Annotated in this window: 52 protein-coding genes and 1 pseudogene (1 of these 53 cut by a window edge); 24 read left to right on the forward strand and 29 right to left on the reverse strand. The window is 68.9% G+C overall.

Annotated elements, in window-relative coordinates; translation table 11 throughout:
• The 3 genes in view from ABT313_RS43965 to ABT313_RS43975 are tightly spaced (at most 12 nt apart) and all read right to left on the reverse strand, a layout consistent with a single transcriptional unit that may run on beyond the window.
• Window positions 1-981, reverse strand: the 5' portion of a protein-coding gene (locus ABT313_RS43965; protein WP_350866928.1) for an ATP-grasp domain-containing protein. Its footprint begins 255 nt before the window's first position; the window shows 981 of its 1,236 coding nt (coding positions 1-981); its start codon is at window positions 979-981; its stop codon lies beyond the left edge, outside the window.
• 12 nt (window positions 982-993) lie between these two features.
• Window positions 994-1,740: an esterase family protein gene (locus tag ABT313_RS43970; RefSeq protein WP_350866929.1), complete on the reverse strand. Its 747-nt coding sequence runs from the start codon at window positions 1,738-1,740 to the stop codon at window positions 994-996.
• Window positions 1,700-2,791 carry an alpha/beta hydrolase gene (locus ABT313_RS43975; RefSeq protein WP_350866931.1) on the reverse strand — a complete coding sequence of 364 codons (1,092 nt, stop codon included), beginning with the start codon at window positions 2,789-2,791 and terminating at the stop codon, window positions 1,700-1,702. The genes ABT313_RS43970 and ABT313_RS43975 overlap by 41 nt, the downstream gene beginning before the upstream one ends.
• A gap of 43 nt (window positions 2,792-2,834) precedes the next feature.
• Between ABT313_RS43975 and ABT313_RS43980 the strand changes: the two genes are divergently transcribed.
• Window positions 2,835-3,200 (forward strand): MmcQ/YjbR family DNA-binding protein, encoded by a 366-nt coding sequence (locus tag ABT313_RS43980; RefSeq protein ID WP_350866932.1) that lies wholly within the window; start codon window positions 2,835-2,837, stop codon window positions 3,198-3,200.
• Here ABT313_RS43980 and ABT313_RS43985 read toward each other — a convergent pair.
• Both ABT313_RS43985 and ABT313_RS43990 read right to left on the reverse strand, forming a co-directional pair.
• Window positions 3,197-4,291, reverse strand: a complete 1,095-nt coding sequence (locus tag ABT313_RS43985; protein ID WP_350866934.1) for a winged helix DNA-binding domain-containing protein — start codon at window positions 4,289-4,291, stop codon at window positions 3,197-3,199. The genes ABT313_RS43980 and ABT313_RS43985 overlap by 4 nt on opposite strands.
• Complete coding sequence (locus tag ABT313_RS43990; RefSeq protein ID WP_350866936.1) at window positions 4,288-5,454, reverse strand: epoxide hydrolase family protein; 1,167 nt, start codon at window positions 5,452-5,454, stop codon at window positions 4,288-4,290. The genes ABT313_RS43985 and ABT313_RS43990 overlap by 4 nt, the downstream gene beginning before the upstream one ends.
• A gap of 61 nt (window positions 5,455-5,515) precedes the next feature.
• On the opposite strand from ABT313_RS43990, the gene ABT313_RS43995 reads away from it, so the two are divergent.
• Window positions 5,516-6,496 carry a helix-turn-helix transcriptional regulator gene (locus ABT313_RS43995; protein WP_350866938.1) on the forward strand — a complete coding sequence of 327 codons (981 nt, stop codon included), beginning with the start codon at window positions 5,516-5,518 and terminating at the stop codon, window positions 6,494-6,496.
• Between the two features lie 172 nt (window positions 6,497-6,668).
• Here the strand turns inward: ABT313_RS43995 and ABT313_RS44000 are convergent, their stop codons facing one another.
• Together ABT313_RS44000 and ABT313_RS44005 are read right to left on the reverse strand one after the other, a co-directional pair.
• Entirely contained in the window at window positions 6,669-7,409 is a 741-nt protein-coding gene (locus tag ABT313_RS44000; RefSeq protein ID WP_350867028.1) for a response regulator, read from the reverse strand.
• The gene (locus ABT313_RS44005; RefSeq protein ID WP_350866940.1) at window positions 7,406-8,764 is read right to left on the reverse strand and encodes a sensor histidine kinase; all 1,359 of its coding nucleotides are present in this window, start codon (window positions 8,762-8,764) and stop codon (window positions 7,406-7,408) included. Before ABT313_RS44005 ends, ABT313_RS44000 begins: the two co-directional genes overlap by 4 nt.
• A gap of 175 nt (window positions 8,765-8,939) precedes the next feature.
• Here ABT313_RS44005 and ABT313_RS44010 point away from each other — a divergent pair, with 175 nt between their 5' ends.
• From ABT313_RS44010 to ABT313_RS44020, 3 genes are all read left to right on the forward strand, one after another.
• The gene (locus ABT313_RS44010) at window positions 8,940-9,674 is read left to right on the forward strand and encodes a M15 family metallopeptidase (RefSeq protein ID WP_350866942.1); all 735 of its coding nucleotides are present in this window, start codon (window positions 8,940-8,942) and stop codon (window positions 9,672-9,674) included.
• Between the two features lie 19 nt (window positions 9,675-9,693).
• A complete protein-coding gene (locus tag ABT313_RS44015) occupies window positions 9,694-10,065 on the forward strand; it encodes a hypothetical protein (RefSeq protein WP_350866944.1) in 372 nt (123 codons plus the stop codon).
• A gap of 73 nt (window positions 10,066-10,138) precedes the next feature.
• Complete coding sequence (locus ABT313_RS44020) at window positions 10,139-10,525, forward strand: pilus assembly protein CpaE (protein ID WP_350866946.1); 387 nt, start codon at window positions 10,139-10,141, stop codon at window positions 10,523-10,525.
• On the opposite strand, the gene ABT313_RS44025 is transcribed toward ABT313_RS44020, so the two are convergent.
• Complete coding sequence (locus tag ABT313_RS44025; RefSeq protein ID WP_350866948.1) at window positions 10,522-11,457, reverse strand: redoxin family protein; 936 nt, start codon at window positions 11,455-11,457, stop codon at window positions 10,522-10,524. The genes ABT313_RS44020 and ABT313_RS44025 overlap by 4 nt on opposite strands.
• A gap of 55 nt (window positions 11,458-11,512) precedes the next feature.
• Window positions 11,513-12,223 (reverse strand): YqeB family protein, encoded by a 711-nt coding sequence (locus tag ABT313_RS44030; RefSeq protein WP_350866950.1) that lies wholly within the window; start codon window positions 12,221-12,223, stop codon window positions 11,513-11,515.
• A 63-nt stretch (window positions 12,224-12,286) separates the two neighbouring features.
• Between ABT313_RS44030 and ABT313_RS44035 the strand changes: the two genes are divergently transcribed.
• The 6 genes from ABT313_RS44035 (at window position 12,287) to ABT313_RS44060 (ending at window position 17,254) form a co-directional block, all read left to right on the forward strand.
• Window positions 12,287-13,300 (forward strand): ornithine cyclodeaminase family protein, encoded by a 1,014-nt coding sequence (locus ABT313_RS44035; protein ID WP_350866951.1) that lies wholly within the window; start codon window positions 12,287-12,289, stop codon window positions 13,298-13,300.
• The gene (locus ABT313_RS44040; protein WP_350866953.1) at window positions 13,300-14,847 is read left to right on the forward strand and encodes an aromatic amino acid lyase; all 1,548 of its coding nucleotides are present in this window, start codon (window positions 13,300-13,302) and stop codon (window positions 14,845-14,847) included. Before ABT313_RS44035 ends, ABT313_RS44040 begins: the two co-directional genes overlap by 1 nt.
• A 152-nt stretch (window positions 14,848-14,999) precedes the next feature.
• Window positions 15,000-15,647: a hypothetical protein gene (locus tag ABT313_RS44045; protein ID WP_350866954.1), complete on the forward strand. Its 648-nt coding sequence runs from the start codon at window positions 15,000-15,002 to the stop codon at window positions 15,645-15,647.
• A 43-nt stretch (window positions 15,648-15,690) separates the two neighbouring features.
• Window positions 15,691-16,038 (forward strand): ArsR/SmtB family transcription factor, encoded by a 348-nt coding sequence (locus tag ABT313_RS44050; RefSeq protein WP_350866956.1) that lies wholly within the window; start codon window positions 15,691-15,693, stop codon window positions 16,036-16,038.
• Window positions 16,035-16,514: an SRPBCC family protein gene (locus ABT313_RS44055; protein ID WP_350866958.1), complete on the forward strand. Its 480-nt coding sequence runs from the start codon at window positions 16,035-16,037 to the stop codon at window positions 16,512-16,514. The genes ABT313_RS44050 and ABT313_RS44055 overlap by 4 nt, the downstream gene beginning before the upstream one ends.
• Entirely contained in the window at window positions 16,511-17,254 is a 744-nt protein-coding gene (locus tag ABT313_RS44060) for an SDR family NAD(P)-dependent oxidoreductase (protein WP_350866959.1), read from the forward strand. Before ABT313_RS44055 ends, ABT313_RS44060 begins: the two co-directional genes overlap by 4 nt.
• Before the next feature lie 687 nt (window positions 17,255-17,941).
• On the opposite strand, the gene ABT313_RS44065 is transcribed toward ABT313_RS44060, so the two are convergent.
• The 4 genes from ABT313_RS44065 to ABT313_RS44080 are packed head-to-tail and all read right to left on the reverse strand — an operon-like array spanning window position 17,942 to window position 22,186.
• Entirely contained in the window at window positions 17,942-18,883 is a 942-nt protein-coding gene (locus ABT313_RS44065) for an ornithine cyclodeaminase family protein (RefSeq protein WP_350866961.1), read from the reverse strand.
• Window positions 18,883-20,028 (reverse strand): NAD(P)/FAD-dependent oxidoreductase, encoded by a 1,146-nt coding sequence (locus tag ABT313_RS44070; protein WP_350866963.1) that lies wholly within the window; start codon window positions 20,026-20,028, stop codon window positions 18,883-18,885. Before ABT313_RS44070 ends, ABT313_RS44065 begins: the two co-directional genes overlap by 1 nt.
• Window positions 20,029-20,033: 5 nt before the next feature.
• Window positions 20,034-21,578, reverse strand: coding sequence for an aldehyde dehydrogenase family protein (locus ABT313_RS44075; RefSeq protein ID WP_350866965.1), 1,545 nt, complete (start codon window positions 21,576-21,578; stop codon window positions 20,034-20,036).
• A 14-nt stretch (window positions 21,579-21,592) separates the two neighbouring features.
• Window positions 21,593-22,186: a hypothetical protein gene (locus ABT313_RS44080; RefSeq protein WP_350866967.1), complete on the reverse strand. Its 594-nt coding sequence runs from the start codon at window positions 22,184-22,186 to the stop codon at window positions 21,593-21,595.
• Between the two features lie 85 nt (window positions 22,187-22,271).
• On the opposite strand from ABT313_RS44080, the gene ABT313_RS44085 reads away from it, so the two are divergent.
• Window positions 22,272-22,748, forward strand: coding sequence for a DnaJ family domain-containing protein (locus ABT313_RS44085; RefSeq protein ID WP_350866968.1), 477 nt, complete (start codon window positions 22,272-22,274; stop codon window positions 22,746-22,748).
• On the opposite strand, the gene ABT313_RS44090 is transcribed toward ABT313_RS44085, so the two are convergent.
• Complete coding sequence (locus tag ABT313_RS44090; protein WP_350866969.1) at window positions 22,741-24,831, reverse strand: thiamine pyrophosphate-dependent enzyme; 2,091 nt, start codon at window positions 24,829-24,831, stop codon at window positions 22,741-22,743. The genes ABT313_RS44085 and ABT313_RS44090 overlap by 8 nt on opposite strands.
• Before the next feature lie 161 nt (window positions 24,832-24,992).
• Between ABT313_RS44090 and ABT313_RS44095 the strand changes: the two genes are divergently transcribed.
• The gene (locus tag ABT313_RS44095; RefSeq protein WP_350866971.1) at window positions 24,993-25,637 is read left to right on the forward strand and encodes a hypothetical protein; all 645 of its coding nucleotides are present in this window, start codon (window positions 24,993-24,995) and stop codon (window positions 25,635-25,637) included.
• On the opposite strand, the gene ABT313_RS44100 is transcribed toward ABT313_RS44095, so the two are convergent.
• Together ABT313_RS44100 and ABT313_RS44105 are read right to left on the reverse strand one after the other, a co-directional pair.
• Window positions 25,638-26,501 carry a hypothetical protein gene (locus tag ABT313_RS44100; protein ID WP_350866973.1) on the reverse strand — a complete coding sequence of 288 codons (864 nt, stop codon included), beginning with the start codon at window positions 26,499-26,501 and terminating at the stop codon, window positions 25,638-25,640. It lies immediately after the preceding gene.
• 98 nt (window positions 26,502-26,599) lie between these two features.
• Entirely contained in the window at window positions 26,600-27,391 is a 792-nt protein-coding gene (locus ABT313_RS44105) for a sigma-70 family RNA polymerase sigma factor (RefSeq protein ID WP_350866975.1), read from the reverse strand.
• A gap of 169 nt (window positions 27,392-27,560) precedes the next feature.
• On the opposite strand from ABT313_RS44105, the gene ABT313_RS44110 reads away from it, so the two are divergent.
• Together ABT313_RS44110 and ABT313_RS44115 are read left to right on the forward strand one after the other, a co-directional pair.
• Window positions 27,561-28,286 carry an NIPSNAP family protein gene (locus tag ABT313_RS44110; protein WP_350866977.1) on the forward strand — a complete coding sequence of 242 codons (726 nt, stop codon included), beginning with the start codon at window positions 27,561-27,563 and terminating at the stop codon, window positions 28,284-28,286.
• 149 nt (window positions 28,287-28,435) lie between these two features.
• Window positions 28,436-29,356 carry a serine protein kinase RIO gene (locus ABT313_RS44115; protein WP_350866979.1) on the forward strand — a complete coding sequence of 307 codons (921 nt, stop codon included), beginning with the start codon at window positions 28,436-28,438 and terminating at the stop codon, window positions 29,354-29,356.
• Between the two features lie 102 nt (window positions 29,357-29,458).
• Here ABT313_RS44115 and ABT313_RS44120 read toward each other — a convergent pair whose 3' ends face one another.
• On the reverse strand, window positions 29,459-31,114 hold the full coding sequence (locus ABT313_RS44120; RefSeq protein WP_350866981.1) for an FAD-binding dehydrogenase: 1,656 nt from the start codon (window positions 31,112-31,114) through the stop codon (window positions 29,459-29,461).
• A gap of 36 nt (window positions 31,115-31,150) precedes the next feature.
• Here ABT313_RS44120 and ABT313_RS44125 point away from each other — a divergent pair, with 36 nt between their 5' ends.
• Window positions 31,151-33,013, forward strand: coding sequence for a DUF5107 domain-containing protein (locus ABT313_RS44125; protein WP_350866983.1), 1,863 nt, complete (start codon window positions 31,151-31,153; stop codon window positions 33,011-33,013).
• Between the two features lie 195 nt (window positions 33,014-33,208).
• A complete protein-coding gene (locus tag ABT313_RS44130) occupies window positions 33,209-33,607 on the forward strand; it encodes a DUF3592 domain-containing protein (RefSeq protein ID WP_350866985.1) in 399 nt (132 codons plus the stop codon).
• Window positions 33,608-33,637: 30 nt separating this feature from the next.
• Here the strand turns inward: ABT313_RS44130 and ABT313_RS44135 are convergent, their stop codons facing one another.
• Entirely contained in the window at window positions 33,638-34,255 is a 618-nt protein-coding gene (locus ABT313_RS44135; protein WP_350866987.1) for a TetR/AcrR family transcriptional regulator, read from the reverse strand.
• 92 nt (window positions 34,256-34,347) lie between these two features.
• Between ABT313_RS44135 and ABT313_RS44140 the strand changes: the two genes are divergently transcribed.
• Together ABT313_RS44140 and ABT313_RS44145 are read left to right on the forward strand one after the other, a co-directional pair.
• The gene (locus ABT313_RS44140) at window positions 34,348-35,493 is read left to right on the forward strand and encodes a phosphatidylinositol-specific phospholipase C1-like protein (RefSeq protein ID WP_350866988.1); all 1,146 of its coding nucleotides are present in this window, start codon (window positions 34,348-34,350) and stop codon (window positions 35,491-35,493) included.
• A 2-nt stretch (window positions 35,494-35,495) separates the two neighbouring features.
• Window positions 35,496-35,939, forward strand: coding sequence for an OsmC family protein (locus ABT313_RS44145; RefSeq protein WP_350866990.1), 444 nt, complete (start codon window positions 35,496-35,498; stop codon window positions 35,937-35,939).
• 424 nt (window positions 35,940-36,363) lie between these two features.
• Here ABT313_RS44145 and ABT313_RS44150 read toward each other — a convergent pair whose 3' ends face one another.
• Complete coding sequence (locus ABT313_RS44150; RefSeq protein WP_350866992.1) at window positions 36,364-37,518, reverse strand: FUSC family protein; 1,155 nt, start codon at window positions 37,516-37,518, stop codon at window positions 36,364-36,366.
• 57 nt (window positions 37,519-37,575) lie between these two features.
• Between ABT313_RS44150 and ABT313_RS44155 the strand changes: the two genes are divergently transcribed.
• A complete protein-coding gene (locus ABT313_RS44155) occupies window positions 37,576-38,079 on the forward strand; it encodes a DUF5709 domain-containing protein (protein ID WP_350866994.1) in 504 nt (167 codons plus the stop codon).
• Window positions 38,080-38,154: 75 nt separating this feature from the next.
• On the opposite strand, the gene ABT313_RS44160 is transcribed toward ABT313_RS44155, so the two are convergent.
• The 3 genes and pseudogenes from ABT313_RS44160 to ABT313_RS44780 all read right to left on the reverse strand — a co-directional run.
• Window positions 38,155-39,480, reverse strand: a complete 1,326-nt coding sequence (locus ABT313_RS44160) for a cytochrome P450 (protein ID WP_350866996.1) — start codon at window positions 39,478-39,480, stop codon at window positions 38,155-38,157.
• 14 nt (window positions 39,481-39,494) lie between these two features.
• Window positions 39,495-39,992, reverse strand: a complete 498-nt coding sequence (locus ABT313_RS44165) for a helix-turn-helix domain-containing protein (RefSeq protein WP_350866998.1) — start codon at window positions 39,990-39,992, stop codon at window positions 39,495-39,497.
• 253 nt (window positions 39,993-40,245) lie between these two features.
• Window positions 40,246-40,749, reverse strand: a pseudogene (locus tag ABT313_RS44780) (RsbRD N-terminal domain-containing protein); the annotation flags it as partial.
• 100 nt (window positions 40,750-40,849) lie between these two features.
• Between ABT313_RS44780 and ABT313_RS44175 the strand changes: the two are divergent.
• A complete protein-coding gene (locus tag ABT313_RS44175) occupies window positions 40,850-41,683 on the forward strand; it encodes an SGNH/GDSL hydrolase family protein (protein ID WP_350867001.1) in 834 nt (277 codons plus the stop codon).
• A 259-nt stretch (window positions 41,684-41,942) separates the two neighbouring features.
• On the opposite strand, the gene ABT313_RS44180 is transcribed toward ABT313_RS44175, so the two are convergent.
• Window positions 41,943-44,954: an alpha-mannosidase gene (locus ABT313_RS44180; protein WP_350867003.1), complete on the reverse strand. Its 3,012-nt coding sequence runs from the start codon at window positions 44,952-44,954 to the stop codon at window positions 41,943-41,945.
• A gap of 200 nt (window positions 44,955-45,154) precedes the next feature.
• Between ABT313_RS44180 and ABT313_RS44185 the strand changes: the two genes are divergently transcribed.
• Complete coding sequence (locus ABT313_RS44185; RefSeq protein WP_350867005.1) at window positions 45,155-46,195, forward strand: TAXI family TRAP transporter solute-binding subunit; 1,041 nt, start codon at window positions 45,155-45,157, stop codon at window positions 46,193-46,195.
• A 3-nt stretch (window positions 46,196-46,198) separates the two neighbouring features.
• On the opposite strand, the gene ABT313_RS44190 is transcribed toward ABT313_RS44185, so the two are convergent.
• Both ABT313_RS44190 and ABT313_RS44195 read right to left on the reverse strand, forming a co-directional pair.
• On the reverse strand, window positions 46,199-47,542 hold the full coding sequence (locus ABT313_RS44190; protein ID WP_350867007.1) for a sensor histidine kinase: 1,344 nt from the start codon (window positions 47,540-47,542) through the stop codon (window positions 46,199-46,201).
• Between the two features lie 36 nt (window positions 47,543-47,578).
• Window positions 47,579-48,244 (reverse strand): response regulator transcription factor, encoded by a 666-nt coding sequence (locus tag ABT313_RS44195; RefSeq protein WP_012918592.1) that lies wholly within the window; start codon window positions 48,242-48,244, stop codon window positions 47,579-47,581.
• A gap of 118 nt (window positions 48,245-48,362) precedes the next feature.
• Between ABT313_RS44195 and ABT313_RS44200 the strand changes: the two genes are divergently transcribed.
• Window positions 48,363-50,372, forward strand: a complete 2,010-nt coding sequence (locus ABT313_RS44200) for a TRAP transporter permease (RefSeq protein ID WP_350867010.1) — start codon at window positions 48,363-48,365, stop codon at window positions 50,370-50,372.
• The gene (locus ABT313_RS44205; RefSeq protein ID WP_350867012.1) at window positions 50,369-51,334 is read left to right on the forward strand and encodes a TAXI family TRAP transporter solute-binding subunit; all 966 of its coding nucleotides are present in this window, start codon (window positions 50,369-50,371) and stop codon (window positions 51,332-51,334) included. The genes ABT313_RS44200 and ABT313_RS44205 overlap by 4 nt, the downstream gene beginning before the upstream one ends.
• A 245-nt stretch (window positions 51,335-51,579) precedes the next feature.
• Here the strand turns inward: ABT313_RS44205 and ABT313_RS44210 are convergent, their stop codons facing one another.
• The 4 genes from ABT313_RS44210 to ABT313_RS44225 form a co-directional block, all read right to left on the reverse strand.
• Entirely contained in the window at window positions 51,580-52,230 is a 651-nt protein-coding gene (locus ABT313_RS44210) for a hypothetical protein (protein WP_350867014.1), read from the reverse strand.
• Between the two features lie 163 nt (window positions 52,231-52,393).
• A complete protein-coding gene (gene mgrA / locus ABT313_RS44215) occupies window positions 52,394-53,428 on the reverse strand; it encodes an L-glyceraldehyde 3-phosphate reductase (protein ID WP_350867016.1) in 1,035 nt (344 codons plus the stop codon).
• 142 nt (window positions 53,429-53,570) lie between these two features.
• A complete protein-coding gene (locus tag ABT313_RS44220; protein WP_350867018.1) occupies window positions 53,571-54,005 on the reverse strand; it encodes a PIN-like domain-containing protein in 435 nt (144 codons plus the stop codon).
• Between the two features lie 17 nt (window positions 54,006-54,022).
• Window positions 54,023-54,470: DUF433 domain-containing protein (locus ABT313_RS44225; protein ID WP_350867020.1), on the reverse strand; the 448-nt coding region annotated here is incomplete at its 5' end.

A 54,470-nucleotide genomic window follows, 5' to 3' on the forward strand; every position in this document is an offset into this window, starting at 1 on the left:
GGACTCGTCGTCCGCGATCTCGAAGTACCGCGCGGTGTGCAGGTCGACCTTGCTGCGGCGGCCGGTGGCGAGCGAGAACACCGACCACTTGACCAGCGCGCTGATCGCCCACGGGAAGTAGTAGTGCAGCGAGGTGACCGCGACGTCCGGGCAGGCGTTGGCGTAGTCGATCGGGTACACGTCGTCGCCCGCGACGAGCATCTCGCAGGAGTTGAACTCCCAGCCGAAGAACGCGTTCACGATGCGGCTGATCGCCACTGTCTGGTGGCCGGCCGACGGCGAGAGAAAGCCGTGCGAGACGGCGTACCGGTTGTGCATCGGCTCGTCGGGGCGGAAGTCCATCACCATCGTCTCGGCGCCGATCGACAGTGCGCGGGCGAACTTGTCGTACTCGACCGTGGCCTGCAGGTGCATCAGCATCTCGTCGGACGCGTCGTACGCACGATGCAGGTCGTCGCGGTTGTTGATCCGCGACACCCCGCGCCACCCGCCGCCGTCGAACGGCTTCATGTACAGCGGGTAGCCCAGGTCGTCGGCGATCGCGTCCAGGTCGAACGGCCGGTTGTACTTCGCCGACGTGTACGCCCAGCGCACGTTGTCGACCGGGTTCTTGTACGGCACCAGTACGGTCCGCGGGATCTTCAGCCCGAGTCGGAGCATCGCGCAGTACGCCGAGTGCTTCTCCATCGACTGGAACGTGAACGGGGAGTTCAGCAGGTACGTGCCGTTCATCAGTGCGGCCTTCTTCAGCCACTCGCGCGGGTGGTAGTACCAGTACGCGAGCCGGTCGATCACCAGTCCGACCCGGACCGGATCGTTGAGGTCGAACGGCTCGATCGTCAGTCGCCGGGACCCGAACTCGTGCTCGTGCCCGTCCAGGGAGACCGGCCCGACCCGCTGCAGCAACGCCTCGAACGCCTGCGGCCAGTCCTCCTCGGCCCCGAGCAACAACCCGATCAGATGACGCGAACGGTCCGCCACGGTGAAATCTCCTCAGCAGAATCGGGGCAGATGATGGGCGAGCTGCTGTCGCCACCACGGCCAGTCGTGAGCTACGTCGTACCCCCACAGGTCCAGCTCATGCGGGATGCCCTTCTCGGTCAGCACCTTGTCGGTCGCGCGAGCGGACGGCAACGAGCCGGTGGGGTTGGTCTCCCAGTCGCCCTGGCCGACGGTCAGCAGGATGAACAGGCGCTTCCGCAGCCAGTCGAGATGCTCGCCGGTCAGGTTCGGCAGGTAGTCGGCCGGGTTGTTGAAGTACGTCGCGTCGCCGCGCTGGCCCCACGCGTGCCAGCTGCTCGCGTCGTAGTTCCCGCTCTGACAGATCGCGACCGGGAACAGGTCGGCCCGCTTGAACGCGAAGTTCAACGCGTGGAAGGCCCCCAGGCTGCAGCCGGTCGTGATGATGTCGCTGACCCCGGGCGAGTCGGCCCCGATCGCCGGGACGACCTGGTTCACGATCCAGGACTCGTACAGCTCGTGCCGGCGGGCCCGATCCTCGAGCTGGATGCTCCGGTCGGACCAGCTGACATGGTCGTAGGAGTCCACGCAGTACAACTTCACCCGGCCGGCCTCGATCAGGTCCGCGACGGCGTCGACCATGCCGTTGTTCTCGTAGTCCCAGGCCCGCCCCTGCTCGCTCGGGAAGACCAGCATCGGCCGGCCGAAATGCCCGTAGCGGATCACTGTTCCGGGGCGGTCAAGCCCCGGTGCCTCCAACTCGGCCTGCTCCCGTTCCATCAGCCCCACCCCAGGTCTGCCGCAGAAGATCCGTCAGATCAGGATGAAGCACATCCCGCCAGGCTGTGAAGTTGTGCATGTCGGGTGTTTCGTCGAGCGTGACCTCGAGGCCGAGCTCGGCCAGCCGCGCGGCCATCACCCGGTTGTTGTGCACGTTCTCCTCGGTCGTCCCGGCGGTCATCCCCACCAGCGGCGTCCCTGCATCCGAGCGACGGGGCGCCGTGGTTGCCGTCAGCACCTGCTCGACGAACGCCGTCACGTTGCCGTAGAACTCGAACCGCGACTCCTGCGGATCGGTCTCGGGCGTGAAGAACGACCCCGACTGCAGGAACAGCCCGTCGAACGTGCCCGGGTAGTTCCACTCCGCATGCAGCGCCGCCAGCGCGCCCAGGCTCGCGCCCATCATCACGGGTCGCCGGCTCCGGTACTGCGTTTGCACGGCCGGGACGACGTGTTGCGTCAGAGACACGGCGTACTGCGGGTTCGCGGCGTACCAGAGGTTCCGTGAGGTGGGGCGGATCAGGGCGAGCCGGAACGGCGGCAGGGTGCCTTCCGAGACGAGAGCGCCCGCGTAGTGGGTCAGACCGGCGTACGCCGCGAATTCGGGGCCGTCGTGGGACAGCAGCAGCGGCAGCTCGAACGTCGGCGCGATGCCCTCCGGGGCCCAGACCTGCACGTCGATCGGCCCGACCGGGGCGTCGACCACGAGCGGGGCCAGGGTCGACGCGATCGGCTCGGTCGAGATCCACGACGGCTCGACGTACCCGGGCAGCGGCAGCCAGGAATGGTCGCCGAACGCGCCGCCGACGACCCGCGGGTTGGTCGGATCGGTCCGCATCCCGAGGTCGGCGATGTCGAACAGGTACTCCATCCGGTGCACCGACGGACGCGGCAGCCGCAGCTCCCAGCCGTAGTCGACCGGTTTGAACTCGAGCTGTTCGGCCGGAAGCCCGAGCTCCTGCCACAGCCGGACACCGGTGAACGCATGCGGAGCGTCACCGAGGCGGAACACCACCTCGGCCCCCTCGACAGCGCTCACGAAACTGGGCATCCCATCAAGGTACCGGCGAAAACACTGACACTTGGTGTCAGTGATGAGGTTCTATCGTGGAAGCGTGGTCGATCTCACCGATATCCGCGAAATCACCGCGGACCTCCCGCGCAGCTACGAGGTACTGGTCCGGGACCGGATCAAGTTCCGCGTCGGCCAGATCGTGTACCTCGCGGTCGCGGCCGACGAGCAGACCATCGGCCTCGGCTTCCCACGCGAGGAACGCGCCGCCGCGCTGGCCGCCGAACCGGACAAGTTCCTCCCGCCGCGCCCGTCCGACGAACGCTTCCAGTGGATCGAGCTCAACCTCGCGGCCGTCGACTACGACGAACTCCGCGAGCTGATCCTCGACGCCTGGTCCCTGTGCGTCCCGAAGAAGGTCCGCCGCGAGTACTTCGGCGAAGCCTAGCGATCCGTCACGACGACCGGTGTGTCCTTGCTGCCGATCAGGCCGAGGAGCTCGACGGCCTCGGCCTCGATCGCATCCCGCAGGCCGGCGGTCACCGGTCCGTGGGTGACGACCTTCAAACTCGCGTCCGTGCCGCGATGGTGACGCCAGTCGGCCGCGTAGTCGCCGTCGAGCAGGACCGTGCCCATCGCGGCACCGTTGCCCGGCGGCAGCGGAACCGGCCGGGCCGCCGGATTGACCCGCCGCCGGTCCGCGTGCGAGAGCAGCAGGTTGTCGAACTCGGGCAGGAACCGCACCGGTGCCGGCGTATCGCCATCAGGCAACGGCCCCTCCGGTACGTCGAACAGCTCGCGCCCGTCCTCGTCGGCGTACACGCGCAGCCCGGGCCGGAGCCGGTCCACGACTTCGCGCAGCTTGGTCAACCCCGACCACTGCTGTACGTCGGCCACACTCGCCGGTCCGAACGCCGCCAGATAACGCAGTACGACGTCGTCGATCGACGGATCCGCATCCGGCGACCGGCCGAGCCAGCTCTCGATCGTCTGGAGCGCGGCCGGACCGGTCCGGCCCCAGACCCCGCGCGGCGTCACCTGGACGGTGCCGATGAGGTAGCTGACGGCGTACGCCATTGCCGTCGCATCCCAATCCGGCCAGCGCTCGCCGAGCACCTCCCCGATCCGGCTGCGGCTGTACGGCTCCCGGCTCAGCAGTTCGGTGCCGAAGGCAACGATCGCGTCGAGGTCGGTCCCGGCCAGCCGTTTGCCGAACGCGCCGCGCAGCCCACGCTCCGCGACCGGATGCGTCAGCCGCCACAACCGCAGGCAGTCTTCGGCGGTGACGAGATGGATCGTGGCCCGCATCAGCGAGGTGCGAACGGCCCGGCGGCTGGTCATCAGCTCGGACAACTCGGCCGGGTCGAAGCCCTCGAGCCTCGACCACAGCGCGACGTACGCCGCCAACGGGGCCTGCGCCTGGAGTCCCACCAGGCGCTCGACCAACTCGGCGACCGTACCGGTCTCCCGCTGCAGCAACTGCTGCCGCTGCAGGAGCGCCCGATTGAGCTCACGACGGTTGAGGACGCGCTGGTTCATCGGGCCAGCGTACGGAAGAAGGCGCGAATGTCCTCGACCAGCAAATCGCCGCACTCCATCGCCGGGAAGTGACCGCCTTCGCTGAAGTCCGACCAGTGCGCGACCTCGTTCGCCGGATCGGTGACGCGGCGAACGACCGGGCTGCTGTTGAAGACCGCCCAGCCGGCCGGCACCGAGGACTTGGCGCCCCAGCCGAGGTTGGAGTGCGCCGCCTCGTACAGGAAGCGGGCCGCGCTCGCGCCCGCGCTGCGGAACCAGTAGATGCTGATCAGGGTCAGCAACTGGTCGCGATCCACGGACTCCTCGGGGGACTTCGACTGGTCGGTCCACAGCTGGAACTTCTCGGCGATCCAGGCCAGCTGCGCCACCGGCGAGTCGGTCAGCGCGGGCGCGATCGATTCCGGCGTGTGGCTCTGCAGATCCAGATAGCCGCGGCCCGCCTTCCAGGACGACTTGGCCTCCTCGATGACGGCCAGGTCGTCGGCGTCGAGACCGTCGGGCAGCGGCGTGAACTCGCCGGCCAGCGCCAGCGCGCCACGGTCACTGTTCACATGCGTGCCGATCACCCGGTCCGGCACGGTCGCGCCGAGGTGGCCGGTGATGCCCGCGCCGATGTCGCCACCTTGCGCGGCGAAGCGCTCGTACCCGAGTCGGGTCATCAGTTCGGCGAACGCGGCGGTGGTCCGCCCCAGCTCCCAGCCGCCGCTGGACAACGGGGTCGAGAACCCGAACCCGGGCAACGACGGCACCACCACATGGAACGCGTCCTCGGCCTGTCCGCCGTGCGCAACCGGGTCCGACAACGGCCCGAGCAGCCGGAGGAACTCGACGGGCGAGCCGGGATACCCGTGGGTGATCAGCAGCGGCGTCGCGTCGGGCTCGGGGGAGCGGACGTGGAAGAAGTGGATGGTCTGACCGTCGATCTCGGTCGTGTACTGCGGGAAGCTGTTGAGCTCCTGCTCCGCCTTGCGCCAGTCGTACGACGTCTGCCAGTACTCGGCCAGCTCACGCAGGTAGCCGCCGGGGATCCCGCGACTCCAGTCGTCGGCGTCTCCCGGCACCGGGTGCGGCCACCTGGTGTGCTCGAGCCGGAGCTTCAGGTCGGCGAGGTCGGCCTCGTCGATCTCGATCAGGAACGGGCGAATCTCTTCTGCATCGGTCATGTTTCGACCCTAGGAGCCCTTGCGGAAGACTTTCTTCCGCAATAACCGGCATCCTGGACGAATGTTGAACACCTCCGCCCGGCTGCTCCGGTTGCTGTCGCTGCTCCAGGCCCGCGCGCTGTGGACCGGCCCGGAGCTGGCCGAGCGGCTGGGCGTGACCACGCGGACCATCCGGACCGATGTCGACCGTCTACGGCAGCTCGGCTATCCGGTGGAAGCCGCGACCGGCCTCACCGGCGGATACCGGTTGGGGGCCGGCGCCGCGCTGCCGCCCTTGCTGCTGGACGACGACGAAGCGGTCGCGGTCGCGATCGGATTGCGCACCGCCGCCAACGGAGGCGTGGAGGGTATCGGCGAGACCTCGATCCGGGCGCTGGCGAAACTCGAACAGGTGCTGCCGCCGCGCCTTCGACATCGGGTCAACGCGATGCAGTCCGCGACGCTCGCCGTACCGGGCGCCGGGCCGCAGGTCGACGCCGACGTGATGATCGCGATCGCCGCCGCGATCCGCGACGAACACCGCCTGCGCTTCGACTACGCCGGCCACGACGGGCGGCCGAGCAGCCGTGAGGTCGAGCCGCATCGCCTGGTCAGCATGGGCCGCCGCTGGTACCTGATCGCGTGGGATCCGGATCGTGACGACTGGCGGACGTTCCGCGCCGATCGGATCACACCGAAAATCCCCGGCGGCCCGCGCTTCACTCCCCGGGACCTGCCGGAAGCCGAGGTGACCGCCCGCCTGCAGCGCGGGGTCGGTACGGCGACCTGGCGGTACTTCGCCCGCATCCTGGTCCATGCATCCGCGGCCCACGTCCGCAGCAGGCTCCCGGTGCCGGTCGAGATCGAGGAGCTCGGCGCGGACCGCTGCCGGATCACGCTCGGGTCGGACACCGCGGAGATGCTCGCGCTCTACCTCGGGATGCTGGGAGTCGACTTCGAGGTCATCGACGCACCGGAGCTCTCCGCCGCGCTGACCGCACTGGCCGATCGGCTACGCCGGGCGGCCCGTTCGGATGCCCCTGGCAACGACCAGTCATCCTGAGGTAGTAGAGCGGAACCATCCTGACGACCGATGGGCGGCGCCGTTCCCCGAGCAACTCTTGAAACATGACTGGGGATTTCCTACCCCGGCGCCAGAAGGCGTCGGTGCTGAGCCAAGCTCTGACCGTTGTGATCCTGCTCGCCGTGGGGGCGGTTGCGCTCTGGCTGTATCTCTAGGAATCCCAGCGCACGTCGGCTTCACCCGGACGGACCACACCGGCCTCGTAGGCGACGACGACCGCCTGAACCCGGCTGGACAGCCCGAGCTTCGACAGCACTGAGCTGACATGGGTCTTGACCGTGGTCTCGCTGACGAACAGCTTCGTGGCGAGGTCGCGGTTGGACAGGCCGCGGGCCATCCAGACCAGGATCTCGCGCTCCCGTTCGCTGAGCTGGGCGAGCAGCCCGACCCAGCGCGGATCGGGCCGGGCCGGCGCGGCGTTCGGCGTACCGCCGTCGACCTGGCGCTCAAGCTCCATGCAGCGCTCCAGCAGGACCCGGGTCGAGGCCGGGTCGACCAGCGAGTCGCCGCGATACACGGCGCGGACGGCCGACACCAGCAGATCCGGATCGGTGTCCTTCAGCAGGAACCCGGACGCTCCGGCGCGTACGGCGGCCAGCACGTAGGCCTCGTCGTCGAACGTGGTCAGCACGAGTACGGCGGGACGGGCGCGCCCGGCCTCCCGGTTGGCCGTCGTGATCCGCTCGGTCGCGACCAGCCCGTCCATCACCGGCATCCGGATGTCCATCAGTACGACATCCGGGTCGTACTGCTCGATCAGCCGGAGCGCCTCCTCGCCGTTCTCGGCCTGGGCGACCGTGGTCAGGTCCGGCTCGTGATCGAGGATCATCGCCAGTCCCATCCGGATCACGCCCTGGTCGTCGGCGACCAGGATCCGGATCGGCTCGTTCAGTTCTGCGGCGGCAGCCATGCCTGCACTCTCCATCCACCCAGGGGGCCGGCCGCGACGGCGAGGGTCCCGCCGACCGCTGTGGCCCGTTCCCGCATCCCGATCAGCCCGTTACCGCGGCCGCTCTCGCTGCGCCGCGCGGTCTCCAGCACGTTCACCGGCGGCGGTCCGCCGTTCCCGTTGTCGTCGATGGTGAGCAGCTCACCCTGCGGCCCACTCTGCCAGGTCACCCGCGCCGCGCTCGCCTTTGCATGCACCATCACGTTGGTCAGCGCCTCCTGGATGATCCGTACCGCGGTGAGGTCCGTCGCGGACGTGAGCTGGCGCTGCCGCGGCGGCAGGTCCATCGTCACGTCGATCCCGACCGCCTTCAGCCGCTCGCCCATCCGCGCCACGTCGGCCAGATCCGGCACCGGCGCGGTCCCGCCGCCGGACCCGGTGTCGCCGGCGATCTGGGGCGAGGCGGTGTTCAGCACCCGGACCGTCTCCCGCATCGCGGTCAGTGCTTCCTTGCCGCTGGCAATGATCCAGCGGATCGCTTCCCGCAGTACTTCGGGGCGCTGGTCGGCGACTCGATCGGCCGCCTGCGCGCGGATCACGACCGCGCTGACGTGGTGGGAGATCACGTCGTGGAGGTCCCGGGCGATCCTGGTCCGCTCCGCCACCGCCGCCCGCTCGGCCTCGACCGCGCGGAGCCGGACCAGTTCGGCGTTCCGCTGCTCGAGGAGGGCGACACTCTTCCGGCGCCGCCGGGCGTCGGCGCCGAGCAGCACCATCCCGCAGATCAGCGCCTCCGCGAACACGAACAGCGACACGTCTATATAGCTGTACAGGCTCGGCACGTCCCGCGGGAGGCTGCGGTAGCGGTCGCCCAGCAGGACGTCGCGGTTCACGTGGCTGAGGACGAACGCCACCACGGTCGGCAGCCCGATCATCAGCCCGGCCAGGCTGCCCATCGTGAAGAACAGGCAGGTGAAACGCCGTACGCCGGCCGACGCCGCCAGGTAGCCGACGACGAGCAGCGGGACCAGGTGGATCTCCGATTGAAGGGCGGCGTCGCTGATCTCGGGCTGGCCGAAGATCGTCAGCCCGAGCTGCGCGGCCAGCCCGGTGCCGGCCGCGGCGTACAGGAAGGGGTAGAGGACCGAGACGATCACGAGCATCGTGCGCGGGATCCGCCGTACGAAGGCGACCGTGGCGACCAGGAAACCGCCGGTGACCACGGAGACGGCCGGGTTGTGCGGGCGGAGGCCGGTGCCGTTGATGAGGTTCAGCGCGGCGAACCAGACCAGGCCGATGACCGCAGCGAGCAGCAGATCCTGCTGCCCCTGCGACATCTTCCGCCAGATCCCCTTCATGTCGCCCAGCGTAGTCAGCCGGTGTTTGCCGAAGCTTCATCTGCCCGGAGGGGCACTCTCTCCAACTTTTGGAGGAGGCTCAGCGTCCGAACTGATACTCAGGGGCTACAGGTGGGGCGCGAGGACGGTCCCTGGGACCGATGTGTCGACCGCGCTGATCCGAAAGGCTGTACCCATGAGGAACGACCTGCCGCCACGCCGTCCCGGCGCGGTGCGGACGCGGTTGCTGTCCGTGATCGGTGTGGTCGGGGTCGGCATCGTGGGCGTGGTCGCCGGTTCGCTGGTGCTGTGGCACGCGCAGGTCGGGGACTTCCTCGGTCTCGCCGCGGACAAGGAGCCGGTGGTGTCGACCGTGAGCGCGCCGGCGGTCGGTGCGCCGCCCGCGACGACCCCGGCGGCCAGTACTCCGACGCCGACCCGCCGGCCGACGGACCCGCCGTCCACTCCGTCGACGACCCCGTCCACGACGCGGACGACTTCGACTCCGACGAAGAAGAAGACGACGGAGCCGGTGGTGCGGGAGGAGAGCATCAACGGGCTCTCGCCGAAGCTGAAGGCGCGCCTGAAGAAGGCGATGGCGGCCGCGAAGGCCGACGGCATCACGATCAGCATCACCTCCGCCCGGCGCAGCGCGAGCAAGCAGCAGCGGTTGCTGAACGCGGCGATCAAGAAGTACGGCTCGTACAAGGCGGCGACGCGCTGGGTGCTGCCGCCGAAGTACTCCGCGCACGTGCAGGGCAAGGCCGTCGACATCGGGCCGGCGGCCGCGATGACCTGGCTGAACAAGAACGGCTGGCGGTACGGCGTGTGCCGCCGGTACGACAACGAACCGTGGCACTTCGAGGCGCTGACCGCGCCCGGTACCAAGTGTCCGCCGCGCGAACCGCACGCGGTCGCCAAGGCTGACTGAACCCAAGGGGGAACTCATCATGACCATGACCTACGCGCAGCCCCTGACCCGGCGCTACACCCGCGCCCGCCTCGCCGTGCCCGCTCTGTGGCGGCAGGTGGTCCGCTCCAGCGAGAAGGGAGACGTGACCGCCGTGCCGGAGCCGGACCGGTCCGCGTACACGCAACTGGAGATCTACGACGGCGTACTGGCCGCGTTCGAGCGCCGCGACGAGGTGGCCGAGGTACTGCGGGCGTCCGCCGACCGCGACAGCGCCGTACGACGGCTCCGCGCGCAGTTCGGACTCAGCCACCTGCAGGCGACCGCCCTGCTCGACCTGCCGCTCACGACCGAGTGCCGGGACCGGATCGCGCACCGTGCCGAGGAGTTGCGCAGCGCACTCGGACGGTGACCCCGCTCGCCCCCAGCTCCCCGCGGCTCGCCGCGAACCTGCGCTGTTTGCGTGCCGTGGGGAGGATGGAAGGGTGATCACGATCGAGCAGGCCGGACGACTGCGCAAGGCCGGGGTGCTGTGGGCGCCGACGGCAGGGGATCGTTTCGTCGTACCGGACCGGGATATGGACGACGACGTGTTCGTGGTGAGCGACATGACCGTCGAGGTGCACGACTACCAGGGCAGCAAGGTGATCGGCTTCAACGGCACCACCGAGTGGGCCCTGGACAGCATCGAGCAACGCGAGGTGATCTGGCTGCCACGCGAGGAACAGCTCCGCGCTCTGCTGGGCGACCACTTCCAGTCTCTGGAGTCGGTGCCCGGCGGCTACCGGGTGAGTCTGAGCGAAAGCACCCACACCGCGGATGACGCCGAGCAGGCCTACGCCAAGGCGGTCATCCACTTGCTCGGCGCTTAGCCGAAGGTGAAGACGTAGGCCTCCGCACCGGGTGCGAGGAACGTGAGCTCCAGCGTTCGCTCGCCGACTTCGCCTTGCTGGCGGAAGAGTTGGTAGAGCCGCCCGTCGTCGATGAGACCTTGGCCGTCGGCGGACACGTCGACTCCGTGGGATTCTCCGGGCGGCCGGCCGTCGATCAGGAGCCGGAACGGCACAGGCTCGGCTCCGCGGGCGAGGACGAGGTTCGCGTCGCGGGCCTGGAAGGTGAAGGCGAGCTGACCGCCGGTTTTCGTCAGCACGGCCCGCTCCGCCTCGACGTCCCAATCACCGGCCAGCGCCCAGTGGTTGAGGCGTAGACGCTCGGGGAGCTGATAGGTCCGCGGCCCGAAGCCGCCGCCGGGAGACGCGAATCCGTCGCTGCGTCCCGCGCCGACGTACGTCTCGGGCGTCCGCAGGGTGGCCCAGTCGGCGGCCGCCTCCACGCCCGTGCCGGTGACGTCGACCGGTTCGCGGTCGATGCCGAGCAGTCGCTGGATCACTCGCTCCGACTGCTCGTACCGGCCCTCGCCGAAGTGGGTGTCGCGGATCGAGCCGTTCCGGTCGACGAAGTACAGCGCAGGCCAGTAGTGATTGGCGAACGCCTGCCAGACCTCGTAGTCGTTGTCGATCACGATGGGGTAGTCGATCCGGTACTGCCCGGCTGCCCGGCGTACGCGAGCGAGGTCGTGCTCGAGCGTGAACTCCGGGGTGTGTACGCCGATCACGACGAGGCCGTCGTCCCGGTAGGCCTGCGACCAGGCCCGGACGTACGGCAGTTGGCGCAGCCAGTTGATACAGGTGAACGTCCAGAAGTTCACCAGTACGACGCGACCGCGCAACTCATCGGGACCGAGCGGCGCCGAGTCCAACCACTCGGCTCCGGCGAGCGACGGCATCCTGATCGGAGCGTTCATGACCCACCCCCTGCTCCCGACGGATCGTACTGCGGGGGTGTGGTGCTTGGGGAGATCAGGCGGTCGGGCGCCAGTACTGCAACTTGTCGCGGTCTTTCACGGTGTAGCCGAGGTTCGCGACCTCGCCGCGGAGTTCGCGCAGGTCGGCTTTGCCCTTGTCGCCCTGGTCGAAGGCCTTGGAGCGGACCTTGAGGATCGCGTTGACCGCGGGCGGGAGGTCGGGGTCGTCCTCGATCCAGCGGTGGAACTCGGACTCGTGCGGGTCGCCGGCATCGGACCACGGGTAGCCGTGAGCGCGGAAGGCGACCGGGATCTGCTTGGCCTCGGACTTGAGCTGGTCGTGCTTCTCGCGGGCCAGCTCCCGCGACGACGAATCCTGCAGGACGATCTCCTTGCCATCCAGGAACGCCACCGCGACCTTCTCCCGCGGGACCGTCACGGTCTTCTGGTTCTTCAGGAACTCGACCGACCGGTGGGTGATCGTCACCTTCAAGATGTCGTCGAGCGCTACCGCTGCCAGCAGGGCCCCGGCGATCAGCCCGACGACGAGGCAGATCACGACGACCCACCAGCCGTCCCACCCGGCGATCATCTTCAGCACACCCTGGAACGGCACCCACGGCCGCCCGGCGGCCCAGTCCGCGATCCGCGGCAGGAAGAACCCGAGCACCAGCCCGAGCAGCGGCAGCCCGCCGAACAGCACGACCTTGTCACCGGTCGAATGCCCGATCACGGTGCGCTGCGGTGTCCCAGTCGTCGACCCCATGAGCCGAACGTAGCGTGACGAAGAGAAACTTAAGTATCAACCGACGACAACCGAAGGAGCCAAGTGGCGGACGGCATCTGGTTGAGGTTCATCAGCGGCCCGGACATCGACTCGCTGGGGCTGACCCGGCTGGAGATCGTCGATGCGGTCGAGGAGGCGGTCCGCGAGCACGGCGAGGGACGTACGGCGTTCGAGCCGCGCGTGCACCTGACGCCGGACAACGGCGGCATCGGCCACTTCAACGTCCTCCGCGGCCACCTCGACCGACTCGGTGAGAGCGGGATCAGCGGCGTGAAGGTGATCGGCGACTTCGTCCCGAACTACCAGAAGGGCCTGCCCAGCGAGCTCGCGATGGCGACGCTCTTCGACCCGACGACCGGGATGCCGCTCGCGGTCCTGGACGCGACGATGATCACCGCGGCCAGGACCGGCGCGATGACCACGGTCGGTGCCCGGCACCTGGCGCGGCGGGACAGCAAGATCCTCGCCCACGTCGGGGCTCGGGGTACGGCGTGGTGGAACGTGACGATGCTCGACGATCTCTTCGACCTGGACGAGATCCGGGTGACGTCGCGCCGGCCGGAGTCCCGGGAGAGGTTCGCCGCGGAGCTCTCCGCCGAGCTGCGGACGCCGATCCGCGTGTGTGCCACCGCCGAGGAAGCCTTCGACGGCGCCGACGTTCTCGTCGAGGCCACCCGCCTGACCGAGCCCGAGCCGCTGCTGCGGACCGCCGCGATCCGGCCCGGCTCCTTCGCCGTACCATACGGTACGGTATCCGCGGTCGAGCTGGATCTGCTCGAGGTGATGGACAAGGTCGTCGTCGACGACTGGCGCGAGGCGCAGTCCGGGCGGTTCGGGGCGTTGCGGCGGCACGTGGACACCGGGCGGCTGTCACCGGAGACGCTGTACGCCGAGATCGGCGAGATCGTCGCGGGGCGCAAACCCGGCCGTGAGAACGATGCCGAGCGCAACCTTTTCTGGCATCGCGGGTTGTCGTTGCTCGATGTCGCGATCGCCCATCTCATCCTCCGCCGGGCCGAGTCCGCCGACGTCGGCACGATGCTCCGCTTCCACTGATGATCGACGAACCCGAAGAACTCGACCCCGCCGGCTCTGACCCCATCGAGTTGGCGCCCGCGCTGCTCGAGCGGATGAGCGCAGTACGTGCTGCGGCTTTGCAGACGCTTGAGTCGGGGGAGCCCGTGTACGGCGTCAACACCGGGATGGGCAACCTCAGCAAGGTCCGTCTGAGCGAGGCCGAGCAGCGCGTTCACCAACGCAACCTGCTGCTGGGCCGGGCCGTCGGCGGGCCGCCGTGGTTGCCGCCGGACGAGTCCCGTGCCGTCCTCATTGGCCGCCTGAAAACCTTCCTGACCGGCGATTCCGCCGTCTCCGTTGGCCTCATCCAGCAATTGGTTGCCCTGATCAACAGCAGCTACACCCCTGCCATCCCCGCCGAAGGAGCCGGCTCCGCCGGCGAAATCATCCCCCTGGCCCACGCAGCCGGCCCCTTGGTGGGCATCGGCTGGTTCCTCCCCCCGACCAGCGGCGCTGACTCGGGCGCTGCCGGCAGCATGCGCGGTTCGGGCGGCGCCGACAGCCCGGCGAGCGCGGGGAGCGTGCCGAGCGCGGCAGGTAGGAGGAGCGTGCCGAGCGCGGGAGGTGCAGGCGGCCCGGGCGGGTTGACGGCCGCCGATGGTCTGTTGCCTGCGTTCGAGCTGGGGCCGAAGGAAGGGATTGCGTTGCTCGCGGGTACGCCTGGGGCGGCTGGGCGGGCGGCGCTGGCGGCGGCGAAGGTGCGGCAGTTGGTGGATCGGCTGAGCGAGGTGGCGGCTGGGGCTATTGCTGTCGTGGGGGCCAACCGGGACCCGTACGAGCCGGCCGCGGCGCGCGGGGACGACGTACTGGCGGCTGAGTTCGCGCGGCTTCGTCGGCTCGCAGGTCCCGAGCCTGAGCCGCGCAGCCTGCAGGCGCCGGTCTCGTTCCGCGTCGCCGGTCACGTGAACGCACACGTACGGCGCACCCTGCAGCAGTTGGACGATGCAGTAGACCGCGCGTTCAAGGGCGTGACCGACTCACCGGCGTACCTGGACGGCGAGTTCGTCGGCACGGCAGGATTCCACGGGCTGGATCTCGCCGCGTACTGCGATCACCTGACCACCGCACTCGCCCACGTCGCCGAGGTCTCAACCGCCCGACTGCACCGCCTCCTCGACCCAAAGGTCACCGGTCTGACCGCCCAGCTCGCCCGCGAGCCAGGTCCGCAGGCCGGCCTTGTCGCCGTCCACAAACGCGCCGTCGCCACCACCCACCAGCTCCGCCGCCTAACGTTGCCCACGGCAATCAGTACGGCGGAGACGTCCAACGGCCAGGAGGACGTGCAAACCTTCTCGTGGGAAGCCGTCGGCAACCTCGCCGAGGCGATCCGCCTCACCCGCGAGACAACAGCCTGCGAGCTCCTCGCCGTACGCCAGGCCTTCGCGCTCTCCGCCCGCCCGATCCCACCCGGCCTGCAGCATCTGCTGAAAGAGGTCGACGCCGCCGTACCCCCGATAGACGCCGACCGCCCGTTCGGCGAGGACCTCACCCGCCTCCTAACCACCGTCCTCCAACCCCGGTGGTGAGGGTTGGGGAGGATTTTGTACCGATTTGGGGGCAAGATCCTCCCCAACCTGGGCCGACACGCAGGTGACGCCGAGTCGCAAGTAGCCTGCATCGGGTCTGAGTCGTTGGCTTGGGTGCGCGCGCCTGCACGAAGAGCTGGAGGATTTTTCGAGTGAAGCGGTTCGTGGTACCGCCGAACTGGCCGTCCCCACCCCGTCGCAGCTGGGTTCCACCGAAGACGTGGCGCCCAGATCCATCGTGGCCACCCGCGCCCGAGGGCTGGCATTTCTGGGTCGACGGCAAGGGCAACCCGGTCCGCGGCCCGATCGGTCAGTACGGCGGTCCGTCGCGCCGCGTCGTGTACGCCGGCGGTGGAGCCCTCGTCCTGTTCCTCGCGGTGAACCTCTGGGCCGTGTCCGCGCTCGGCCTGTTCGGCGGTGACTCGGACGACGCGGCCGTCAAGATCCTCGGCCGGCAGTCCCCGTCGCCCACAGCGTCATCCACCGCGACTCCCGCAGTACCGCGGTCGACGGTCACGCCGCCGCGCGTCCCGACGACTTCCGTGCCGACCCGCACGCCCACGCAGCGGCCGACCCAACGGCCGACCCGGCGCCCGAGCAGCACCAAGACCACCGAGCGCACGCCGACGCCGAAGCCGACGCGCACGACGACCAGCACGAAGACGCCGACGCCGACTCCGACGCGCCCGACCAGCCGGCCGTCGACCCGCGAGGAGATCCTCCGGCAGTACTGCATCGACCACGGCTGGGACCCGTCCCTGTGCGACCCGAGCCGCTGGGAAACGCCGCAGCACCCCTGATCGGGCTTGACGACCGGCGTCCGCCGGACGCATCCTTAACTACATGGTTCTGAAACCATCTGGTTCTGAAGTCGTGCTGACCGGCGTCTTCGCCGCGCTCGCCGACCCGACCCGCCGGGCGATCCTGACCCGGCTCAAGGACGGTGACGCGACCGTCGCGGAGCTCGCGGCGCCGTTCAGCATGTCGCAGCCGGCCGTCTCGAAGCACCTGAAGGTGCTCGAGCAGGCCGGACTGATCAGCCGCTCGCAGCGGGCGACCGCGCGGCTGAGTCATCTCGAGGCCGGGCCGCTCCGCGAGGCGGTCGGCTGGTTGATGGACTACCGCGCCTACTGGGCGGAGAGTTTCGACCGCCTGGACGATCTGCTCGACGACCTCAAGGAGCAGTCGTGAAGATCGTCGCGGAGCCCGGTGTACCGCAGGTCGTGATCGTGCGGGAGTTCAACGCACCGCGGGAGCTGCTGTTCCGTGCGTACACCGAGCCGGAGCTGGTGAAACGCTGGCTCGGACCGGCCGACCTCGACCTGGTCGTGAACCAGCTCGATCCACGGCACGGCGGCCGCTGGCGGTGGACGCACTACGACAGGGACGGCAAGGGCTATGCGTTCCACGGGCTGTACCACGGGGAGCCGACGCCGGAGCGGATCGTGCAGACGTACGAGTTCGACCAGGCGCCCGGCACCGTCTACCTGAACCTGATCACCTTCGACGAGGCCGACGGGGTCACCACGCTGACCCAGAACACGGTGTTCTTCGCGGTCGAGGATCGCGACCTGTACGTCGCCGGCGGGATGGAGCGCGGGATCCGCGCATCGATGCAGCAACTCGACGACCTCGTCACCGAACTGGCCGAGGAGGCCCCTTCATGATGCTCACCGACAAACACGCAATCGTGTACGGCGCGGCCGGACCGATCGGCAGCGCGGTCGCGCGTGCATTCGCGGCCGAGGGCGCGACCGTGCACCTGGCCGGGCGTACGGCGGAACGGCTCGAACGCGTCGCCGACGAGATCCGTGCCGCGGGCGGGACCGCGGACGTGGCTGTGGTCGACGCGCTCGACGAGAAGTCCGTGGACGCACACGCCGATTCGGTCGGGCGGATCGACATCTCGTTCAATCTGATCGGCCACCAGCAGTTCTTCGGTACTCCGCTGGTCGACATGCCGCTCGCAGACTTCGAACAGCCGGTCACGACGATGGTCCGCACGTTCTACCTGACCTCGCGGGCCGCCGCGCGCCGGATGATCCCGCAGGGCTCGGGCGTGATCCTGACCTTCGGCGGGTACGGCGACCCGGCCGCGAACCTCGGCGGGTTCCAGGTCGGCTTCGGCGCGGTCGAGGCGTTGCGCCGGAGTCTGGCGCTGGAGCTCGGTCAGCACGGGATTCGCGTGGTGACCTTGCAGACGAACGGGATCCCGGAGGCGGTGCCGGCCGACTTCCCGGTGAAGGCGGCCGAGGCGATCGCCAAACACACCGCCGACAGCACGATGCTCAAACGCGCCGCGACCCTGTCCGACGTCGCCGCCCTCGCCGCGTTCGCCGCCTCCGACCGAGCCCGCTCCATCACCGGCACCGCGCTCAATCTCACGGCCGGCGCCGTCGTCAACTAACTCAGAAGGTCTGAAGAACAAGAACAAGAACAAGAAGAGAGAGGGCTATTCAGAAGTCCCGGGTGAGCCTGCAAGGAAGAGATCTGAAGAAGGACAGAGAAAGAGGAATTTAGAGTCATGGCTGGCTCCGGCGCTCGATCGGAGGTTCACCTGCACGCCGCGGGTGGTGCGGACCAGGTTCGATCGGGGCGGGTCTGCACCGGCGGGTCGTGCGCGTGCTGAGGTAGGCCCGAGCTGACCCGTCCCGGACCAGCTTTCCGGAACTCAGCTGCCATTGAGCGCAAACATGTTTCCGGAATGCGTGGACCACCCGCTGGACTGGGTCATGTAGATGTAGATGTTTGTGCCGATCCAACGGTTGCGGTGAATCGTCTGAGTCGTTAACCCCTGAGTTGGTGGGTTTGCTGCCCTGCATGCCGGGGGCCGAAGGTCCATCTCGAGGGTTGACCCCTCAGATGGCAGCCATCGGAGCCACACATCCTGTCCAGATGCAGATTACGTCCGCGGAGTCGCACAGGCTCGGCAGTTGCCCGATCGACGCCGGCAGTTTCCCGGCCAGCCGGCTCCGGGGGTCGTCGCTCGGCTGAGGGCTCTTAGCAGGACTGAGTACCTGCTGCCGGAGGTGCGGCAGCATGTGCACCTATTGTCCGCCGTCGCTCCCAACCTCACCGCCGGCGCGGTCGTCGACTAGCTCAGGAAGTCGATGATCTGCCCGCGGCCCCGTGCTGCTTGGAAGACGGGCCAGGCGATCGCGAGATCCTGCCAGGGCAGGCCGACCGGCGCATACACGGTCACCTCGTCCGCCGTACGACGCCCGGGCGCGACGCCCGTCAGCACGTCGGTCATCGTCGCGCCCACTGCGTCGTGGGACAGCCCAACGTTGCCCAGGGCGCCCATTCGTACGGCGAGCTCCCGGTCGTCCACGACCACCCGCGCGGCGGCCAGCAGGTCCGCGGCCAGTTCCACCTTGCCTGGTTCGTCGGCTCCGAGCGTGGTGAGGTGCATCCCTGGCCGAACATCCGCCGCAGTCAGCAGCACTTCCCGGGACCACGTCGCCAAAACAACAACATCCGCCTCCGCAGCAACCGCCCGCGGCGAGCTCGCCATACTCCCCGGAATCCCTTGCCGGGCGAGAAACCGGGTCGCACGCTCGGCCTCGACGTCGTGGACGAGAAGGCGCCTGACACCCCGCAAAGCACCCAGCCCCGCAACCACCATCCCGGCCTGCACCCCGGCCCCGACCACCCCAACCACTCCGCCTTCGAGCACTTCCGGCCGGGCGAGGAGATCGGTGGCGAGGGCTGCGGCTAGGCCGGTTCGCCAGCTTGTGATGGTGGTGGAGTCGAGGATGGCTAGGAGGGTGCCGTCGGTTAGGTCGTGGAGGCAGACGATGCCGCGGAGGGCGGGGGACGCGGCGGGGAACTTGGCGTTGACCTTCACGGTGTAGGCGGGGATGCCGGGAATCAGGCCCGGAAGGAGGGCTGTTGCGGTGCCCGGACCGGGGAGGTCGGTCCGGATTCGTAGGGGTTCTACGGCGGCGGAGTGGGCGAAGCCGGCGCGGAGGGCGTCCAGTACGTCCGGGATGTTGAGGGACGCGAGGATGTCGGAGCGGGTGAGGAGAAGTGTCATCAGACGATGTTTCGTTCGGCGCGGTTTGCGGAATGGGCGAAGCGGCGCGCGTCGAGAGGGCTGATGTCGACGAAGGGCTTCCGGCCGAGGTACAGGTCTCGGATGACCTCACCGACAGCGGGTCCTTGGAGGAAGCCGTGGCCGGAGAAGCCGGTGGCGTAGAGGAAGCGGGAGACGTGGTCGGCCTCGCCGATCAGCGCGTTGTGGTCGGGGGTGATCTCGTACAGGCCGGCCCAACCGCCGGTGAGGCCGACGTCCAGGAGCGACGGCGCGCGGCGAGCCATCACGTCGGTCAGACGAGGTATCCAGGTGTCCGTGCGCTGCACCGAGAACCCGGGCTGCTCGTCCGGATCGGACATGCCGACCAGCAGACCAGGACCCTCGCGATGGAAGTAGAACGTGCTCCCGAAGTCGATCGTCATCGGCAGGTCGACCGGAAGGTCGGGGATCGCCTCGGTCACCACGATCTGCCGGCGTAGCGGCGTGACCGGCAACTCGACCCCGACTGACGCGGCAAGACTCTCTGACCAGGCACCCGCCGCGCAGATCACCGTGCCCGTCCGGACAGTACCCAGATTGGTCCGCACCGCGGTCAGACGGTTGCCAACAGCATCGATCCCGACGACCTCGCAACCAGTCAGCAACGTCGCGCCGAGCCGACGAGCTGCGGTCGCATACCCGAGTACGACGGACTCCGGCGTACAGTGCCCGCCCGTCGGTGAGAAGCAGGCCCCGACCAACCCGTCGGCCGCGACGATCGGCGCGAGCGACACGGCTTCCTCGACCGAGATCATCCGGGTCGGCTGGCCGAGCGAGTTCTGCAGCTGCGTGCTCTCGCGGAACTGCTCGACCTGCTCGTCGGTCTCCAGCAGGAACAGATATCCGACCCGATGCAGGTCGATCTCCTGCCCTGGCCGTTCGCCGAAGGCCGCGAACGCCTCCAGACTGCGCGCCCCGAGCGCGATGTTCACCGAGTCGGAGAAGTTGGCCCGTACTCCGCCCGCCGCCTTGCACGTCGACCCGGACCCGAGCTGATCCCTCTCCAGCAACAGGATTCGCTCCACGCCGGCCTCGGCCAGATGGAACGCGATACTCGTCCCCATCACCCCGCCGCCGACGATCACCACGTCGGCGGACTCGGGCACCGCGGTCACGGGAGTTCGAAGGACAGGTCGGCCTCCACCGTCTCCGTATCCATCTGGGCCTTCTGGAGCTTGCCGGAGTAGTCCCAGTTCATCGACTGCCAGCGGGTGAACTGGTCGAGCACCCAGATCCCGCTCTGCCGCGATCCGTTGCCCGACTTCCCGTTCCCGCCGAACGGCAGGTGCGCTTCCGCCCCGGAAGTCGAGTTGTTCACACTCACCATCCCGGCCGAGATCCCCTGCGCGAACCGGAACGCCTTGTTCGGGTCGGTCGTGTAGATCGAGCTCGACAACCCGTACCCAGACTTGTTGCCCAGAGCAATCGCCTCGTCCAGCTCGGAGTACGGCGTGACCCCGACGATCGGCCCGAACGTCTCGTTCAGGAACAGCTCGTCGTCCGGCTGCACCCCCGCGACGATGACCGGGTGGTAGAACAGCCCGTCCGACGGATCGCCGACGAACCCGGTCCGCGGATTGTCCGCGGTGACCCGGCCGGTCCGCCCAAGCACCCGGTGATGCGGCTCGATCCAGCCCAGCGACTTCTCGAACCCGGCCGCGAACTTCTCGTCCAGCAACGGCCCGAACAGCACGTCCTGCGCCGGATCGCCCATCGCCGCCCCGGCAACCGCGGACGCGAAACGGTCGAGGAACTCCTCGTGGACCGACCGATGAACGATCGCCGTACCGAGGGACGTGCACCGCTGTCCCGCCGTACCGAAGCCGGAGAACAGCGCACCCTCGACGGCCAGGTCGAGGTCCGCGTCCTCGGTGATCACCATCGGGTTCTTGCCACCGAGCTCGAGACACGGTGTCTGCAGATGCCGCCCGCACAGCTCGCCGATCCGCTCACCGACGACGCTCGACCCGGTGAAGCCGACCTTGTTGATCAGCCCCGCCTGCAGCGCCTGCTCGAGACCCGTGAACGTGTCCGACCCGTCGGCGTACACGACGTTGAAGACCCCGGCCGGTACGCCGGAGTGCGCGAAGATCTCGTAGAACGCGTCCGAGACCACCCCGGAGTACTCCGCCGGCTTCCAGACGACGGTGTTGCCGCACAGCAACGCCGGCACGATGTACCAGGACGGGACCGCGACCGGGAAGTTGCCGGCCGTGATCACCGCGACTGTCCCGACCGGACGGCGGAACGTGAACAGCTGCTTGTCCGGCATCTCCGACGGCACTGTCTGCCCGTACAGCCGCCGGCCTTCGCCGAGGAAGAAGTCGCAAGTGTCGATGATCTCCTGCACCTCGCCGAGAGCTTCCGCGAGCGGCTTCCCGATCTCGGCCGTGACGAGCGCGGCGAGCCGCTCCTTGTTCAGCGTCATCAGCCGGCCGACGTTCGAGATCACCTGCCCGCGTTGCGGCGCCGGCGTCGCGGCCCACGCGGCCTGCGCTTCGTGCGCCACCGAACAAGCCCGGACAAACACCTCCGGCCCGGCGCTGCCGACCGTCCCGACGACTTCGCTCAACCGGGCGGGGTTGGTCGACGGAGTGCGCCGTACCGCTTCCGCCACCCGCTCGCCACCGACAACGGACAGCACCTCAACAGCCATGCGGCATCCTCTCCTCAGTCGTGAGGATCCACCCTAAGCGGCACCTTGTTGTCCTGGTAGAGATCCGGAATCGGGATCGGCATCCGCCACAGGTGCGAGTCGGGGTGGATCATGCCGTGCCGGATGGCGACGTACCGGAGCAGGCGGAGCGGGCCGGCGATCAGGATGAACGCCAGCGGCAGCTCGACCAGCAGAGCGCTGAGCAGCGCCTGGGTGAGGTCGCCGCCGCGGTGGCTGGTCATGGTGTCGAACCAGGCGTCGCAGATCAGCAGGACCCCGGTCGCGAACGCGGTCGGGAAGACGAACTGCTTGCGCTTCCAGCCGGCCAGCGCGGTCAGCACCAGCATCGTGAGCAGCAGGATGTCGAAGCCGACCCAGGTCGCGACCCAGTTGCGCGCGACGTAGTGGCTCGGCAGCGTGATCGCCAGATACACCGTCCACGGGATCAGGGCGGCCGCGCAGACCAGCATCAGCACCGTCCGCCACTTGCGGAGCCGGTCCATGGTTCGCCGGGACGGCAGCCCGCCCGGACGGGGCGCCAGTCGCAGGATCAGGTCCCGCCGCTCGGCCGGCGTCATCGCCGCGATCTCTTCGTCGGTCAGATGCACATTCCGAGTATGCCTTGTGATTGCATTCACAAGCTAGTAATCTGTACCGGAACGCAACTGTCGACGATGACAGCGAGGTGTGGCCATGACCAAGCGCAGACCACCGGGTATGAGTAACCAGGAGTGGGTCGAGTCGCAGATCAAGCTGGCTCAGAACCAGGGCGAGTTCGACAACCTGCCCGGCGCCGGCAAACCACTCAAGCTGGCCGACCAGCACGATCCGGACTGGTGGGTCAAGGAATTCCTGCACCGCGAGGACGTCGAGACCGAGGCGCTGCTGCCGCCGGCGATGCTGCTCCGCAAGGAGAAGCAGCAGGTGCACGAGAAGATCCGCGGGATGCGCCGCGAGTCCGAGGTCCGCGAGTACCTGGCCGATCTGAACAAGCGGATCCGGCTCAGCATCCGCGACACCACCGGACCGGTGGTCCCGACGGGCCCGGTGAACGAGGACGCGATCATCGCCCAGTGGCGGATGGATCGGCCTGCGACCGAGCCACGGTCCACGGTCGAGGAGCACCGGCCCGCCAAGAAGAAGTCGGTCTGGCAGCGGCTGTTCAGCTGAGCAGCGAGCGGGCCGCGGCCTCGATGGTCTGCTCACTCAGCAGTACGTCGTGCGCCGCCGCGCCGAGCGGGACGTACGAGTCGTAGCTGGTGACCCGGGCCAGCCGGCCGGTGTAGCCGTGGTCGATCAGCGTGGCCAGGATGCCCTCGGACACGCCGCCGGACCGCCGGGTCTCGTCGGCGACCAGCACCCGGCCGGTGATGTTTGCCTGCAGCAACAGATCCTCGACCGGCAACGGCGCCAGCCAGCGCAGGTCGAGGACGCGGATGCCCGGCACCCGGGCGGCCACCCGTAGGCTCATCGGCACGCCGTTCCCGAACGTGACGACGGTCAGCTCGGTCCCGTCGCCGTACGTCCGCCCGCGCCCGATCGGCACGGGTTCGTCCGGGTACGGCGCCAGCCACTGCTCGTCGCCGTCGTCGTAGAGATCGCGCCGGTGGTAGAGCGCGATCGGCTCGAGGAACACGCTGACGGTGCCGGACGACCGCGCGGCCGCCGTACACGCGTGCAGCATCGCGGCCGCGTCGTCAGGCCTCGACGGCGACGCGATGACGATGCCCGGGATGTCCCGCAGTACGCCGATGGCGTCGTCGTTGTGGAAGTGGCCGCCGAAGCCCTTCTGGTAGCCGTACCCGGCGATCCGCAGCACCATCGGGTTCGCGTACTGCTCCTGGGAGAAGAACTTCAGCGACGCCGCCTCGCCACGGAGCTGGTCCTCGGCGTTGTGCAGGTAGGCGAGGTACTGGATCTCGGGGATCGGCAGCAGCCCGGACACGCCCGCGCCGAGCGCCAACCCGAGGATCGACTGCTCGTCGAGCAGCGTGTCGAAGACCCGCGCGGGGCCGAAGACCTTCTGCAGTCCGCGGGTGACGCCGTACACCCCGCCCTTGCGGCCGACGTCCTCGCCGAAGACCATCGCCTCCGGGTGCGACGCGAGCACGTCGCTCAGGGCGCGATTGATCGACTGGCTCAGCGTGAGCCGCTCGGTGGAGGGCGTGAGCTCAGGGAGCGCGTCGGCGACGGCGGCAGGTTCGGGGAAACGGAGCGGGGCCGCGACGGTCTCGGCCGACGACAGCTGCGGGAGACCGGCGACCTCGGCGGCGATCCGGAGCGCCTCGGCGTGCTTGTCCTCGTACAACTCGATGATTTCGTCGGCGGTGTAGCCGGCGCCGAGCAGGTAACGCGCCGTGCCGAGGAGCGGGTCGCGGTCCTCGTCCGCGGCCAGCTCGGCCGGAGAGCGGTACGCGGTCTCGACGTCGGAGCCGGCGTGGCCGAGCAGGCGGACGGTGCGCAGGCGGAGGAAGGCCGGGCGGCGGTTGCGCCGTACGAAGGTCGCCGCCTCGGTCGCCATCGACAGGGCCGCGTCCAGGTCGGTGCCGTCCGCGTCGAAGTACCGCAGGCCGGGGCGGGAGCCGTACGCCTGCCGGATCCAGCCGTCCGGCGTACGCACGCTGATCCCGATCCCATTGTCCTCGCAGACGAGCAGCAACGGCATCGGCAGACCTTGGTACGACGCGTGCAGCGCAGCGTTGATCGCGCCGGTCGCGGTCGAGTGGTTGGCGGACGCGTCGCCGAAGCTGGTCACCACGATCGAGTCGGCCGGCCACGGCGACGGTACGCCGAGCTTCGCCGACCGGTTCAGCGAGAACGCGACGCCCATCGCGCGGGGCAGGTGGGAGGCGATCGTCGACGTCTGCGGGATGATCGAGAGCTCGTGCCGCCCGAACACCTTGTGCCGCCCGCCCGCGATCGGCTCGGTGGTCGCCGCGGCGACACCGAGCAGGATGTCGCGCAGCCCCTCCTTCGAGCCGCACTGGCCGGCGCGGGTCAGGTAGAAGGCGCCGGAGCGGTAGTGCAGCAGCGCCGGGTCGGTCGGCTCCAGAGCGGCGGCGACGGCCGCGTTGCCCTCGTGACCGGCCGAGCCGATCGTGTAGAAGCCGGTGCCCTGGGCCTGCATCCAGCGGGCGGCGAGGTCCGCGTGCCGGCTGCCGAGCTGAGCGTCGTACAGACTGCGGAGCAGCTCTGCGTCGTGCTCCCACGGGGCCGGGGCGAGGCCGCGGACGCGTTCGGCGAAGGTCCTCATCTGATACATGATCCGTGATGACGGACCGTGCCACAGCCCGGCCCACTCCTTGAACAGCTCGCCTGGTTGGGGCCACGCTGGACGGGGAACGGTGGCGGTGGCCCGTTCGTTCGTCGGGGGAGGGGGATCTGTGCTGTGGTGACGGTGAGTGAGTCGTGGTGATGCGTCGGTCTGCACTGGTACGTCGGATGGGGGTCGCGGCCGGTCTCGGAGTCGGGACAGCCGGGGCGCTCAGCGGTGTGCTGCTGCTGGGTCCGCTGGCCGCGTCGATCCTGCTGGTGGTCGTGTTCCTGCTGGTCTGGCCGCTTGCTGCGGTGGTTCGGCATGTGGCCGACGAAGCGCCGTACGGCTCCTCGGCGGTGATCGCGGCCGCGTGCTCGGCGGCAGTGCTGTGCTTGCCCGGGCTGGTGCGGCTGCTCGCCTGGGGCGCGCTCGGGATTGCGGCGGCGTTGCTACTTGCCGGCCTTTTCATCGTGATCGACCTGGTCACGCCTGAGCGGACGCCGCGTGCGCGGCGGTCCCGGAAGCAACGCAGGCTGGAGCGCCTGACCGAGGCCCAGTTCGCCGAGGACGAGCGGCTGATCGAGTCGCTGCAATGCCCACTCAGCATCGAGGAGCTCTGCGGCGTCTGGTCCGACACCGCGACACAGCTCTCCCGTGGAGCCGGCCTCCGCGACCGCCAGGCCGTCGCCGAAGTACGCCGTATCTGCCTCGACGAGTTCGAACGCCGCAACCCCGAAGGCTTCCACCGCTGGCTAAACGCCGGCGCCCCCGCCAACCCAAGCCGCTACCTCCTCGGCAGCTAGTCAGAGTCGGTTGTAGCGTTTCCGGGCCTCGCGGCTTTCTTTCTGGGCGTCGCGGGCGGTGCGGCGGGCTTCGTCGAGGTCGGCGCCTAGGCGGTGGACGAGGGCCTGGGCCTCGGCGAGGGCTTCGCGGGCGTTGTCGAGTTGGGTGTCGAGGTCCTCGACCTTCGCCTCGGCCTCCTGTGCGGCCGCGACCGCCTCCTCGAATGCCTGCCGGGCCTTGGCCCGCTCGGCCTCCTCGCGTTCCTTCTCCTCGCGAGCGGCCGCGGCCTTCTCATCAGCGGCTTCTTGCGCGGCGTCTGTCTCGGCCTGCTGGGTCTTCCGGCGGTCGCGCGCGGCCTGGCGGCGTTCGTCGGTCAGCGGGGTGACGTTGGACGGTTCGCCGTTCTCGTCGACGACGCCGAAGCCGACATGCCGGAGTGCGCTGCTCAGCCGACCCTCGCGTACGGCGTCGCCCGCGGCCGGGTCGACCAGCGCGGCGTCGAGCGTCTCGCGCAGCTTCTGGCCGACGTCCGCGCTGATCTTCTGGCCGTCCTCGCCCGCCAGCCGGACAGCCTCCTTGGCCAGCTTGTCCAGCAGTTCATGACGCTTCGGCGTCAGCTCCCGCAGCCGGTCGCCGTCGAGATCGGCGGTCGCCTCGCGGAACTCGTCACCGAGGGCGAGCAGGTCGTCCAGCTCGTCCGGCGCCTTGCGGGCGACCAGGTTCGTCACCCAGGCCGCGACGGTCGGCTTGCGCATCGCCTTCAGCCGCGTCGACCCGACCGGGTCGCCGTCGGCTTTCAGCTGCTTGGCGAGCTCGTTGCGAGTAGCAATGAAGTCCGCCGCCGACGCCGCGTACAGCGCGTCCGCCGCCTCCTCGAAGTCCACGGAAACGACGCTACCGTACCGACGAACGGGTAGAGGTCGGTCGAGCCGCCGTGCCCGGCCTCCTCTGCCCGCTCACCCGATCCGGTCGCGAGCGACCTCTACCCGTTCTTCGGTACGCCGCTCACCAGCTCGCCGCGCAACGTCTCCAGGATTCCCCGGAGCAGTCGGGACACCTGCATCTGGCTGACCCCGAGCTCGTGGCCGATCTCCTCCTGCGTGAACCCGTTGCAGAACCGCAGCTGGAGGATCCGCTTGTCCCGATCGCCCAGGCCCGCGACGGCCGGCGTGAGGGTGTGCACGTCCTCGACCAGGTCGTAGCCGTCCTCGGCGTCGGCGACCGTCTCCATCAGGCTGGTCCCGCCCTCTGGCGCACCCGGCGCATCGAGCGAGAGTGTGCTGAAACAACCTCGGACCGACGCGGCCTCGGCCACCTCGGCCGGATCCGTGCCCAGCGCCGCCGCGGTCTCTTCGTCGCTCGGCACGTGACCGAGGCGCTGGATCAGCTCCGGCTCGGCCGCGGCGATGTTTCCCTGCATCTCCTGGACGCGGCGCGGCGGCCGGATCGTCCAGGCGCAGTCGCGGAAGTACCGCTTGAGTTCGCCGCGGATCGTGGGTACGGCGTACGACAGGAAGGCGGTCGAGGCGTCCACGCGGTATCCGTTGGCGGCCTTGACCAGACCGAGGTACGCGACCTGCTCGAGGTCGTCGGAGTCGACGCCCTTGCTGCGGTAGCGCGAGGCGATCGACCTCGCCACCGGAGCGTTCAGCAGGATGACCTCGTCGAGGCAGGCCTGATGCCGCGGGTCAGGAACAGCGTCCGCCTCGAGCAGCAGCTCGTGTGTGGCATCGGCAATGGTTTGCTTGGAATCTTCGGCAGCTGCGATCGTCACGGGAGAGACCTCGTCGTGTCGTCGTACATGTGACCGGTGGCGAGGGGCTGAACCACTACCTCCACCAGATCAAACTCCGCCGGAGCTTTCAAGTACCCGCCTGTTACGGGTGTTTCAAACGAGTGTCGCCTGACAGTAACTGTCAGGTTTCGGTGGTTGGTTTGCAGCTATGAACGAGTGCTGCGCCGTCGTGGACCTGCGCCAGTACACGCTGCACCCCGGGCAGCGTGACACCTTGATCGAGACCTTCGACACGTACTTCGTCGAAGGTCAGGAAGCGACCGGGATGCATATCGCCGGCCAGTTCCGCGATCTGGACGACCCCGACCGGTTCGTCTGGATCCGCGGGTTCCCGGATCTGCCGGCCCGGGCGGACGCGTTGAAGGCCTTCTACTACGGCCCGGTCTGGCGCGAACATGCCGCGGTCGCGAACGCGACGATGATCGACTCGGACAACGCGCTGCTGCTGCGGCCGCTCCGGCTCGACGTCGGCTATCCGGCCTCGGACGCGCCGCGGCCGCCGATCGGCAGCACCATCCCGGCGACGTCGGTCGTCGCCGGGGCTGTCTATCACCGTGGCTCGGAGGACGATGGGTTCGCCGAGTTCTTCACCGACCACGTCCTTCCGGTGCTGGTTGCGACCGGGGCCGAACCGGTCGCCGTGTTCGAGAGTCTGGTTGCCGAGAACAACTTCCCTGCGCTGCCGCTGCGGGACGAGGTGGTGCTCGCCTGGTTCGCGCGGTTCGACGACGACGCGGCGTACGACGAGCATCGGCGGGCGCTCGCGGGATCGCGGGTCTGGCAGGAGCGGGTGCTGCCGGAGTTGGTCTGCCGGAGCGCCAAGCCGGCCCAGGAACTCCGGCTGCGTCCGACCGCACGTTCTCACCTGCGGTAAATACGTTGCGGGACCCGGAACGCCCGGGCATCCTGGTTTGACCGATCGGCGGCGAACGCTGCCTGGACCTAAGGAGGGCTGACGGATGGCCATCACTGTGCTGCGGCATGTCCGCATCAGTTCCACTTCTAGGTTCAGGAGCACCCCAGTTGTCTGCAGAGTACGAACTCACCTCTGATTTTCCCGACTTCGACTCCCGCTGGTCCGAACTCACCGGCGACGAGTCCGAACCAGATCCGGCTGACGCTTTCGTCTTCAAGTTCCACTCGGTCGACGAGCAGCTCGGTCCGGATCAGCGGTGGTCCACCTGGCTGGACGTCGAGCGCGGTTCTCGCGGCCCGGAACCACGCCCCTCGTGGGTTGTGACGGAACAGGCTGCGATCGACACCGAGCTCGGCGTCCTCAAAACCGGCAAGGAAGCAGACGTCTTCCTGATCGAACGGGCCGTCGAAGCCATCGGCGACAACCCGGCGCGCTCCTCGCTGCTGGCCGCGAAGCGGTACCGCACCGAGGAGCACCGGTCCTTCCACCGCAGCACGTCGTACGTCGAGGGCCGGCGGACCCGCAACAGCCGTGACAGTCGCGCCATGCAGAAGAAGACCGCGCACGGCCGCAGCGTCGCGGCCGGCCACTGGGCGTACGCCGAGTGGGACGCGCTGAACCGGTTGTGGAAGGCCGGCGTCCCGGTGCCGTACCCGGTCCAGATCGACGGCATCGAGCTGCTGATGGAGTTCATCGACGACGGTGAGGGCGGGGCCGCGCCACGGCTCGCCCAGGTCCGGCCGTCGAAACAACTGCTCGGTCAGTACTTCGAGCAGCTCCGCGACGGGATGCGTGAGCTGGCCCGGGCCGGGCTGGCCCACGGCGACCTCTCGCCGTACAACGTCCTCGCCCAGGGGGAGCGGATCGTGATGATCGACCTGCCGCAGGTGGTCGACATCGTCGGCAACCCCAAGGGTATGGACTTCCTGCTGCGCGACTGCCACAACATGGCGACATGGTTCACCAACCGCGGGCTGGAGATCGACGACCAGGAGCTGTTCGCCGACCTGCTCACGATGGTGTTTTAGAGGCACATTCTTCTGTAGGGCCGGGGATGTCGGTCCTCTCTGATTGGGTATACGGCATGGCGCGGTTCCGCATGTATCCAACACCCGCACAGGAGACGACCTTTACGAGACCGCTTTGGCGGCGGCTCGTCCGGCCGTGCGGCCGGTGAAGAGGCAGCCGCCGACGAAGGTGCCTTCGAGCGAGCGGTAGCCGTGGATGCCGCCGCCGCCGAAGCCCGCGACCTCCCCGGCGGCATAGACACCGGGGAGTGGCGTGCCGTCGTCGCGCAGTACGCGCGAATCCAGGTCGGTCTGCAGGCCGCCGAGGGACTTGCGGGTCAGGATGTTCAGCCGTACGGCGATCAGCGGGCCGGCCTTGGGATCGAGGATCCGGTGCGGTGACGCGACCCGGATCAGTTTGTCGCCGCGGTAGTTGCGGGCGCCGCGCAGCGCGGTCACCTGCAGGTCCTTGGTGAACGTGTTGGTCAGCTCGCGGTCCCGGGCGACGATCTGCCGCTCGAGGTCGTCGAGGTTGATCAGGTTCTCGCCGGTCAGGTCGTTCATCCCGCGGACCAGGTCGGGAAGGTTGCTACGGACAACGAAATCGGCGCCGTTGTCCATGAACGCCTGCACCGGCGCGGTCGCCCCGCCACGGGCCCGGCCGAGGACGCCCTTGATGTCCTTGCCGGTCAGGTCCGGGTTCTGCTCCTGGCCGGAGAGGGCGAACTCCTTCTCGATGATCTTCTGCGTGAGCACGAACCAGGTGTAGTCGTACCCGGTCGTCATGATGTGTTCGAGCGTGCCGAGGGTGTCGAAGCCGGGGAACAGCGGCACCGGCAGTCGCTTGCCGGTGGCATCGAACCAGAGCGACGACGGCCCCGGCAGGATCCGGATGCCGTGCTGCGGCCAGATCGGGTCCCAGTTCTGGATGCCTTCGGTGTAGTGCCACATCCGGTCGCGGTTCACGTACCGGCCGCCGGCCTTCTCGGTGATGCCGAGCATCCGCCCGTCGACGTGCGCCGGCACTCCGCTGATCATCCGCTTCGGCGGCTCGCCCATCCGCTTCGGCCACTGTGAGCGAACCAGGTCGTGGTTGCCGCCGATGCCGCCGGACGTCACGATCACCGCCTGCGCCGACAGCTGGAAGTCGCCGACCTCGACCCGCGAGCTCGACACCCCACGCGGTACGTCGCTGGGCTCGAGCAGCTTGCCCGCGACACCGTCGACGACCCCGGCGGTGACAATCAGCTCGTCCACCCGATGCCGGAACCGGAACTCGACCAGCCCCTTCGCGACCGCTTCCCGCACCCGCCGCTCGAACGGCGCGACCAGCCCGGGACCCGTACCCCACGTGATGTGGAAACGCGGCACCGAGTTCCCGTGGCCGTCCGCGTTGTACCCGCCGCGCTCGGCCCACCCGACGACGGGGAAGAACCGCACGCCTTGCCCGTGCAGCCATGGACGCTTCTCGCCGGCGGCCCAGTCGACGTACGCCTCGGCCCACTGCCGCGCCCACTTGTCCTCGTCGTCCAGCCGGTCGAACCCGGCCGAGCCGAGCCAGTCCTGCATCGCGAGGTCGCGGGAGTCCTTGATGCCCATCCGCCGCTGCTCCGGGGAGTCGACGAACAGCAGACCGCCGAACGACCAGAACGCCTGCCCACCCAGCGAAGCCTCGGGCTCCTGGTCGAGCAGCAACACTTTCCGCCCCGCATCGGCCAGCTCCGCAGTCGCAGCCAGCCCCGCCAACCCCGCTCCGACCACGATCACATCAGCGTCCATGTCGACCATGTATAGCGCACTTGCGAAGATGTGGCAGTGACGATCCTTTCTGCGCAAAACCTCGTACTTCCTGCAGCTTCGCTCGGTTCGGAGAACCCGCTGGCGCCGCTCCGGACGCAGCGCGAACCGCACCAGGTGGAGAACATCGCCGACCTGCCGGACGAGCTGCGGGAGAACATCGAGTACGGGCGGCTGCACAGCCCGCTCCCGTGCCTGAACCAGGACGGATACGACCGGACTCTGGTCGAGACCTCGCTCCCGGCGCTCGTGCTCGAGAACGGCCACCTGCGCGCGACGGTCCTCCCGAGCCTCGGCGGACGGCTGCACTCGATCGTCCACAAGGCCACCGATCAGGAGCTGCTCTACCGCAACCCGGTGTTCCAGCCCGCGAACCTTGCGCTGCGCAACGCCTGGTTCGCCGGCGGCGTCGAGTGGAACGTCGGCAGCACCGGCCACTGGACCGGCACCTGCGCGCCGATGCACGCCGCCCGCGTCGAAGGCCCGGACGGTACGCCGATCCTCCGCCTCTGGGAGCTCGAGCGGACCCGCAACCTCGTCACCCAGCTCGACTTCTGGCTGCCGGCCGACTCCGAGTTCCTGTACGTCGGCGTCCGGTTGCAGAACCCGTCCGACGTCGAGGTCCCGGCGTACTGGTGGTCGAATATCGCGGTCGCGCAGACCCCGGACAGCCGGGTGCTGGTGCCGGCCGACCAGGCGTGGCGGTTCGGGTACGGAAGCCGGCTCGACCTGATCGACGTCGAGACCGACCTCACCTATCCGATGCGGCATCCGCGGGCGGTTGACTACTTCTTCGAGCCGATGGCCGAGGAACGCTCGTGGATCGCGTCGGTCGACGGCTCGGGTGCCGGCCTCGTGCAGGCGTCGACCGAGCGGCTGCAGGGACGGAAGCTGTTCGTCTGGGGACAAGGCGATGGCGGGCGGCGGTGGCAGGAATGGCTGTCGCCCGGTCTCGAGGGCGACGGGTACGCCGAGATTCAGGCGGGGCTCGCGCGGACCCAGATGGAGCACTTGAAGCTGCCCGCGCGGACCGAGTGGCACTGGATGGAGGCGTACGGGCGTCTCGCGATGGACGCCGGTGCTGCGCACTCCGAGGAATGGCAGGCAGCCCGGTCAGCGGGCGCTGCTGCCTTGACGGATCTGCTGGATGGGCTGGGGGACCGCGAGGCCGCGTGGCTGGGTGTTGTGGACGGTGTTCCGGTAGAACGGCTCGCAGTTGGATCGGGGTGGGGCGCGTTGGAGCTGGCCCGGACCGGATGGGCGGTGTCGCCAGGTACACCGTTCGACGACGACACGATGACCGCCCGGGAACGGGCGTGGTTGCCCCTGCTCGAAGGGCGCATGCCGGCGGTCGGCGCCGTACCGGATGGGACGTTGGTGGCGTGGCGGGAACTGCTGGAGGCGGCCAGGGAGAACTGGCTCGTCTGGTACCACAGAGGAGTCGCGCGGCACTACTACGGTGACGTCGACGGCGCGATCGAGGCCTGGAAGCGGTCCGGCGAGAACGCCTGGGCGCTGCGCAACCTCGGGCTGGTGACGGGCGATCTGTCGTACTACGAACAAGCCGTTGAATTGCTGCCTGGCTTGGTTCCGTTGGTGGTTGAGGCGGTAGCGGCCGCCCTCGACTCCGACGTCGTACGGGCGGAGCGGCTGCTCGAGCACGCACCGGACGACCCCCGGATCCAGCTCCTGCGCGTCCGGCATGCCCTGGAGACCGGCGATCCGGCCGCAGCACACGACCTACTGGCCGCGGGTATCCAGCTCGCAACGGTCCGTGAAGGGGCGAATCCGCTCACCGACTACTGGGTCGCGGCCGAACAGGCACTCGGCACAGCGCGGCCCGTACCGCCGCAGTACCAGTTCGGAATGGGCGGAATCTGACAACTTCAGGTCAACTCTACCTCTAGCAACACCGCTCCACCGGGCTCTACCATGATGCTGTAGAAAAGAATTTGTACTTACCTGGAACCAAGTGGAATCCGGTGGCGTCTCACCGGTGTGCGGCAAGGGCCGCGCGAGGCAGGAACGACAACAACGACCGCGTCGCTCGCGGGCGGCGCGTCGGGGGTGAGTGCCATGTTGACGATCGTTGTACTAGGTGGGTTCGGCCTGGTGCTGGTGGTTGCAGCCTTCATCGTGACCGACGTTCTGGCCGGAATCCGGCGGAACGAACCCAGCAGTACCGAAGAGAAGACCGCGGGACGAGTGATCCGGGTGCGTGGCCCGGTCCGCGGCCAACTGGAGAGCGGTGCCCCGGCCGTCTACACCGAGGTCATCGTCGAGTACTACACCCGCCGGGGTGAGGGACCGTACGAGGTCGCCCGCAAGTTCCCGGTCGGGAGCAGGATTACTTACGCCAAGGATGACCGGGTGATCGTCGCGTACGACGTCCGGACTCCGCGCCGGGCCCGTCTGGCCGGCCGGGTCAGCCACTGGCCGGCGCTGGGGTTGCCCACCGCGGCCCGGGCGGCCTGACCGTTCGTCCTGCTTGAGCCACCCCCCGGCTCAAGCAGGCAGATGAGGGGCGAGCAGGTCGTACAGCACCGGCCGGCCCCGATCCAGCACGTACTCCGCCTCGTCCGCGGACAACCGGTCCGCCAGATGAGCCAGCGACTCGCCCATCGCGATGCTGAGCGTGACGGCCAGGCGGAAGTCCCGCGAGTCCCGCGCGCCGAACCGCGCCGCGAGCAGCTCCGCGAACTCACCGGCGTGCTGATCGTCGAACTCACCCGGCTTCGACTCCAGTTCCGGATCGCCGAGCCCGCTGAGCACGACCGCCCTGAACCCCGGATCGGTCCGGTGCATCTCCCGGAACGTGTCCAGCGTGACGTCGACCGCCGCCCGCCAGCTGGTCACGTCGGCCAGCCGCTCGCTGACCGCTTCGGTGTAGCGCGCCTGGTTCCGCCGCTCGATCGCCTGGATCAGGCTGCGCTTGTCCGGGAAGTACCGGTACACGCTGCCGACCGCGATCTCGGCCCGTTTCGCGATCCCGCTCGTCGACGCCGCGTCGTACCCGCGCTCGACCACCTCGGCGCAGGCCGCGTCCAGGATCCGCTCGACCTGCCGGCTGGCGCGGTCCTGGGTCGGCGTACGGCGGAGCGGATACGCCCCCGAAGTCACCATGTCGCTCATTGTCCATCTTCCGGGGGGACAACGTTGCCACCTTCCTGTGACAGATTGCCCTCAATCGCAGTCGACGGAGGGGACGTTTTCGCATGCGCATCAGCAGAACCGCGGTGGCCGGCCTGGCCTCGGTGGCACTTGCCGCGTCCGGGGTCGCCGGTACGACGGTCGCCAAGCACGACTCGCACGGCGGCGACAGCCTGCGGCTGAACCAGATGCAGGTGGTCGGGTCGCACAACTCGTACCACCGGGAGCTCAGCCCGAACGAGCAGAAGGTCCAGCAGCAGCAGAACGCCGGCTCGGTCGACCTCTGGTACTCACACGCCCCGATCTCCCAGCAACTGGAGGACCAGAACGTCCGCTCGCTCGAGCTGGACCTGTTCCCGGACCCTGCCGGCGGTCTCTACACGTACCCGCTGATCCGGAAGCTGACCGGCCAGGGACCGCTGACCGACCCGGCGATGGCCAAGCCCGGGATCAAGGTCATGCACATCCCGGACTTCGACTACAACACCAACTGCGACACGTTCGTGCTGTGCCTGCAGCAGGTGAAGACCTGGTCCGACGCGCACCCGAGCCACGTGCCGATCGCGATCAACCTCGAGCTGAAGCAGTCCGACCCGCAGGTGGTCGCAGCCGGCGGCGTCGTCGCGCCGCCGTGGGACGCGGCCAACCTGGACAGCGTCGACACCGAGATCCGCTCGGTCTTCAAGGAGAACGAGATCCTCACGCCGGACGACGTACGCAAGCCCGGCCTGACGCTCGAGCAGTCGGTGCTGACCAAGGGCTGGCCGAAGCTGAAGGACGTCCGCGGCCAGGTGATGTTCTACTTCGACAACGGCGGACCGGGGGCGATCCGCGACACCTACACCGCCGGCAAGCCGAACCTGGAGGGCCGGGCGGTCTTCACGCGTGGACCGGAGGGTGCGCCGGACGCCGCGGTCACCGAGGTCAACGACCCGCGCGGTACGGGCCAGGCCGAGATCCAGCGGCTGGTCCGCAAGGGGTACCTGGTCCGGACCCGGTCCGACGAGCCGATGGCGACGATCCGCGACAAGGACTACACCCGGCTCGGGATCGCGCTCGACAGCGGCGCGCAGTGGGTGACCACGGACTTCCCGGTGGCCGGTATGGCGGCCCGCTACGACAGCGACTTCGTCGCGAAGCTGCCGGGGCACACTCCCGTACGATGCAACCCTGTGACGACGTCCGCGAAAGCGGCTGTTTCGGAGGGATGAACATGTCGGAGCACGTGGTCGATGTGAGCTGGAGCCTTGGCGAGTACGACTTCGCCTACGACAGCTACAACCGCGACCATGAGTGGCGCTTCGACGGCGGCATCACGGTGCCCGGTTCGGCGAACCCGAAGTACCTGGGCAACCCGGGCCCGGTCGACCCGGAGGAGGCGTTCGTGGCGGCGCTGTCGTCCTGTCACATGCTGACCTTCCTGTCGATCGCGGCCCGCAAGCGGCTGGTTGTCGACGCGTACGACGACCACGCGGTCGGCGTGATGGCGCCGAACGCCGAAGGCCGGCTGGCGATCACCCAGGTGACACTCCACCCGAAGATCGTCTGGGCCGGCGACGAGCCCGACGCCGAGACGATCAAGAAGATCCACCACCTCTCCCACCAGGAATGCTTCATCGCCAACTCGGTAACCACCGAGATCACCGTGGCCATCTGAGGTCTCTGGACAGCAGACAAAAACCACCCGCCGGACCGGCCTGAGCCTCGCGCAAGCGGCGTCAGGATGGTCGGCGGGTGGTTTTGGGTGCACCTCTGTGGCGGTGCACCGGTAACGGATCCGGCGGCGCCTCGCACTGGGCGCCTCTGCGTTGGTGCGACTTCCGTGCGGTCCAGCTCGGTGGGCAGGACCGTCCGGCGCGCCGCCGGGACCCGTTCGTCCGGTTCGCGCCTTACTGCTCGGCGGCGGCGTCGCTCCGGTCGTCTGTGGTCTGGTTGTCGACCGCCAGCAGGTCCTCGAGCTCACGGACCTGCTCGTTGGCCATCGTGGTCATCAGTCGGTGGATCGTCATGCCAGTGAGACGCGTGCGGTGCGCAGGTATGACGGGAATTCCGGATGTGACCTGGACCACGTGCGGGGTCAGCTACTTCTCGTCGAGCCCGTCCAGGCGTAGCGGGACGAGTTTGCGGGCGTCGTCGTACGACGTGCCGGTCAGCTCGAGCAGGTCGATGATCGTGGACCGCAGCTGACCCAGGACGACGACCGCGGACAGGCCGACCGGCAGCGGCATCACCGCGGTACGGCGGCCGAGCTCGCCCAGCACGCGGTGGGCGGCGACATCGGCGGCCGGCTCGAACAGTGACTCGCCGATCAGCCGGGTGCCGTCGGCGAGACGCTCGAGCAGCATCGGGTACTCCGCGGGCATCGCCTCGTCCCGCCAGACCGACACGGCGCAGCGCCGTACCAGGACCCGGATGTTCCGGATCGCGCGATCGAGCGGTACGACGAGGTCGGCGATCTCCTGGACCCGCCCGCGATGCCGGCGGCGGAACGGCGACAGCCGGACGACCGCGACACCCTCGTCGGCGGCGCTGCGCAGGTCGTCGAGCCGGGACTCGCTCGCCCGGGCACGGCGGAGCGCGTCGGTGACCGCCTCCTCGTCGCGCGAGCGGAGACCGTCGGCGGTCTCGATCAGGATCTCGGCCAGCTCGCTCAGTACGCCGGAGGCTTGCTGCCGCGGACGCCTGATCGCGGCAGCCGGTGCGATCGTGGCGGCCGCCAGCGCGACCAGGCCGCCGAGGACCGCGTCGAGCCAGCGACTGAAACCGGCGCCCGGGTTCGGCAGCAGGGTGGTGACGATCGCGGCCTGGACACCGGCCTGTGTGGTCATCAGCGTCCCGGCGCCGAGCAGTACGGCGACGGTCATCGCGAGCGCGATCACGAACACGATCTGCACCACACCAGTGCCGAACACGCGCACGAACAGGTCGCCGACCCCGACCCCGACCGCCACGCCGACCATCACCTCGGCCACCCGCCGCAGCCGCTGACCGAAGCTGAAGCCGAGGCACACCATCGCCGCGACCGGCGCGAAGAACGGCGCCTTGTGGCCGAGGACGTATCGGCCCAGCGTCCACGCGACCCCGGCGGCGAGCGCGCACTGGGCGATGAAGAAGGACCGGCTCTGCCAGCGTTCGATCCGGCGCCGGACCGACGCGCGCGACCTCCGGGCGGCCTGCGGCGCGATGTCGTCGCGCAGCTCCCGCAGCTGGTCCAACGTCAGCCTGACCGGATCCACCTGCCCCATTCTGCGTCGAGCTTGATTCCATGGCTTGCGACGCGCCAAGGTTGCCCCATGAGTGACAACAACCGTGAGGACTACGGCAGCTACAGCGTCGATGACGAGGATCAGCTGCAGGCAGAGGACACCCTGAACGACCGGGGCGTCGACGATCTGCTCGACGAGGGGTACTCGCCGCCGGAGAAGTGGTCCGCGGGCGAAGGTTTCGGTACGACCGCCGACGAGGCGCTGCAGGGCGAGTCGCTGGACCAGCGGCTCAGCCAGGAGGTCCCGGACACCGACCCGTACGCCGAGGACGGCGAGGACGTCGGCGGGCCGGAGGTCGGCGTGGTCCGCTCCGGCCGCCTGGTCTCCTCCGACGAGGGTGCGCACTCCGACGATGACGACGAGCTCTTCGCCGAGGACGTCGGCATCGACGGCGGCGCCGCCGGAGCCGAGGAGGCCGCGGTCCACCTCGTCGACGACGAGGACAACTTCGAGCTCGAGGACGACGACGAGGAAGACCTCGAGAGCTACGACGACGTCGACCTGGGCGACGTCACCGACCCCGAGGACTGAGCTGCCGCTCGCTGGCCGGTTGTTCAACCGGTGACGTCGTAGAGGGCGCCATCGACCACATAACCAGCCGGCGAGCTAGCGGCGGGTGACGCTGACCACCGAGCCGTGGCGAGGGACCAGGGTGACGTTCTTCGCCTGGGGCCGTTCGGGCTCGGGGTGCGGGGCTTGGAAGTTGTAGGCGCTGAGGGCTGCCCGGAGAATCTCGGTGCCTTCCATCAGCGAGAAGCCGGCGCCGATGCAGCGCCGGGCGCCGCCGCCGAAGGGCATCCAGGTCCCCGGCGCAGGCGGGTCGTCGGACAGGAACCGCTGCGGGCGGAACTCCTGCGGCATCGGGAAATGCTCCGCGTCCCGATGGACCAGGCCGATCGCGGCCATGATCGTCGTACCGCGGGGCAGGCGGTAGCCGGCGACGTCGGTCGTCTCGGTGAGGCGGCGGCCGACCTGGTACACCACGGGATGCACCCGCAGCGCCTCCTTGACCATCGCCTCCAGTTCGTCGTCCGCGCCGGCATCCGCGGCCCGCTGCCCGAACGCAAGGTCCTCCGGCCGCCGTGCGAGCTCGTGGAACGCCCAGGCCATCGCGGTCGCCGTCGTCTCGTGACCGGCCAGCAGCAACGTCACCAGCTGATCCCGCAGCTCGACGTCCGACCAGTTGCCCGCGGCAAGCAGTCGCGAGAGTACGTCGTTGCGTCCGGCAAACGTCTCGCGGCGTTTGGCGATCTCGTCGTAGAGGATCTCGTCGACCTTGCGCTGGGTGTCGAGGTACGTCTTCCACGGCCGGACCCGGAGCAGCGGCGGGTAGAAACCGCCGAGCATGATCACCGGCGACACCGAGACGATCTTGTCCATCAGCGGGCGCAGGGTGTTCAGCCGGTCGATGTCGGTCACGCCGAAGATCACCTGCAGGATGATCTCGAGCGTCAGGTTCCGCATCCGTTGGTGCACCTTGAACGGCGTGCCCACCGGCCATTTCGCGACCTCGGCCTGGGCGAGCTCGTGCACCATCCCGGCGTACCCGCGCAGTGCCGCACCGGAGAACGCGGGCATCAGCTGCTTGCGCATCCGGACGTGGTCCTCGTCATCGAGCAGCAGCAACGAGTGCGAGCCCATGATCGGCTCGAGCACCGTGTTGCCTTCGCCGGCGTGCATCACTGCGGGCGGGCTGCCGAACACCTCGCGGATGTGATCCGGCCGGCTCAATACGACGCAGACCCGGCTCGACGGCACCAGGCGGATAGTGAACACGTCGCCGTACTTCGCCCGCATCCGCGGGAAGAACGTCCGGCGGTGACTCGCGAACAACACGGTCTGCACGAGCGTCGGGAGCTTCGGACCTGGCGGCAGCGTGCGGGCCGTCTGCCGGTCGAGAGTCCGGGAACCGAGCAAGGGTGTCGGAGCCATATCTTCACGCTACGTCAGGCGGGTGAACGCCGGGCATCGAACGCGACAAGGGCTGCGACGATCCGCGGCAGCTGGTCGTCCTGGACCGGATCGAGCCCGGTCAGCCTGCCGACCTGGCGGAGACGGTAGTCGACAGTGTTCGCGTGGACGTGCAGGTCGGCGGCTGTCTGGCGGCGGTTGCGCGCGTTGCCGAGGTACGACCTGAGGGTTGTCATCAGGTCGGCTCGGTCGGCCAGTGGGGTGAATCTCCGCCAGGCGATCGCGTGCCGGGCCTGGGCGGCCGAGCTGGTATTCGAGCAGGAGGTCGTCGAGCTCGTAGACGCCGGGCGGTCTGCCGTGGACGCGGACGACGTCGAGCAGATCGCGTACGAGCGCGACTCCCGCGGGAACGTCGCGCGGGGAGCAGGCCGTTGCGGCCAGGGTGACGTCGACCCCGGCGGCCCGGCAGAGCCTCTCCCGGAGCCCAGTGAAGTCGACCGCCGACGGCTGGCCGGCTGCCCGCGACGCCGCATCGGGGTCCAGGCCGGTCGGCGCCGGGAGGAGGGCGATTCCGCCGTCCGGACTCAAGCCGGACATGCTGCCCGGGATACGGTCCAGTTCGACGCGGATCCGTCGGAGCTTGCGGCGGGCAACAATCTCGCTGTCGACGCCGGGCCGGCGTTCGTCCGGGTGGGGACCTGCCGCCAGGCCGAGTACGACGTACCTCGTCGGCAGCCGCGGGCCGGCGGACTCGTCGACCGCGCGGCCGCCGAGCAGCGCCGCGAAGACGGACTGCCGGCTCGCCTGGTCCTCGCCGACGATCGACTGCCGCTCCTCGAAGTAGCTGGCCGAGACGACCGCGGTCACCCGCTGGAGGAAGTCGAGGATCAGCCGGTTGAGCGCGATCGCGTCCTGCAGTTCGTCCGGTCGGAACCTCTTCGCGACGTGATCCGCACAGACCCTGCCGCCCAGGTGGTACGCCGCGAGCAGGGCCTCCAGCGGCACGCCCTCCTCGGCGCGCCGGGTCGCGGACTCGCGCAGCGGGTCGAGGGCCTCGCCGGTCGGTACGACGCCGGTGCGGAACGTCTCGGCGAACGCGCGCAGCGTCCGCTCGGTGATGCGGCGGATGTCGCCCTGCAGTTCCTCGTCGGGCAGTTGCGCGTAGAGCGGGATGTCGGCGACCAGCCGGCGCAGTACGTCATCGACCAGGCGGGTGAGGTCGGTGCGCAGGATCTCGTGGACGGGTACGCCGCCGGAGCGCAGCTCGTTGTGATCCGTCACAACGATCACCCCTCGAAGTCTGGGTCTCGCCCTAGCGACCGGCGGGCGCTTTGGGGTCGAACATTACTACCCAAGGGTAGTGAACGATCGGCGACGAAGGGTGATGGCGATGAGGCGAACGAGTCTGTTGGCGGTCGGGGTGCTGGTGGCCGGGCTCCTGAGCGGTCCGGTGGTGGCGCGGGCCGACGGGCCGCTCGAGTACGTCGCGCTCGGCGACTCGTCTGCTGCTGGGCCGCTGATCCCGCCGCAGGTCGACGTACCGTGCCTGCGGTCCGGGGCGAACTATCCGCATGTCGCGGCCGGGTTGCTCGGTGCGCAGCTGAAGGACGTGACCTGCTCGGGTGCGGTCATCCCTGACTTCAGCGGGAAACAGTTCGGGTTCGAGGCACCGCAGTACGACGCTCTCGGGCCGACGACCGACTTGGTGACGGTCGCCATCGGGGGGAACGACACCGGGCTGGTGGCTGCGGCGCTGAGCTGTATCAACCTGCTCCCACCACCCGCCGGGACCTCGTGCAAGGACCGCTTCACAGCCGGCGGCCAGGACCAACTCGCGGCCCGCATCGCGGCGACCGCGGCGCCCTTCGGCCAGGCGCTCGACCGGATTCACCAACTGGCCCCGAACGCCCGCATCCTCGTCACCGGCTACGGCACCTACATCCGCCCGAACGGCTGCTACCCCGTCATCCCCGTCTGGCCGGTCGATGCCAACTACCTCCAGGCAACCATCGACCACCTCAACACCATGCTCGCAACCCAAGCCGCCGCCCACGGAGCGATGTACGTCGACCTCCGCACCCCCAGCATCGGCCACGACGCCTGCGCACCAGTTGCCAGCCGCTGGCTCGAGGGTTTGATCCCAACCTCAGCCGCCGCCCCACTCCACCCGAGCGCGAAGGGCATGGCAGCCTTCGGCCAACTGGTCACCGCAGCGGCCCAGTAACCACAAACCCCCCGCCCGACGCCGCTGCGCGGCGCCGGGCGGGGGGACGAGAGGCGGCGTGCCCCGGTGCCTGGTGCGCCGGTGCCCGCGGGAAAGCTGCCGGTGCTAGCGCCACCCGCGCCGGCCCCACCCGCGCCGGCCCGGCCCCACTCGCGCCCCGCCTGGACCCGGGGCGACTGCTTGTTTACAACCACCAGCGCCCGGCTCCGCGGAGCGGGGCCGGGCGCGGGTTGGGGAGGGAGGGCTCCCGGGGGTGGGGTTAGCGGGTGAAGCGGAGGGTGAGGATTTGGAAGGGGCGGAGGTCCAGGGAGACTCCGTTGCTGGTCAGGTCGCGGTCGGCGAGGTGGCGTTCGAGGAGGTCTACCTCGGTGGCCGTTGCCGCCTGGAAGGACGGGGTGATGGTGGCGCGGGAGCGGCCGCCGGTGGACTCGTACAGGCGGACGATCACGTCGCCGGACTGGTCGTCGGCGAGCTTGACCGCCTCGACGATGACGTTGCCGTTGTCCAGGGCAACGATCGGCTCGACGCCGTCGGTGCCGCTGACGACGCGCTCGGGGAGGTTGATCGCGTACCCCTCCTCGATCGCCTCCGGGATGCCCGCGCCGACGACCAGCGCGTGGTTCACCACGTGCACGCCCTGGTCGGTCTGCGGGTCGGGGAACCGCGGTGCGCGGATCAGCGACGTCCGGATCGTGGTCGTCGTACCGCCGTCCTCGCGCGCGGTCCGGTTGATGTCGTGGCCGTACGTCGAGTCGTTGACCACGGCAACGCCGTACCCGGGTTCGCCGACGTGCACCCAACGGTGCGCCGCGATCTCGAACTTCGCCGCGTCCCACGAGGTGTTCTGGTGGGTCGGCCGGAAGATGTGCCCGAACTGCGTCTCCGACGCCGACCGGTCCGCGTGGACGTCGACCGGGTACGCCGCCTTGAGGAACTTCTCCGTCTCGTGCCAGTCCATCTCGGTCTCGATGTCGACCCGCTTGGCACCCGGGCGAACCCGCAGCGTCTGGGTGACCGTGGACCGGCCGAACGAGCGCGTCACGACGACGACGGCCTCGTCGTCATCGGTGCTGAAGTCGACGCTGTCGACCTCGGTGACGTCGCGGACGTTGTTCTTGTAGAACGAGTCGACGTCCCACGCGTCCCAGTGGTTCGGCGTGTCCACGTGCAGCTGGAGAAGGTTGCCCACGGCACCCGGTGCGATGACCTCGCGGTCCGCCTCGACGTCGTACAGCGAGGTGATCAGGCCGCGCTCGTCGATCGTCACCCGGATCAGACCGTTGTCGATCACGCCGTTCTCGACCGTGACCGCCTGGCCCGCGGTGGTGGCGACACCCGCGCCGAGACCGGCGACGCCGTGGCGGCCGTGCGGCGCGGCGTTGAAGACGATCAGCTCGTCACCCTCGCCGGCCAGTGCCTGCTGCGCACGGGAGATGATCGCGTCCAGCTCGTCGGCGATCTTCGCGTAGGTCCGCTCGGCCTCGCGGTGCACCCAGGAGATCGACGAGCCCGGCAGGATGTCGTGGAACTGGTGCAGCAGCGCGATCTTCCACAGCCGGTCCAGGTCTTCGTACGGGTACGTGTCGAGCTTGCCCGCGACAACAGCCGCTGTGCTCCACAGCTCGGCCTCGCGGAGCAGGTGCTCGGTCCGCCGGTTGCCCTGCTTGGTCTTGGCCTGCGAGGTGTACGTCGCGCGGTGGATCTCCAGGTAGAGCTCACCGGACCAGACCGGAGCGTGCTCGCGGTACTCCTCCTCGGCCGCCGTGAAGAACTCGGTCGGGGACTCGATCGTCACCTTCGGCGAGGACTCCAGGTCCTTGACCCGGCGAGCGGTCGCGACGAACTCACGGGTGGGGCCGCCACCGCCGTCGCCGTACCCGAACGGAACCAGCGAGCGGGTCGCGGCGCCGTTCTCCTGGAAGTTCCGCTGCGCGTGCGCCAGCTCACGACCGGACAGGTCGGAGTTGTACGTGTCGATCGGCGGGAAGTGGGTGAACACCCGCGTCCCGTCCAGGCCCTCCCACCAGAAGGTGTGGTGCGGGAACTTGTTCTCCTTGTTCCAGGAGATCTTCTGGGTCAGGAACCACTTCGAGCCGGACAGCTTCACCAGCTGCGGCAGCGCCGCGGTGTAGCCGAACGAGTCCGGCAGCCAGACCTCCTGGGTGTCGATCCCGTACTCGTCCAGGAAGAACTTCTTGCCGTGCACGAACTGCCGGGCCAGCGCCTCGCTGCCGGGCAGGTTGGTGTCGGACTCGACCCACATACCGCCGACCGGGACGATGGTGCCTTCGGCAACGGCCTTCTTCAGCCGCTCCCAGACCTCCGGGTAGTTGTCCTTCACCCAGGCGTGCTGCTGGGCCTGCGAGAACGCGAAGACGAGCTCCGGGTACTCCTCGGCGAGGGTGGCGACGTTGGAGACCGTACGGGCGACCTTGCGCCGGGTCTCCCGCAGTGGCCACAGCCACGCGGAGTCGATGTGCGCGTGCCCGACCGCGGACAGCTGGTGCGCGCTGGCGTGCGCCGGACGGCTCAGTACGTCGGTCAGTTGGGCGCGCGCGTCCGCGGCGGTGCCGGCGACGTTCTCGTAGTCGAGCGCGTCGAGCGAACGGCTGAGGGCGCGCAGGATCTCGCGGCGGCGCGGCTCCTGGGCGGACAGCTCCTTCTGCAGGCTGTCGAGTGCCTCGAGGTCAAGGATCAGGTCCCACACCTCGGCGTTGAACACGGCCAGGTCGGCGCGGGCGAGCTGGTAGATCGGGTGGTCGCCGAGCTTGGCGCCGATGTCGACCTTCGCGTAGGCGTTGTCGAGCGGGATCTCCGGGTTCGCGGCGCCCTCGACATAGAACTCGACCCGGTCGCCGGCGGATGCCGCCGTACCGTCCGGGCCGAGGATCGACAGCGGGGCGTAGGTCTGCCGCGGGTGCAGGCCCTTCAGTGGCTTGCCGGAGGTGGTGTGCACCAGGCCCTCGGCGGAGAAGCCCGGGCCGCCGCTGAAGCCGAGGTCGATGACCGCCTCGATCTCGCTGCCGGCCCATTCGGCCGGGACCTGGCCGCTGAACTTGAACCACGCGGTGCCCCAGGCCGGACCCCACGGCAGGCCGATCTCGGCCTTCTCGTAGGTCTGCGCCAGCGCCTCGGCGGGGGACACGGGCTCACCGGGTGCGTGCCACACCTCGATGTCCAGCGGGACCGCCGCGCCGTAGATCGCGGGGCGGAGCCGCTCCCGCAGGGCGCGCCTGAGCCGCTCCTCGATGAGTTGACGGTCGTCGTGCACGAAATCAGCCTCCGGGGAAGATCCTCACGCGGCCGCCACGGCCGCACGGATGACAACGCTGTCACACCTACCCCTGGCCCGTCCAGACGCAGTTTGGCCACGGTATCCAGACGGCATCCAGGCTTACCTGTCGGTAGCGGTTCGGTTGCGGCCACCGGCACGGCTACCCCCGAGGCCCGGTTGTTGTCTAGGTTGTCTGCATGGATCGCCCCCGCCTGCTGACCCCTGCCCGGCCGACTGGGATGACGAGACGCAGTGTTCTCGGCTTCGGAGCCGCGGCCGCGTCGGCCCTGCTGGTGCCCGGCTGCTCCCGCGGCCGGGCGGACGAGCCTGCGCCCGCCGCGGCCGGGACCTTCGTCACCGGCAACCCCGGCGGCGTCTACAACGTCTTCGGTGCGGCGCTGTGCGGCCTGGTGAGCGAAGTCACCGGCATGGAGCTGAAGCCGCTGCCGAGCAACGGGTCGGTCGACAACTTGGTCAAGGTCGCGACCCGCGTCGCCGACCTCGGTTTTTGTACGTCGGACTCGGCGCTCGCGGCGTACGAGGGCACCGATGAGTTCAGCAAGGGCCCGCTGCGGTTCAGCGCACTCGCCCGGGTGTACGACAACTACGTCCACATCGTCGTCCCGATGGCCTCGAAGGCCAAGGAGCTGACGGACCTCAACCCGCCCAAGGACGACCCGCACGCGCGGAAGATGGTTGTCAGCATCGGGCCGAAGAACTCCGGGACCCAGATCGTCGCCGACATGATCCTCGACGAGGCGAAGGTCGATGTGACGCGGGTCAACATGACACTGGAGCAGTCGGTCGCGGCGCTGACCCCGAAAGGCGACGCCACCCGGGGCTCGATCGACGCGTTCATCTGGAGCGGCGGCGTACCGACGGTGCCGATCGCGAAGCTGCAGAGCACGCTCGGCTTCCGGCTGCTGGACATCACCAAGGTGGCCCAGACGATCGCGTTGAAGGAGTTCGGCGGCTTCGTCGTGTCGTCGATCCCGCCGTCGCAGTACGGGCTGGCGAGTTCGGTGCAGACGCTGGCGGTCCCGAACTACCTGATCGCGAAGCCGGGGCTGTCCGACTCGTGGGCGTGGTGGACGGTCAACACGCTGTTCCGCCGCCAGAACGACCTGATCAAGGACCACCCGGAGGCCGGCGCGCTCGACCCGCGCTCGGCCATCTCCACCATGCCGGTACCGCTACACCCCGCCGCCGAACGCTGGTACCGGCAGAATCACATCTGACGCCTACATGTCGTAGTCGTCGATCAGCGGGACGCGGACCTCGATCACGAGGCCGCCGCCGATCGGCGGGCGGGCGACCACCCGGCCGCCGACCCGGGCCGCCTCGGAGCGGACGATCGCCAGCCCGAGACCGGTGCCGGGCATCTCCCGGTGGTGCGCGCTGCGCCAGAACCGCTCGCCGACCTTCTTCAGGTCGCGTGAGCCCAGTCCGAGGCCGTGGTCGCGGACCGACATCACGACCTCGGTGCCGTCCCGGGTGACCGAGACCTCCACCGGCGGGGCGCCGTACTTGGACGCGTTGTCGAGCAGTACGTCGAGGATGTCGTCGACCTCGAGCTCGGGCGCGACTCCGCCCGGGACCATCTCCCCGACGATCAGCTCCAGATCGTCGGCGGCGTACACGGCCTTCCAGCCGACGAGTCGTTCCTTCACCGCCTGGGCCAGGTCCAGTGCCTCGTCGTTGCCCTCGGCATCGGCTGCCGAGGGGCGGTCCGAGCCGGCCAGGCGGGACAGCCGCTGGACGATCCGGCCGAGCCGGTCGATGTCGCTGAGCGCGAACCGGGCGGTCGGCGACAGCCGGGACAGGCCCTCGATGTGGATCCGGGCAGACGTCAGCGGCGTACGCAGCTGGTGTGACGCGTCCGCGACGAACTCCCGCTCACGCTGACGGGCCTGGTGCAGGCTCAGCGCCATCGAGTTGAAGCTGTCGCCGAGGCGGCGTAGCTCGGGTGCACGGCCGTCGGTCGACACCCGGGTGTCGAGCGCGCCGCGGGTGATCTGGTGGGTCGCGTTGTCGAGGTCCTGCAGCGGCCGGAGCACCCAGCGGGTGATCGGCCGGACGATACCGACGATGATCGCGCCGATGCTGATCAGCAGGCCGCCGAGGAGAAGCAGCAGCCCGCGCTGGACCTGGTCGCGGGCGTTCTCGGTCGGCACCCGCAGTACGGCTGCACCGAGGACGCTGCCGTTGTTGACGACCGGACGGGACACGATCATCTCGCCGGAGCGCCACGGCCACAGCGCGGGCGGCTCGGGTGGCAGCCGGCCGGCCAGCGTGCTGTGCAGCGCGGTCGCGATGTCCGGCTCCTTCACGTCCACACCTGACACGGAGGTCGCGATGACGCGTGAGTCGACGTCGACCACGAAGACCGGCGTGTTGTACAGCTCCTGGTACCGGACCGCGAGCTCACGCAGGTTGGCGATGTCACCGGTCTGCAGCGGGGACTCCGCCATGGTGGCGAACCAGTCCGCGTCGTTGCTCCGGGACAGGAACAGCGTGCGCGACGTACTCGTGGCGATGAAGTTCGCCAGCGGGATGACGGCGACGATGGCCAGGGCGACCACCATCGGGACGAGGGACTGCAATAGTCGACGGCGCAACGGTCAGTCCGAACCCAGGCGGTAGCCGACGCCGCGGATGGTTTGCACGAGTTCCGGCCTGCCGAGCTTCGCGCGCAGGCTGGCGACGTGGACGTCCATGGTCCGCGAGGACGCCTCGAAGACCGACTGCCAGGCGTACAGAGCTACCTGTTCACGGGGGACAACCCGGCCGTGGTGAGCGGCCAGCACTGCTAGCACGTCGAACTCCTTGCGGGTCAGGCTGATGGGCTTGTCCGCCACCTGAACCGTGCGGGCCTCGATATCCACGGTCAGGTCGCCGACGGTCACCCGGGGGCGGGGCTGCAAGAGACCGGTACGACGTAGTACAGCATCGATGCGGGCCAGCAGTTCGGAAATCGCGAACGGTTTGACCACGTAGTCGTCGGCGCCGCTGCGCAGGCCGCGGACCCGGTCGGCGGCCTCGCCGCGAGCCGTCACCGCGATCACCGGCACGTCGGACACCGTGCGGATCTGCCGGCAGACGTTGATGCCGTCCCCGTCCGGCAGCCCCAGGTCCAGCAGGACCAGGTCGCCGGGGTCCGCCGCCAGGGCGTCGGCCGCGGTGCGGACGTGCGTGACCATCAGGCCGTAGCGCCGCAAAGCGGGTATCAGGGCATTGGCGATATCGAGATCGTCCTCGACCAGCAGAATCCGGACCGCGCCACTCATGCGGTGATCGTAGGCCAGGTCACGCCCCGATGTGTCAGATCTTGGTAAAGACGTAATCACGTGACTCCACCCAGTGTTCGGCAACATTAGCCTTCCGGACACAGGAGGGAACCAGTCGATGACTGTCGGTGTTGATCCGGGGGGCAGCGTCACCACGCCCTCCGACGAAGACCTGGCCGAGTATGAGCAGGAACGCCCCGCTCGGCGGCTCAGGCCTGCCCTGGACCTGGTTGTTTCGGTCTGGTGCGCAATCGTCAGCGTCGGCGTCCTCGCCCAGGTCTTCTTCCCATTACCACAAGGCACGCAGTTCTACTTGGTGATCTTTCTCGCAGCGGTTCTGCCGATCACGCTGCTGTGTTACCGCGGCTTCCGCCTTCCCGGCCGGACTCGCACGCATGACGATCCGGGTGTCGTGGACTGGATCCTCGCGGTCATCGCGCTGGCGGTATGCCTCTATCCGCTGCTGGACTTCGATGCGTACCTCGAGCGGCGTCAGGCCCCGACCGCGTTGGACGTGATCGCCGGAGCGGTGCTGCTTCTGCTGCTGCTCGAGGCGTGCCGTCGTACGACTGGCTGGGTGTTGCCGGTCTTCAGCCTGGTGTTCATCGCCTACGCGTACTACGGCGGCTACCTGCCCTACACGTGGTCGCTGGCCCACCAGGGCTTCAACTTCGACGCGATCATCGCCCAGTTCACGATGGGTACGGCGGGTTTCTACGGGACGCCCTTGAGTGTGGCTGCGTCGTACATCGTGCTGTTCACGATCTACGGCGCGGTGCTCGACTACTCGGGCGCCGGCAAGTTCTTCATCGACCTGTCCTTCGCAGCCTTCAAACGCAGCCGTACGGCGCCGGGCCGAACGGTCACCCTCGCGGGCTTCCTGCTCGGCAGCGTGTCCGGCTCCGGTACGGCGACCGCCGTGTCGCTCGGGACCGTGTCGTGGCCGATCCTGCGCCGCGCCGGCTACCCGCCCGAACCGGCAGGCGGAATGCTCGCCGCGTCCGGGATCGGCGCGATCCTGTCACCGCCGACGCTGGGCGCGGCCGCGTTCATCATCGCGGAGTTCCTGCAGGTGTCGTACCTGAAGGTTCTCGGGTTCGCGGTGATCCCGACGATCCTGTACTACCTGGGCATCCTGCTCGCGATCGAGATCGACGCCCGCAAGCACGGGACGACGTCGGCGGAGACCTCCTCGGACTCGGCCTGGCGGTTGTTGCTGCGGTTCGGGTACCACTTCCTGTCGTTGTTCGTGATCATCGCGTTCATGGCGGTCGACGTACCGCCGTTCAAGGCTGTCGTCTACGCGGTGATCATCCAGTTCGGGCTGTCGTTCCTGGATCGCGAGCACCGGCTGACCGGCCGGCCGTTGTTCAAAGCGCTTGCCCAGGGCACCCGTTCGGTGCTGCCGGTGGCGGCGACCTGTGCGACCGCGGGCGTGATCGTCGCGGTCACCACGCAGACCGGGCTCGGGCTGAACCTGGCCGAGATCATCGTCAGCGCGGCGCGGGGGCTGACCTCGAACCACACCGCGGTCCTGATCCTGACCGTGGTGCTGTCCGGGTTCGCCGTACTGATCCTCGGGCTCGCGGTGCCGGTGACCGCGTCGTTCATCATCGCGGCGGTGATCATCTCGCCGGCGCTGGTGAACCTGGGCGTGACCCAGCCCGAGGCGTACATGTTCATCTTCTACTACGCCGTCCTCTCCGAGGTCTCGCCGCCGACCGCACTGGCCGCGGTGGCGACGGCCGCGATCACCGGCGGCAAGGTGATGCCGACGATGTGGCAGGCGTGGAAGTACACGCTGCCGGCGTTCCTGGTGCCGTTCGCGTTCGTGCTCACCGACAACGGCGCGCACCTGCTAGGTCAGGGATCGTTCATCGGGATGGTGTGGACCACGCTGGTGTCGATGCTCGCGGTCGCGGCGCTGGCGGTGGTGACCGGCGGTTGGGTCTTCGTCCGGGCGACCTGGCTCGAGCGGGCGGTCTGCGTACCGGCAGCCGCGTTGCTGCTGTACCTCGCGCCCGTAACCATCACGGCCGGAATCTGTTTGCTACTTGTTGCCGTCGTCATCAATCTGGTCCGGCGGCAGCGCCAGGCCTCTTCCGCGGAAGGAACCGTTGCCTCATGAGACTCCGCACCACCGTCGTGGCGCTTGCCGTTGTCGTCTCGCTGGCTGCCTGCGGCGGTCAGCGTGAACCTGCCGGGTCCTCGGACGGCGGCGGGCGACTGACGATTGCCACCGGCAACACGACGGGGGTGTACTACCAGCTCGGCGGCGCGTTGGCCTCGGTGATCTCCTCGAAGGTGTCGGGCTACCGCGCGACCGCCAGTGAGACCGGTGCCTCGGTGCAGAACATCCAGGGCCTGGTCGCGGGGAACTACGACATCGCCTTCTCGCTGGGTGACTCGGCATCGGACGCGGTGAAGGGCGAGAACAGCTTCAAGTCCAAGCAGGATGTGGTCGCGCTGACCCGGCTGTACAACAACTACACGCAGGTCGCCGTCCGGACGTCGGCCGGGGTCAACTCGATCGCGGACCTGAAGGGTAAACGGGTCTCGACCGGTTCGCCGAACTCCGGGACCGAGGTGATCGCGCGCCGGCTGCTGGAGGCGGCCGGGCTGGATCCGGCGCACGACGTCACCGCCCAGCGGCTCGGGCTGCCGGAGTCGGTCGACGCGATGAAGTCGGGCTCGATCGACGCACTGGTCTGGTCCGGCGGTCTGCCGACCGGCGGGATCACCGATCTGACCACGAGTATGGGCAAGGGTGTGAAGCTCTTGCCGATCACGGATCTGCTGCCGAAAATGCAGGAGAAGTACGGCTCGGTCTACACCCAGGCACCGATCCCGGCCGCGACGTACAAGCAGGCGGCCGACGTACCGACGATCGTCGTGCCGAACGTGCTGCTGGTCCGCAAGGACATGAAGGACGAGCTCGCCGAGCAGTTGACGAAGGTCATCTACGACAACATGGATGCGCTGGTCGCGGTGAACGCGGCCGCGAAGGGCATCACGCTCGAGAACGCGGAGAAGACCGACCCGGTGCCCCTGCACCCCGGTGCGAGGAAGGCGATCGACGGACTCAAATAACGGTTTTGCTGGTACCGCCGGTGGGCACCGGACCTCTGGGGTCCGGACCGGTCCGGTGGCCAGCTCAGAGACCGTCCTCCCTCGCACACCAGGCGCAGCGGGGGAGGACGCAGGGCCCGCCTCCGCACACCAGGCGCAGCGGCGGCGGGACCGACGCCGGCTCCCACAACCAGGCGCAGTGAGTGCCGGCAGACCGGGTCCATCCAGCGGAGGCATCCGCCGGGTGGGCCCGGTCACCCTTTTGTCTAGCGGGGTTCCTGTTCGTGTATCGGTGTGCCGTACAGGTAGTGCGACAGTGCGGAGTCGCGCTTGGGGTGGGCGTGGTACTTGATCGGCACCACGCGTCCCTCGGCGCTGTCCCACGCGTTGTCGGCCATCCGCCACATCCGGTGCGCCAGCCGTCCGGCCATGCCGGTGTGGGGCGAGGCCGGGTGCGCGCGGGTCGGCGCGACCTCCTCCGCCTCCAGCAGGTCCTCGGTCAGCGTGTTCACATCCGCGCCGTCGAGCTGCTCGCAGATCTGGCGGCTGTACGTCGCCTCCATGTGCTCGTGCTGCCCGAGCAGCCGGTCGATGTGCTGCCACAGGTCGTCGTGCTGGAGGTGCAGGAAGCGGCTGTCGCCGTACTGCCGTCCTTTGAGGAAGCGCAACGAGCGCTCCAGTTCCTTGGCGTTGCCGACGTACCTGGTGACCATCACCGCGCCGTCGGGGAGACGCCGGACGTGCGGGAGGAGCACGTCTTCTGCCGCGGCCAGGTGCTGTGCGGCGATGGCGTAGAACCAGTCCGTCTGGTGCCTGTTCTCAGGGTGGGCCGCATCCGGGTGATGCGCCGGCTCGGCCAGCTCCCGAATCTTCGCGTGTTCGTAGGTCAGGGCCAATTCGAGCGTCGAAGCGGTCATCTCAACCACCTCCAGAGGGGGGTCTACTCCAGCGTGTGCCCTTCCTGGCTGGACTGCAACCACCTCACCTCGCTCCGTAACCATCCGGCAATGGAGAAGCGCCCGCCGCAAGGGGTACGGCGGGCGCTTCGGTCCGGGTGGTGCGGGTGGTTCAGCGGGATGGTCAGCCGTCCGAGCTCTTCTTCCAGAGGTTGATGCCGGCTTCGACAGCGTCGGCGTCGATGGCCTCGAGCTCCTCCGGGGAGAACTTGAGGTTGCGGACCGTGGCCAGGCTGTCCTCGAGCTGGGCGACGCTGGAGGCGCCGATCAGCGCGCTGGTGACGCGGTCGTCGCGGAGCGTCCAGGCGAGAGCCAGCTGGGCGACGGACTGGCCGCGCTCCTTGGCGATCTCGGCCAGGGCGCGGACGTGCTTGAGGGTGTCCTCGGTCAGCGAGTCCGGGTTCAGCGACTTGCCCTGCGCCGCGCGGGAGTCCGACGGGATGCCGTCCAGGTAGCGGTTCGTCAGCACACCCTGTGCCAGCGGCGAGAACGCGATCACGCCGACACCGAGCTCACCGACGGCGTCGAGCAGGTCCTCCTCGATCCAGCGGTTGAGCATGGAGTAGGACGGCTGGTGGATCAGCAGCGGCGTACCCATTTCGCCCAGGATCCGGGCCGCCTCGCGAGTACGGTCAGCGGAGTACGACGAGATGCCGGCGTACAGCGCCTTGCCCGATCGGACGGCCGCGTCGAGCGCGCCCATCGTCTCCTCGAGCGGGGTGTCGGGGTCGAACCGGTGCGAGTAGAAGATGTCGACGTAGTCGAGGCCCATCCGGCTCAGCGACTGGTCCAGCGAGGCGAGCAGGTACTTCCGCGAGCCGCCGCCCTGACCGTACGGCCCCGGCCACATGTCGTACCCGGCCTTTGTCGAGAGGATCAGCTCGTCGCGGTACTTCGCGAAGTCGCGCGCGAAGTGCGTCCCGAAGTTGGTCTCGGCCGAGCCGTACGGCGGGCCGTAGTTGTTCGCCAGGTCGAAGTGCGTGACGCCGAGGTCGAACGCCCGCCGCAGGATGTCGCGCTGCGTCACGAACGGCTTGTCGTCGCCGAAGTTGTGCCACAACCCCAACGAGATCGCCGGCAACTGCAGCCCGCTCCGCCCGGTCCGCCGGTAACTCATCTGGTCGTCATACCGGCCTTCGGCCGCCACATAATCAGTCACGAAACACCAGTCTGCCCCATCCCCAACCAATCGCAAACCCCTTGTTTTCAAGCAGAAACCCCACAACTAACACCCAGAACCCCACCTTCTTGATCCTCCCGGTACGGGGTGGCTGCGGAAGCCGCGCGCGACTGGCGTGGGGTCAGTCGCCGAGGTCCAGCCGAGTCATCCGGTGTCGGCTCGCGAGGTAGATGAACGGGCCGCGCTCGTCGGCCAGTGCTTCGATGCGCCGCCAACGGGTCATCACGACCTCGAGCTGTCCCCACCTGGTTCTCGCATCGTCGCCGGCGAGCGCGACCATCTTGACGCCGCTCTCGCGGACGGCGCGGCGCTCGGCCTGGTTCTCACGGATGTTGCGGTCGCGAGAGATAACGAGCCAGCCCTGGGCAGCAGCGACCGGCAGCCAGGCGGTGTCAGGCGTGCGAGTGTCGGCTATCAGGCAGGGCGGACGCTCGCGCTTGTGCACGACCGCTCCGGGATCGCCGGGGCATGTCACGTCGTTGCGCAGCGGACAGAGGACCTTGGCCAGCCCGAGGATGTCGGCATCGAGGTAGTAGCGGATCACAGATTCGCGCATGACAGATCGGATCGGGATCAAGCGGCAGCGTGGCGCTGCTCCTCGTACGACAACGCCCACCGCACCTCGGAGACCGAGATTCCGTAATCCGCAGCGATCTCGTCGGCGGATGCGCCCTCGTCCGCCTCGTCGAAGATGCTGACTGTGCTGATACCAGCAACTGCCGGGCGACCGAATCGCACGTCGGGGCGAATCTCGACAGGCGAGTCGGCGCTGTGGGGCTTCCAGCCGGCAGCCACGTCGCCGTCCCAGACGACTCGCTCCAGGAACACACCGCCCGCATAGGTGAGCATCAGTTGGTCGTCGACACTGCTGACCACCTGGAACTCGGGGGCCAGACCTGCTTCCTCTTGCGCACGCAGGACCAGGGTGGGCCTGCCCCGTTTTGACGGACATCCGAGATCAGGAGCTTGTGCTCCGGGAGGATGTTCATCATGGAGTCCATGGGCAAGAAGAAGCCGCGGC

The organism is Kribbella sp. NPDC000426 (assembly GCF_040300265.1).
In the GTDB taxonomy this organism is placed as follows: domain Bacteria; phylum Actinomycetota; class Actinomycetes; order Propionibacteriales; family Kribbellaceae; genus Kribbella.

Bases quoted from the DNA above. Each gene is read 5' to 3' on its own strand.
- ABT313_RS44195 (WP_012918592.1), bottom strand. From the start codon at position 48,244: ATGAGTGGCGCGGTCCGGATTCTGCTGGTCGAGGACGATCTCGATATC.
- ABT313_RS43970 (WP_350866929.1), bottom strand. From the start codon at position 1,740: ATGGAACGGGAGCAGGCCGAGTTGGAGGCACCGGGGCTTGACCGCCCC.
- ABT313_RS44160 (WP_350866996.1), bottom strand. From the start codon at position 39,480: ATGGCTCCGACACCCTTGCTCGGTTCCCGGACTCTCGACCGGCAGACG.
- ABT313_RS44210 (WP_350867014.1), bottom strand. From the start codon at position 52,230: ATGACCGCTTCGACGCTCGAATTGGCCCTGACCTACGAACACGCGAAG.
- ABT313_RS44085 (WP_350866968.1), top strand. From the start codon at position 22,272: ATGACCAAGCGCAGACCACCGGGTATGAGTAACCAGGAGTGGGTCGAG.
- ABT313_RS44005 (WP_350866940.1), bottom strand. From the start codon at position 8,764: ATGAAGGGGATCTGGCGGAAGATGTCGCAGGGGCAGCAGGATCTGCTG.
- ABT313_RS44140 (WP_350866988.1), top strand. From the start codon at position 34,348: ATGCGCATCAGCAGAACCGCGGTGGCCGGCCTGGCCTCGGTGGCACTT.
- ABT313_RS44075 (WP_350866965.1), bottom strand. From the start codon at position 21,578: ATGGCTGTTGAGGTGCTGTCCGTTGTCGGTGGCGAGCGGGTGGCGGAA.
- ABT313_RS44060 (WP_350866959.1), top strand. From the start codon at position 16,511: ATGATGCTCACCGACAAACACGCAATCGTGTACGGCGCGGCCGGACCG.
- ABT313_RS44050 (WP_350866956.1), top strand. From the start codon at position 15,691: ATGGTTCTGAAACCATCTGGTTCTGAAGTCGTGCTGACCGGCGTCTTC.
- ABT313_RS44205 (WP_350867012.1), top strand. From the start codon at position 50,369: ATGAGACTCCGCACCACCGTCGTGGCGCTTGCCGTTGTCGTCTCGCTG.
- ABT313_RS44145 (WP_350866990.1), top strand. From the start codon at position 35,496: ATGTCGGAGCACGTGGTCGATGTGAGCTGGAGCCTTGGCGAGTACGAC.
- ABT313_RS43995 (WP_350866938.1), top strand. From the start codon at position 5,516: ATGTTGAACACCTCCGCCCGGCTGCTCCGGTTGCTGTCGCTGCTCCAG.
- ABT313_RS44065 (WP_350866961.1), bottom strand. From the start codon at position 18,883: ATGACACTTCTCCTCACCCGCTCCGACATCCTCGCGTCCCTCAACATC.
- ABT313_RS44110 (WP_350866977.1), top strand. From the start codon at position 27,561: ATGAACGAGTGCTGCGCCGTCGTGGACCTGCGCCAGTACACGCTGCAC.
- ABT313_RS44200 (WP_350867010.1), top strand. From the start codon at position 48,363: ATGACTGTCGGTGTTGATCCGGGGGGCAGCGTCACCACGCCCTCCGAC.
- ABT313_RS43975 (WP_350866931.1), bottom strand. From the start codon at position 2,791: ATGCCCAGTTTCGTGAGCGCTGTCGAGGGGGCCGAGGTGGTGTTCCGC.
- ABT313_RS44220 (WP_350867018.1), bottom strand. From the start codon at position 54,005: ATGCGCGAATCTGTGATCCGCTACTACCTCGATGCCGACATCCTCGGG.
- ABT313_RS44185 (WP_350867005.1), top strand. From the start codon at position 45,155: ATGGATCGCCCCCGCCTGCTGACCCCTGCCCGGCCGACTGGGATGACG.
- ABT313_RS43990 (WP_350866936.1), bottom strand. From the start codon at position 5,454: ATGACCGATGCAGAAGAGATTCGCCCGTTCCTGATCGAGATCGACGAG.
- ABT313_RS44175 (WP_350867001.1), top strand. From the start codon at position 40,850: ATGAGGCGAACGAGTCTGTTGGCGGTCGGGGTGCTGGTGGCCGGGCTC.
- ABT313_RS44040 (WP_350866953.1), top strand. From the start codon at position 13,300: ATGATCGACGAACCCGAAGAACTCGACCCCGCCGGCTCTGACCCCATC.
- ABT313_RS44155 (WP_350866994.1), top strand. From the start codon at position 37,576: ATGAGTGACAACAACCGTGAGGACTACGGCAGCTACAGCGTCGATGAC.
- ABT313_RS44015 (WP_350866944.1), top strand. From the start codon at position 9,694: ATGACCATGACCTACGCGCAGCCCCTGACCCGGCGCTACACCCGCGCC.
- ABT313_RS44090 (WP_350866969.1), bottom strand. From the start codon at position 24,831: ATGAGGACCTTCGCCGAACGCGTCCGCGGCCTCGCCCCGGCCCCGTGG.
- ABT313_RS43985 (WP_350866934.1), bottom strand. From the start codon at position 4,291: ATGAACCAGCGCGTCCTCAACCGTCGTGAGCTCAATCGGGCGCTCCTG.
- ABT313_RS44190 (WP_350867007.1), bottom strand. From the start codon at position 47,542: ATGGTGGTCGCCCTGGCCATCGTCGCCGTCATCCCGCTGGCGAACTTC.
- ABT313_RS44135 (WP_350866987.1), bottom strand. From the start codon at position 34,255: ATGGTGACTTCGGGGGCGTATCCGCTCCGCCGTACGCCGACCCAGGAC.
- ABT313_RS44130 (WP_350866985.1), top strand. From the start codon at position 33,209: ATGTTGACGATCGTTGTACTAGGTGGGTTCGGCCTGGTGCTGGTGGTT.
- ABT313_RS44120 (WP_350866981.1), bottom strand. From the start codon at position 31,114: ATGGACGCTGATGTGATCGTGGTCGGAGCGGGGTTGGCGGGGCTGGCT.
- ABT313_RS44095 (WP_350866971.1), top strand. From the start codon at position 24,993: ATGCGTCGGTCTGCACTGGTACGTCGGATGGGGGTCGCGGCCGGTCTC.
- ABT313_RS44165 (WP_350866998.1), bottom strand. From the start codon at position 39,992: ATGCGGCGTCGCGGGCAGCCGGCCAGCCGTCGGCGGTCGACTTCACTG.
- ABT313_RS44010 (WP_350866942.1), top strand. From the start codon at position 8,940: ATGAGGAACGACCTGCCGCCACGCCGTCCCGGCGCGGTGCGGACGCGG.
- ABT313_RS43980 (WP_350866932.1), top strand. From the start codon at position 2,835: ATGAGGTTCTATCGTGGAAGCGTGGTCGATCTCACCGATATCCGCGAA.
- ABT313_RS44025 (WP_350866948.1), bottom strand. From the start codon at position 11,457: ATGAACGCTCCGATCAGGATGCCGTCGCTCGCCGGAGCCGAGTGGTTG.
- ABT313_RS44030 (WP_350866950.1), bottom strand. From the start codon at position 12,223: ATGGGGTCGACGACTGGGACACCGCAGCGCACCGTGATCGGGCATTCG.